The organism is Rhodoferax sp., assembly GCF_025354435.1.
Lineage (GTDB): Bacteria > Pseudomonadota > Gammaproteobacteria > Burkholderiales > Burkholderiaceae_C > Rhodoferax_B.
Genome location: NZ_JANXMU010000032.1, coordinates 55,709 through 113,379 on the forward strand (window position 1 = coordinate 55,709; position 57,671 = coordinate 113,379).

A 57,671-nucleotide genomic window follows, 5' to 3' on the forward strand; every position below is an offset into this window, starting at 1 on the left:
GCCGCAGGCCGGAAATGCTCAAACGGGTGGTGGGCGAAGCCGTGGCCGACTGGGGCGGTGCGCAAGCGCTGGACGCGCTGATCGAGCGCAATGCCCAACTGATACAGCACCGGGCCTGGCAGGAATTTGCCTCGACCTACAACGCCCTGCCCGACGCGCAAAAAGCCGTGCTGGACGCTATTGCCCGCCTGTCGCCCGACTACACCCCGTTTGCCGAAGCCGCGCTGTCCGCCTACCAGGCGGTGGTGGGCAAGCCGCTGAACAACTCGGCCATCCAGGGCGCGCTGGACGCGCTGCGCGACAAGGAGCTGATCTGGCGCGCGGGACGCGGCGACTACGCGTTCGAGGACGACGGGCTGCGCGCCTGGTACCTGGAACAGCACCCGCAGCCACAGTTGCTGGGAACTTGAGCGAAACGGTTTTGCTATTTATTTAATAGCTACTAACGTATGTAGAACATACACTAGAGGCATTTTTTCTATAAATTTTAAAACCAGTCTACCGCGCTACGCCCAGCAGCTTGTCCAGCAGCTCCGGCTGCTCCTGCAGGCTGCGCGCCGTGCCGGTGTAGACCACAGTGCCGCGGTCCAGCACGGCAGCGGTGTCGGAGATGGCCAGAATCGCCTGCGGGTGCTGCTCCACCAAAATGGCCGACAAACCTTCTTCGCGGGTGATGCGGCGGATGGCGCGCAGCAGCTCCTGCACGATGATGGGTGCCAACCCCTCACAGGGCTCGTCCAGCAGCAGCAGCGTGGGGTTGAGCACCAGGGCCCGGCCCATGGCCAGCATTTGCTGCTCGCCGCCCGAAAGCTGGGTGCCCAGGTTGGTCTTGCGCTCGGCCAGCCGGGGAAACAGGCTGTAGACCCGCTCGGGTGTCCAGGGGCTGGCGCTGCGACCGGCGCGGGCTGGCCGGGCCACGGCAGTCAGGTTCTCGTGCACCGTCAGCGATTTGAAGATGTTGCGCTCTTGCGGCACCCAGCCAATGCCCGCAGCGGCACGCTCGTGCGAGGGCAGGCGGTGCAGTGCCACACCGCCCAGCGTCATGCTGCCCGCGTGTTGGCGCGTGGCCCCGGCCAGGGTGTTGATCAGCGTGGTTTTGCCGGTGCCGTTGCGGCCCAGCAAGGCCAGGGTCTGGCCCGCGTGCAGGGCCAGCGACACGCCGTGCAACACCACGGCCTCGCCGTACCCGGCACTCAAACCTTCGATGTTCAAGAGTTCAGCCATGGACTTCCTCGCTGTGTCCCAAATAGACGGCCTTGACCTGCGGGTCGTTGGCGATGGTTTGCGGGTCGCCCTCGGTGAGCACCGTGCCGTTGACTAGCACCGTCATGCGATTGGCAAAGCTGAACACCAGGTCCATGTCGTGCTCGATCAGCAAAATCGACACTTCGGGCGGCAGCGCGGCCACGGTGTGCAGCAGCTCCTCGCGTTCGCCTGCGGGCACACCGGCCACCGGTTCGTCCAGCAGCAGCACACGGGGTTCGCAGGCCAGGGCGATGGCGATTTCCAGCAGGCGGCGCTTGCCGTAGGCCAGCACCCGGGTTTCCTGGGCCATCACGGCGGTCAGGTGGAACTGCTCCAGCAATTCTTCGCAGCGCTGGGTCACATCGCGGCGCGCCCCCAGGGCCTGCCACCAGGAGCCGCCCAGGCCCCGATGCTGCGACACCACCATGGCCAGGGTTTCCAGCGGGGTCAGCGAGTCAAACAACTGGTTGATCTGGAAGGTGCGCACCAGGCCACGGTGCACGCGCTGGTGCGGCGGCAGCTGGGTGATGTCCTGCCCCTCCAGCACGATGCGGCCCGCGGTGGGCTGCAGCACGCCGGTCAGCAGGTTGATCAGCGTGGTCTTGCCCGCGCCGTTGGGGCCAATCAGCGCGTGGCGCGCACCCTGGTGCAGGTCCAGCGTGACGTTGTTGGTGGCGGTGATGCCGCCAAACTGCATCACCAGGCCCTGGGCCGAAAGTACCGTCTTGGCGCTCATGGTGTGCTCCCATGCTTGCGCGGTAAGCGCCAGGTCCAGGGGCGCAGCAGGCGCTCGCGGCCCACCAGCACCAGCACCACCAGGAACAGGCCGATCCAGAAGGTCCAGTACTGCGGCGTGATGCTGGACAAGGCATCTTGCATCAGCTTGAACACAATTGCGCCCAGCACGCCGCCGTACAGCCAGCCCACGCCGCCCACCACCAAAATCAGCATCACGTCGGCCGAGCGGTGGAACTCAAAAAGGTCCAGCGACGCAAAACCCGAGGTCTGCGCCAGCAAGGCCCCCGCCGCACCCGCCATGCCAGCAGCCAGGGTGTACACCACCACCAAGCGGCGGTGCACCGGGATGCCGATGGCCATGGCCCGCAGCCGGTTGTCGCGGATAGCCTTGAGCGTGGCCCCAAACGGCGAGTGCACCAGCCGCCGCGCCAGCACAAACAGCACCAGCAGCACCAGCAGCGAATAGCAGGCCGAGGTCTGCCCCGCCAGATCGAACTCAAACCGACCCAGCACTGGCCCCAGCACCACGCTTTGCAGGCCATCGGCACCGCCGGTCAGCCAGTCCAGTTTGTTAGCCAGCTCCATCAGGATGAGGCCCACGCCCAGGGTCACCATCAGCCGTGTCAGGTCGGTGCCGCGCAAAATCGTGGCACTGCAGGCAGCGCCCAGCAGCGTGGCCGTGGCGATGCCCACCGCCAGGCCCACCAGCGGGTCGGGCATGACCAGCTTGGCAAACAGCGCGGCCGAGTAGGCCCCCATGCCAAAAAACGCCGCGTGGCCCAGCGAGACGATGCCGGTGTAGCCCAGAATCAAGTCCAGCGACAAGGCAAACAGCGCCACGATGGCGATCTCGTTGACGATCAGCGCATGCCGCGGCAGTACCCAGGGCGCGGCCAGGGCCAGCAGCCACAGGGCGAACTCCCAGGATTTCCAGCGGCCCGCTTTGAGCAAGAGGTTTTGGGTAGTCATCACTTGCCCCCCTGGCGCACAAACAAGCCCTGGGGCCGCCAGATCAGAATCGCAATCATCAGGCTGTAGACGATGAAGGCGCCCAGCTTGGGGATGTAGTACTTGCCCGCCACGTCGGCAATGCCCAGCAGCAAGGCGGCCAGCAGGGGCCCAGTGATGCTGGAGGTGCCGCCCACGGCCACCACAATCAAAAAGTACACCATGAACTTGAGCGGAAAGGTCGGGTCCAGGCCCAGCACCTCGGCACCCAGTGCGCCGCCCAGCCCGGCTAGGCCGGAGCCCACGGCAAAGGTGCCCAAAAACACCACGTTCACATTGATGCCCAGGCCTGCGGCCACCCGCTGGTCGTCCACCGAAGCGCGCAAGCGGGTGCCAATCCGGGTGCGGGCCAGCACGTACTGCAAGGCCACGGTCAGCGCCGCGCATACCGCGATGATGAACAAACGGTAGTGCCCCATGCCGAGCATGAAAGCGCCCTCGCCCAGCTCGGTGCGGCCCTTGAGCCACGCGGGCAACTGAATGATTTGCGGACTGGAGCCAATGAAGTAATCGGCACTGGCCACGGCCATGAAGGTCAGGCCGATGGAAAACAGCACCTGGTCCAGGTGCGGCTTGCGGTACAGCGGCCGGTACAGCGTGCGCTCCAGCACCGCGCCCAGCACGGCCGAGATGGCAAACGCCAGCGGCAGGCACAGCAAAAACGGCACGCCGCCGCGCTGCATCAGCAGCACCGTGGCATAGCCGCCCACCATGGCGAATGCGCCGTGGGCCAGGTTGATGAAGTTCATCAGCCCCATGGTCACGGCCAAGCCCACGGCCAGAATGAACAGCAGCATGCCGTAGGCGATGCCGTCAAAAAGAATGGTCAACATGCGGTATTGAATCTCTCAAACAATGAGAACACTTCGACTGGCCACAGCGCTGTCATCGGACGCGCCGACCTCATCCCAGAACATTCGCGGAACCGGCTTTGCCGAGCCGCTGAATGTGCCCCCTGCAAGGGGGTTGGCGGAAAGTGCGCAGCACTGTGGCCTGGGGGTGTTACTTTGCTTTCCCTGGGTCTTTCACGTCCTTTATGACCGCGAACTCCACGTTGTAGAGCTGGCCATTCTTGCGCTCCACTTTGCGCAGGTAGACGTTTTGCACGATGTCCCGGGTTTGCGCGTCGATGAAGATCGGGCCGCGCGGGCTCTCGAAAATCTGGCCTTTCATGGCCGCCAGCAGCGCATCGCCATCGCCCTGCCCTTTGCTAACGCGCAGGGCCTCGTAGATCACGCGCATGCCGTCATAACCGCCCACGGCCATGAAATTGGGGCGCAGTCCCTTGTTGGCCTTGGTGAAGGCCTCGACAAACTTGGTGTTCAGCGGCGACGGGTGGTCGGTGGAATAGTGGTGCGAGGTGACCACGCCCAAAGCGCCGTCGCCCATGTCGTTGAGCTGGTCGTCATCGGTCACGTCGCCGGTGCCGATCAGCTTGATGCCGGCCTTGTCCATGCCGCGTTCCAGAAACTGCTTCATCACCGCTGCGCCCGCACCCGAAGGCACAAACACAAACAGCGCATCGGGCTTCAAATCGCGCACTTTTTGCAGAAACGGCGCAAAGTCTGGGCCGCGCAAAGGCACGCGCAGCGACTCGGGTACCTGGCCGCCGTTGAACAGAAAGCGCTCCTTGAAATACTTCTCGGCATCCAGACCGGGGCCGTAGTCGCTGACCAGGGTGACCACGGTTTTGATGCCATTTTTGGGTGCCCAGTCGGCCATGGTGACCGCCACCTGGGGCAGCGTGAAGCTGGTGCGCACGATGTAAGGCGATGCCTGGGTGATGCTGCTGGTGGCCGCAGCCATCACTACCAGGGGGGTTTTGGACTGGGTGGCGATGGGTGCGGTGGCCAGGGCCGAAGGCGTGATACCAAAGCCCGCCAGCACGTTGACCTTGTCGTTGACTACCAGTTCCTGGGCCAGGCGCTTGGTCACGTCGGGCACGCTGGTGTCGTCTTTGACGATCAGCTGGATCTTTTTGCCCGCCACGGTGTCGCCGTTTTGCGCCATGTAGAGCCGGGCCGCTGCTTCGATCTGCCGCCCGGTGGAGGCCTGCTGGCCGGTCATGGGCAGGATCAGACCAATTTTGAAAGTGTTGTCTTGCGCTATGGAATAAGTAGCTACCAACGCAGTGACGGCAAGCGCCGATGACCGTAGAAAGTATCTTTTTTGCATGTTTTGTCTCCTGGTTTAATTCTGGCGTTGGCCTGCTCAAGCACCTAACTGGAGCAGACCATAGCCACTTATCTCAACAAGTGTAAGTCGGTGAAACAGCTAACTGTTAGTGTAAAAAATCATACCGGGCGTAGGACGACAACTACATGCATTAGCGGTTTCGTCTGCTAGGTGTCGCGCAGCACGTTTTCCATACTGGAGGCATATGTCACACCACAAGGAAACCACCATGAACTCCCTTCGCCACTATGCAAGTACTGCAACCATCGCCGCCATTGCGGCCGCCGTGCTCACCCTCAGCGGCTGCGCCGGCATGACCCGCCAAGAAAAAGGCACTGCCACCGGTGCAGCCATCGGCGGCGTAGCCGGTGCCGTAATGGGTGGGGGCGCACTGGGCACGGCCGCCGGTGCCGCCGTCGGCGGTGTCATCGGCCACGAAACCACCAAGTAAACACCAAGTAAGGCCACTACCCTGCGGCCAAGCCTCTGGTCTTGGCCGCAGGAATTTGCTACGTTATCCATAGCTGATAGTGCAGTGAATATATGTGCTAACTACCTATTTGGATGATTTTTAAAAGACCATCCAAACTGCATTATTCGAATATCGTATGTTGGTATCGTTCTATATCCACGTACCCATCTAACTCTAAGATTCCGTTCAAGGTCGCCAGTTGCTGCGGCCGAACTGTTCCAAGGAGTTAGACACATGGCATTCGTTAAAAAACTACTCATCACCGCCGCGGTGGGCGCGTTGGCTTTGGCCGCCGCCAGCATCGGCTACGCGGCTGACAAAAAAGTGGTGGTGGGCTACCAGACCGATGCCCTGCCCTCGTCGGTGGGCATTGCCAACGGTGACTACGCCAAGGCCACCGGTTACGACATCGACTTTCGCCGCTTCAACTCGGGTGCGGACATCTTTGCCGCCATCGCCTCGGGTGACGTGCAGATCGGCTACGTGGGCTCTAGCCCCTACGCGGCCGCCACCTCGCGCGGGCTGGACGTGAAGGCGTTCTATGTGGCATCCATCTCTGGCACCGACGAGGCGCTGGTGGTGCGCAATGGCTCGGGCATCAACACCGTGGCCGACCTGAAGGGCAAAAAGCTGGCCGCCGCGCCCGTGTCCACCGACCACTACCAGTTGCTGGCGTTGATCAAAAGCCAGGGCCTGACCGAAAAAGACGTGCAGGTCTTCACCATCCCGCAGCCCGAAATCGTGGCGGCCTTCAACCGCGGCGATATCGACGGCGGCTTTGTCTGGGACCCCGCGCTGACCGAGCTGAAGAAGACCGGCAAGGTGCTGGTCACCTCCAAGGACGTGGCCGACAAGGGTGCACCGACCTTCTCTGCCTGGGTAGCCACTGCCGCCTTCGCCAAGGACCACCCTGAATTCCTGAAGTCCTTCTCGGGTGTGATCGACAAGTACTCCAGCTCGTTTGCCAACAACAAGGCGGCCTGGACGGCGGACAGCGACAACACCAAGGCACTGGCCAAACTGCTGGGCGGTACCTCGGCCGACCAAGCGGCTGCGCTGCAAAACCTGTCGCTGCTGAGCCTGAACACCCAGGCATCCGATGCCTGGCTGGGTGGCGGCGAGAAATCCGGCGTGGCCCGCATTCTGAAGGAAACCTCGGTTTTCCTAAAGGAGCAAAAGAAGATTTCCGAAGTGCTGCCCAGCTACGCAGCCTTCGTGACCCCCACCGCCGTGGTCGCCCTGAAGAAATAACCCCGCTCCCCCCGTAAAGCCGCGCCAACCGGGACAGCCCGTGGCGCGGCATCGTTGTATCCCGATAGAAAGATTCCCATGCTGCGAGTTGACAATGCCAGCGTATTTTTTGCGGCCCGCGACGGCCGAGCCGTGCAGGCCCTGGACCGCGTTTCGCTGGACATTCCCCAAGGCGGCTTCGTGGTCGCGCTGGGCACCTCCGGCTGCGGCAAGTCCACGTTGCTCAACGCCATGGCCGGTTTTTTACCGCTGTCCAGCGGCTCCATCACCCTGGACGGCCGTCCGGTTGAGGGCCCCGGTGCCGACCGCGGCGTGGTGTTTCAGAAAGACACCTTGTTGCCCTGGAAGTCGGTGATCGACAACGTCGCCCTGGGACTGAAGTTTGCGGGCGTGGGCCGCAGCGAGCGCCGTGAACGCGCACAGGAGTTGCTGCGCCTGGTGGGCCTGCAGGACTTTGTCGATGCCGCACCCTACGAGCTGTCGGGCGGCATGCGCCAGCGTGTGGGCCTGGCCCGGGCCCTGGCACCCGACCCCGATATCTTGCTGATGGACGAGCCCTTTGGCGCGCTCGACAGCATGACCCGCGAGCAGATGCAAGAGTTACTAGTGTCGGTTTGGGCGCGCACCGGCAAGCGGGTGTTTTTCATCACCCATTCGATCGAAGAAGCGCTGTTTCTGGGTACCGAGCTGATTGTGATGTCGCCCCGGCCCGGCCGCATCGTTGCCCGCTTCGACCTGGACTTTGTACGCACCTACGCCCGCGATGGCGACGCCCGGGCCATCAAGACATCCCCCGCATTTGCGCACCTGCGCGAAGAAATCCGCGCCATCGTGCACCAATCAGAAACGCTGGAAGAAACCACCGTATGACCGAACTCACCGCCTCTTCCCTGGGCGCTGCGCGACAAGCCGCAGCCGAAGCCCCACCGCAGCCCGCAGCGCCACGCCTGGTACAGATGCGCAGCTTCGGCATCGGCGCGCATTCCACAGTACCCACCAGCCTGGCCACCGGCGCGGTGATTTTGCTGCTGTGGTGGGCCGTGGCGCAGACCGGCGTAGTGCCACACCTGTTCCTGCCCACCCCGGCCGAGGTGCTGTCGGTGGCGCAGTCCATCTGGGCCGACGGCTATGCCAACGCCACGCTGTGGGAGCACGTATCGGCCAGCCTGCTGCGCATTCTGTCGGCGGCGGCCATCGCGGTGGTGCTGGGCATCCCCACCGGGTTGGCCATGGGGCTGAACCGCTGGGCCAAGGGCATTCTGGACACGCCCATCGAGTTCTACTGGCCGCTGCCGCCACTGGCCTACTTGCCGCTGATGGTGATCTGGCTAGGGATTGGCGAAACCTCCAAGATCGTGCTGCTGACGTTGGCTATGTTTGCGCCCATCGTGCTATCGGCCCAGGCGGGTGTGCGTACACTGCCGCAGGAGCGGGTGAATGCCGCGCTGTCGCTGGGTGCCAGCCGCTGGCAGTTGTTCAGCGAAGTCGTGCTGCCGTCGGCTCTGCCCGAGATATTGACCGGCATCCGCATTGCGCTGGGCGTGGGCTGGGGCACGCTGGTGGCGGCCGAGCTGATTGCATCGACGCGCGGCATTGGCTTCATGGTGATGTCGGCGTCGCACTTCTTGGCGACCGATGCGGTGTTTGTCGGCATTGCCGTCATCGCCGCCTGCGCATTCGGGTTCTCGATCGCCATGCGCCTGCTTGAAGGCTGGCTGGTGCCCTGGAAGGGCAAACACTGAAATCGGCAGACAGCCTGCATTTACTATAAAAAAAGTAGCACATAGCGTATATACAACTTGCGCTAGATGCCTTTTCTTCTTAAAAATCACACCGCCCTGCGCCACGGCGGTGTGATGGACTGCATCACCACCGCAGTTACCGCGCTACTAGTAGCGCCAAGCGACGCATGCGCTTTCTTCTAATAGCGCATCTAAATATAGCCACTGTTACAAATACACGGGAGCCCGGCGGGTATAACCTGCACGCGAGTCTGCTCGCTACTACAGTGCGCGTAACCCCGACTGAAGGCCGCAATATTTACATTCGCGTGGCTGAATCCACCCAGATTGGCACGGTTATTGTTACGCTTACTTACTAAAAAGCCTGAGCCTTTGCCCTTTGACCTCTCGTGTAACCAAGACCCCCCTATGAACCCGCTCAACCGCTTCTCGATCCGTTTCCGCTTGTATTTCAGCACCGCATTTTCATTGCTGCTGCTGGTCATCATTGGTCTGGTGGGCTACTGGGCGCTGGACTCCACCCGGGGCACGGTAAAAGTGCTGGTCGAGCAAAAGGTGCAAACCCTGACCGACATGAACGAGCTGCGCATCACCCTGGCCCAGGTGCGCCGCAATGAGAAAGACATCATCATCAGCTTCAACAACGCCGTCGAAGTGGCCGTGTTGCGCGAATCCTGGCAAAAGTCGCTGCAAAGCTTTGGCAAGGGGCTGGCTGCATTGCGCACCAGCCAGGGCAGCGACACCACCTACCTGAAGATGCTGGACACCTCGCAGGCCGAAATCAAGGCCTACACCGACGGTATGTCCCCGGTGCTGGCGCAGATCGAGGCGGCGCAAATCGACGGCTCGGTGGGCGGGGCCTATGCCGAAAAGCAAAAGTCCCACGTCGATGCCATCGACAGCCTGCTGCAGCAAGCCGCCACCACCTCGCGCGAAGACATGCAGGCCGCGCAGGCCGGTATTGACCGCCGCACCCTGGTGTTGTCGGGCATCCAGATGGGCATTCTGGTGCTGGCCTTGCTGGTGCTGATTCCGCTGACCTTCTTCAGCGTGCGCAGCCTGACCCGGTCGCTGACCCAGGCCTGCAACATCGCCGAAGAGATCGCCCAGGGCCATTTGTTTGTGCCGGTGCAGGCGCAGCAAAACGACGAAATTGGCCAACTGGTCAACGCCATGGGGCGCATGCAAGTATTTTTGCGTGAACTGGTGTCGCAGGTGCAACTGGCCGCCCGTACCATCCACGCGTCCAGCACCGAAATCGCCGCGGGCAACCAGGACCTGAGCCACCGCACCGAGCACACCGCTGCCAACCTGGAAGAAACCGTGGCCGCCATGGCCGAACTCACTGGCAACGTGCAAGAGAGCGCCAGCGCCGCCGCCCAGGCCAACCAGATGGCCCAGTCGGCCGCCGAAGTGGCCACGCGCGGTGGCGAAGTGGTGTCGCAGGTGGTGGTGACCATGCGCGAGATCAACGCCAGCTCCAAAAAGATCGCCGACATCACCAGCGTGATCGACAGCATCGCCTTCCAGACCAACATCCTGGCGCTCAATGCCGCCGTGGAAGCCGCCCGCGCTGGCGAGCAAGGCCGTGGCTTTGCCGTGGTGGCCAGCGAAGTGCGCCTGCTGGCCCAGCGCTCCGCCCAGGCAGCCAAGGAAATCAGCACCTTGATCAACACCTCGGTCGCCAAGGCCGACGAAGGTGCCAAGCTGGTAGCCCGCGCAGGCACCACCATGGACGACATCGTGGGCAGCGTGCAGCAGGTCACCACCATCATCCGCACCCTGTCCAGCCAGGCCAGCGGCCAAAGCAGCAGCATCGCCCAGATCAGCGAGTCGGTGGGCCAGGTGGACCAGGTGACGCAGCAAAACTCGGCCCTAGTAGAAGAATCCGCCGCCGCGTCAGAGTCGCTGCGCGAACAGGCGGATGCGCTGACCGAGGCGGTGAGCCGGTTCCGGCTGGAGGCTTAAGGCTCTCAGACAAAGCCGCAGGCGAGCCGACTTTTCCAGAGGTGCCGCGGAACCGGCTTTGCCGGGCCGCAGGCATCGCCCCCTGCATGTCGTATCGATTTTTCAAATCGATACGAGGGGGGGTGGCGGAAAGCGCTTGCGCTGTAGCCTGGGGGTGTGCCTAGCCTATCCAACGCCGCGCGTTGTGCCAGAGCTGCATCCAGGGGCTGAAATCACTCTGGTCGCCGCTGGTCCAGCTCATCTGCACGTTGCGGAACACGCGCTCGGGGTGCGGCATCATGGCGGTGAAGCGGCCGTCGGCCGTGGTCACGGCGGTCAGGCCACCGGCGCTGCCGTTCGGGTTGAACGGGTAAGCCTCGGTGGCTGCACCGAAGTTGTCGACGAAACGCATGGCGGCAATCGCTTTGGACGCGTCGCCACGGTAGGCGAAGTTGGCGTAGCCCTCGCCGTGTGCCACCGCGATCGGCAGACGGCTACCGGCCATGCCTTGCAGGAACACGCTGGGGGATTCCAGCACTTCGACCATAGACAGGCGGGCTTCAAAGCGTTCGCTGCGGTTGGTAGTGAAGCGCGGCCAGGCCTGCGCGCCGGGGATGATGTCGGCCAGCTCGGCAAACATCTGGCAGCCATTGCACACGCCCAGAGCCAGGGTGTCCTGGCGGGCGAAGAAGGCCTTGAACTCTGCGGCCAGCACCGGATTGAAGGTGATGCTGCGCGCCCAGCCGATGCCGGCGCCCAGGGTGTCGCCGTAGCTGAAGCCGCCACAAGCCACCACGGCCTGGAAGTCTTGCAGTTTGGCGCGACCGGTTTGCAAATCGGTCATGTGCACGTCAAAGGCATCGAAACCGGCCAGACCGAAGGCGTAGGCCATCTCGGTGTGGGAGTTCACGCCCTGCTCGCGCAGCACGGCCACCTTGGGGCGGGTCAGCATCAAAGCGGGTGCCGCTACATCTTTGCTAGCTGCTTGTACTGATCCAGCAAGCACGGGCGTGCTATTTGGCATAAACACATGCATACCCGGATCAGCAACGGCACCGGAGACCGCGTGCTCTGCATCGGCACCGGCGGGGTTGTCGCGCTGCTGGCAGATCTTCCAGCTCACGCTGTCCCAGACCTGGTGCAGGTCTTCCAGCTTGGCGCTGAACACGGCCTTGGCATCGCGCCAGACCTGCACTTCACCCACGCCAGCCGTGATGGTGCTGCTGGCAGGACGGGTTTTGCCGACGATGTGGCTGTGCTTGGCCAGGCCGTGCGTGCGCAGGGTCTGGATGGCGGCATCGCGGTCGGCAGTGCGCACTTGCAGCAGCACGCCCAACTCCTCGGTGAACAGGGCTTTGAGCGTCAGCTCTTCGCGGCGCGGGCCGACCTGGCCTGCCCAGTTTTTGCTGTCGCCCACGTCCATGCGGCTATCGCTGATGCCGTCGCCTTCGGTGACCAGCAGGTCCACATTCAGCGCCACGCCAACGTGTCCGGCAAAGGCCATTTCGCAGGCTGCCGCGAACAGGCCGCCATCGCTACGGTCATGGTAGGCCAGCAATTTGGTGCGCAGCGCGTTGACGGCATTGACCAGGTTCACCAGGTCTTGCGGGTCGTCCAGATCGGGCACGGTGTCACCGACCTGGTTCAGGGTTTGTGCCAGGATGCTGCCGCCCATGCGGTTTTGGCCCTTCCCCAGGTCCACCAGGATCAGCGTGGTGTCTGCCTCGGTGGCGTTGAGCTGCGGGGTCAGCGTGCCGCGCACATCGGCCAGGGTGGCGAAGGCGGTGACGATCAGGCTGACGGGGGACGTGACCTTCTTTTTGTCGTCTGCATCTGTCCACTGCGTGCGCATCGACAGGCTGTCTTTGCCCACGGGGATGGAGATACCCAGCGCCGGGCACAGCTCCATGCCGACGGCCTTCACCGTGGCGTACAGGGCGGCATCTTCGCCGGGCTCGCCGCAGGCGGCCATCCAGTTGGCGGAGAGCTTGACGCGGGGCAGATCGAACGGTGCGGCCAGCAGGTTGGTGATGGCCTCGGCCACCGCCATGCGGCCGGATGCGGGGGCGTTGACTGCGGCCAGCGGCGTGCGCTCGCCCAGGGCCATGGCCTCGCCCGCGAAGCCTTGGTAATCGGCCAGGGTCACGGCGCAGTCGGCCACCGGTACTTGCCAGGGACCGACCATCTGGTCACGGTGGCTCATGCCGCCGACGGTGCGGTCGCCGATGGTGATCAGGAAGCGCTTGCTGGCCACCGTGGGGTGGGCCAGCACGTCGATGGTGGCTTTTTGCAGGCTCACACCGGTCAGGTCCACGGGCGCAAAGGTGCGGGCAACCGTCTTCACATCGCGGTGCATCTTGGGCGGCTTGCCCAGCAACACGTTCATAGGCATATCGACTGGGCTCTGAGCCTCAGCGTCCGCCACAATGAGCTGGCGCTCTTCGGTGGCCACACCCACCACCGAGAACGGGCAGCGCTCGCGTTCGCACAGCGCGGTAAACGCCGCCAGCGACTCGGGTGCGATGGCCATCACGTAGCGTTCCTGGCTTTCGTTGCACCAGATTTCTTTCGGGCTCATGCCACTTTCTTCCAGCGGCACGGCGCGCAGGTCGAAGCGCGCGCCCCGGCCTGCGTCGTTGGTCAGCTCGGGGAAGGCATTGCTCAGGCCGCCTGCGCCCACGTCGTGGATGGCCAGAATCGGATTGGCCGCGCCTTGCATCCAGCACTGGTTGATGACTTCCTGCGCCCGGCGTTCGATCTCGGGGTTGCCGCGCTGCACCGAGTCAAAGTCCAGCGAGGCGGCATTCGCGCCCGTGGCCATGGAGCTGGCCGCACTGCCGCCCATGCCGATGCGCATGCCGGGGCCGCCCAACTGGATGAGCAGCGAACCGGCGGGGAATTCGATCTTGTGCGTTTGCGTGGCATCGATCGTGCCCAGGCCACCGGCCAGCATGATGGGCTTGTGGTAGCCGCGGCGGATGCTGTCCACGTCGGAGGTGACGGTCTGCTCGTATTCGCGGAAATAGCCAAGCAGGTTGGGCCGGCCGAATTCGTTGTTGAAAGCCGCGCCGCCCAGTGGGCCTTCGGTCATGATGCTCAGCGGGCTGGCAATGTGCTCGGGCTTGCCGATAGACACATCGCCCTCTTGCGGCCAAAGTTTGGACACCGTGAAACCGGTCAGGCCCGCCTTAGGCTTGGAGCCACGGCCCGTGGCACCCTCGTCACGGATTTCGCCGCCCGCGCCGGTGGACGCGCCGGGGAACGGCGAGATGGCGGTGGGGTGGTTATGGGTTTCGACCTTCATCAGCACATGGTGCAAAGCGCTACTTTTTTCGTAGCTGCTTGCGCTTATTCCATAAGCACCAGAGGCTGATTTCGCTAAAAATCGCTCAATCTCGTAACCTTCCATCACGGAAGCATTGTCCGAGTACGCCACCACGCTGTGCTGCGGGGCCAGCTGGTGGGTGTTGCGGATCATGCCGAACAGACTTTTAGTCTGGGCTACGCCGTCGATGGTGAACTCGGCGTTGAAGATTTTGTGGCGGCAGTGCTCGCTGTTGGCCTGGGCGAACATCATCAACTCCACGTCGCTAGGGTTGCGCTTGAGCGTGGTGAAGGCGTTGACCAGGTAGTCGACCTCGTCGTCGGCCAGGGCCAGGCCGAATTCGGTGTTGGCGGCCAGCAGCGCGGCGCGGCCACCGCCAAGCACGTCCACCTGGGCCAGCGGCGCGGCTTCCAGTGCGGTGAACAGTTCTTGGGCCTGGCTGCGGTCCAGCATGGCACTTTCGGTCATGCGGTCATGCAGCAGGTCCGCCACCTGGGCCAGTTGCGCGGCGGTCAGCACGGTTTTGCCCAGCAAAGGCTGCTTGACTGTCAAACGGTATTCGACGAAACGCTCAACCCGGTGCACCGCCAGGCCGCAGTTGTGGGCGATGTCGGTGGCCTTAGAGGCCCAGGGCGACACGGTGCCGAAACGCGGTGTCACCACCAGCAAGGGGCCTTCGGTAGGGCCTGCATACGGGTCGCCGTAGGTGAGCAATCCCGCCAGTTGCGCGCGCGCAGTGTCCGCAGGCGCGGCATCGCTGGCCACCAAATGCACAAAGCGTGCAGACACGCCGGTGATCTTGTCATGGATGGCTTGCAGCCGGGGCAGGAGTTGCTGAACGCGGAAATCGCTAAGGGCGTTGCCGCCTTCAAACAGAGAGATATGCAAGGTCACGGTGGCGGCCTGGTTGGGGAAGAATGGGGACTGGGTGGCCCGGTAGCCCAGCGCAGACACTGCTGGTACGGGCAAACCCTAGAGCGCGGAATTTTAACGGCTGTGCGGGCAGCGGCAGCAGGCGCTGCAACGCATCGCGGCATCTAGGATAATTAGGGGCTATGACTATCACCTACAAAGACGCAGACGGCATCGCAGGGATGCGCGTCGCGGGCCGCCTGGCTTCCGAAGTGCTCGACTACCTGACCCCCCACGTAGTGCCCGGCGTGACCACCAACCAGCTCGACAAGCTGGCGCACGACTACATCACCCAAGTGCAAGGCGGCATTCCGGCCCCTTTGAACTACACCGGTGGCGGCAATATCCCCTACCCCAAGTCGATCTGCACCTCGGTGAACCACCAGGTTTGCCACGGTATTCCCAACGACAAACCGCTGAAAAAAGGCGACAGCGTCAACATCGACGTAACCGTCATCAAGGACGGCTGGCATGGCGATACCAGCCGCATGTTCATTGCGGGCGAAGGCAGCATTCTGGCCAAACGGCTGGCGGCTTTGACGTATGATGCCATGTGGCACGGCATCAAAATGGTCAAGCCCGGCATCCACTTGGGCGATATTGGCCATGCCATCCAGCGATTTGCCGAAAGCAACGGTTTCAGCGTGGTGCGCGAGTTCTGTGGCCACGGCATCGGCCGCATCTTCCACGAAGAGCCGCAGGTGCTGCACTATGGCCGCCCCGGCACGCTGGAGATGCTGAAAACCGGCATGACCTTCACCATCGAACCAATGATCAACGCCGGTAAAAAAGACATCAAGGAAGGCCCGGAAAAAGACGGCTGGACCATCGTCACCAAAGACCATTCGCTATCGGCCCAGTGGGAGCACACGATTCTGGTGACCGAGACGGGCTATGAGGTGCTGACACTGTCTGCGGGCAGCCCGCCCACGCCCGCTTTCGTGCCCGTGCAAGTGCCTGTGCAAGCGGTCGCCACCGCGTGAAGCGCGATGCAGGTCTGATGACCGACGTTCCCACGCTGCGGGCACATTACCTGCATGAAAAATCACTGCTGCTCGAAGCCGTACGCGACAGCGGCGCCAGCACCCGAGGCGTACGCACCACCCTGCAAAACCTGTCGGCCCTGAGCGACGATATCCTGCGCGGCCTGTGGGCGATTACCGGATTCACCCCATCGTTTGCGCTGGTGGCTGTGGGTGGCTTTGGCCGGGGTGAGCTATTTCCCTGTTCCGATATCGACGTGCTGATGCTGCTGCCCGACGGTGTATCGCCCGAGGCCGACCCGGCGCTCAAGGCCCGTATCGAAGGCTTTATTGGCAGCTGCTGGGATGCCCGGCTGGAGATCGGCTCCAGCGTGCGCACCTTGGACGAATGCCTGGCCGAGTCCGCCAAGGACGTGACGGTGCAGACCTCGCTGCTCGAATCGCGCCTGATCACCGGCGACCCCAAGCTGTTCAACCAGTTCCGCAAGCGCCTTTCGGACGCGCTGGACCCACGTGCATTTTTCGTGGCCAAAACCCTGGAAATGCGCCAGCGGCACAACAAGTTTGAAAACACGCCGTTTTCGCTGGAGCCCAACTGCAAAGAGTCGCCCGGTGGCCTGCGCGACTTGCAGACGATTCTGTGGGTGGCCAAAGCCGCCAAACTGGGCAAGACCTGGGACGAGTTGGTGCGCAGCGGCATTGCCACTCCACACGAAGCCAAGCAGCTCAAACGCAACGAAGCCTTGCTGTGCCTGATCCGCGCCCGCCTGCACCTCACCGCAGGCCGCCGAGAAGACCGGCTGGTGTTCGACCTGCAAACCGCCGTAGCCGAGTCGTTTGGCTACACCACGGTGTCGGACGACGATACCGGCCTGCCGGTGCGCTCCAGCGAGGCGCTGATGCGCCGCTACTACTGGACCGCCAAGGCCGTGAGCCAGTTGAACCAGATCGTGCTGCTCAACATCGAGGAGCGGCTCAACCCCTCCACCCACGCGCTGCGCCCGATCAACGAACGTTTTTTTGAAAAAGCCGGGATGATCGAGGTGGCCAGCGACGACCTGTACACCCGGCACCCGCACGCGATTCTGGAAACCTTTTTGCTGTATGAGACCGCCGTGGGCATCCACGGCCTGTCGGCCCGCACGCTGCGCGCCCTGTACAACGCCCGTGGCCTGATGACCGCCAAGTTCCGCAGTGACCCGGTGAACCGGGCTACGTTTCTGGCGATTCTGCAAGCGCCCTCGGGAATCACCCACGCGCTGCGGTTGATGAACGACACCTCGGTGCTGGGCCGCTATCTGTGGGTGTTCAGGCGCATCGTGGGGCAGATGCAGCACGACCTCTTCCACGTCTACACGGTCGACCAGCACATCATGATGGTGCTGCGCAATATGCGCCGCTTCTTCATGGCCGAGCATGCCCATGAATACCCGGCCTGCTCGCAGCTGGGCGCGGGCTGGGACAAGCCCTGGATTTTGTACGTGGCGGCACTGTTCCACGACATTGCCAAAGGCCGGGGCGGTGACCATTCTGACCTGGGTGCCCGCGAAGTACGGCGTTTTTGCACCCAGCACAATATTGCCGCCGAAGACAGCCAGTTGATCGAATTTTTGGTCACCGAGCATCTGACCATGAGCCGCGTGGCCCAAAAGGCCGACCTGAGCGACCCCGACGTAATTGCCGCGTTCGCCAAGCGCATGGGCAACGAACGCTACCTGACTGCCCTGTACTTGCTCACCGTGGCCGACATCCGCGGCACCAGCCCCAAGGTCTGGAACGCCTGGAAGGGCAAGCTGCTGGAAGACCTGTTTCGTTACACCATCCGCGTGCTGGGGGGCCGCGCGCCCGACCCGGATGCCGAAATCGAAGCCCGCAAGCGCGAGGCGCTGGTGATGCTGGCCCTGCACGCCCAGCCCTTCGAGTCGCACAAGGTGCTGTGGGAGACGCTGGACGTGGGCTACTTTATGCGCCACGACGCAGCCGACATCGCCTGGCACACACGCCAGTTGTCACGCCACATCGCCAAAACCCCGGCGGCACTGGACGGGGTCGACAAAGCCATCGTCCGGGCCCGCCTGTCACCGGTGGGCGAAGGCCTGCAGGTGATGGTCTACACGCCGGACCAGCCCGATCTATTCGCCCGCATCTGCGGCTTTTTTGACCAGGCCGGTTTCAGCATCGTCGATGCCAAGGTGCACACTGCTCGCAACGGCTACGCGCTGGACACCTTCCAGGTGGTCACCGCCATGCTGCCCGAGCACTACCGTGAGCTCACCAGTATGGTCGAAAACGACCTGGACATGACGCTGACACGCCAAGGTCCGCTGCCCCCGCCCAGCAAGGGTGGCCGGGTGTCGCGCCGGGTGAAGAGCTTCCCCATCGCGCCGCGGGTTGAATTGCGGCCCGATGAAAAAGCCCAGCGCTGGCTGCTGTTCATCTCGGCCAGTGACCGCGCCGGTCTGCTCTACCTGGTGGCCCGAGTGCTGGCCAAGCACAACCTCAGCGTGCAACTGGCCAAGGTGTCCACCCTGGGCGAGCGGGTGGAAGATAGCTTTTTGATCCAAGGCCCTGAGCTGCAGTACAACCGTAACCAGATCGAAATCGAAACCGAGTTGCTGCAGGCGCTGGCGGCTTAAGAACCTAGGTTTTGTTCTCGGATAAACCGGTCTGGCGCGGCAAAAAACTGCAGCCACCGGTCCACCACGAACTGGGTGCCAAACAAGGGGTTGGCTTGCACCGACGGGCCACCGTTGCGCACCCAGTCCAACAAGGTTTCTACCACAGCCGTCTGACTGGTATCCATCGGCGGATTGCGCTTGCTTAGTATCTCTGCCGCTGCGCCAAAATCATGCGCCAGCACTGGTGTTCCAACCGCATTGGCCTCGGCGTACACCAAGCCAAAGGTTTCCGGCCGTTTGCGTTGGGGATAAAACACACACAAAGCTTCGCGTACATGCTTGAGAACTTCGCGCTGGGGCAAAGAGCCCAGCGTAGTGATGCCCGGTGTATCCAGCAAAGTCGGATCACATTTTTTAATGTAGCCCGGATCGGCAATATACAAACGCAAACGCGGTTCGCGCAGATGGGCTTCGCGGAATGCCGAGACCACGTGTTCTATGCCTTTGTACGGCGAGCTGAAAAAAACCAGTTTAAACGGATCCCGCAAGACCAGCGGGTCGGGAGCCAGAACTTCGTCAATCGGGTTGTGCTGGTAGAGCAGTCCGCCACGCCCCATAAGCCCCGCCGTGGCCCAATACCCCACCAGGCTGCGCATATGGCGCAGCGTATGGGCGGCATGGGTCTGTGAAACGCACACAATGCCCAGTTTGTAACGCAGATGGTCTTGCCAGAAAAACGGCACCTCGTCTTTCAGAAAATTGTGCAGCCACAGCCACAAGCGCGCAGAACCCGCGCGAACCACCGTGTCGATGTACTGCGCCTTCTGGATGAAAACCACATGGTCGGCACCACGCACGGCGGTATCCAGAGCGCTGATCGGTAAAAACTCCAGGTTCTCGTTCTCGACCCGCGGCTCGGTGCGGTTGTGTTGCAATACCTTGACGGTGTGCCGGGCCGACAAGCCCAGCGCAACACGGATCACCGATGCCTCCGTTCCCCCCAAACTACGTGTCCGCAAAACCTCACTGTCATACGGTGTAGGACACTTCGGGTCGATAAAAACAATCAACATGGTTTCCTTGAGCAATTGAATGCTTTCCAGGCTACCGGCCTGTGCCTGGGTGGTATCGATGGTGGGGATGCTACCCGGCTTTTTCGCCTTCACCCGGTGCGGGTTGGAGCGGTACTTCGCGCAGCACCATGGTCGATGGATTCGACATCGGCAGCTTGGCCTCGCGCAGGCGCCTGAGCACTTCAAACAGCACATCGCTGCGCACGCCGTACGACATGCGCGGCGAGCCGACGTAGGCCGTGGCGTTGAAGACCAATTTGCCGTTGTCGATGCCGTCCAGCGCCACGCTGGGCGCAGGGCTGGCTTGCACCTCGGTGTGGTCTTGGAAAGCGGCCAGCATCAGAGCACGCACCTGCTCTACATCGGTATCCAGCGGCATGGGCAGCTTGATCTGCACCAAGCCCAAGGGGCTGGCGTGGGTGATGTTGCGCACGGTTTTGGTGATGAACTCGGAGTTGGGCACGATCACGGTGGAGCGGTCGCTCATCTGGATCTCTGTGGCGCGCACGTTGATGCGGCGGATATCGCCCTCTACCGTGCCCAGCACCACCCAGTCACCCACCTTCACCGGCCGCTCGGCCAGCAGAATCAGGCCTGACACAAAGTTCTGCACCACCGCTTGCAAGCCAAAACCAATACCCACCGACAAAGCGCTGGCCACCCAGGCCACCCGCTCCAGCCCGATACCCACGGCAGACAAGGCCAGCGCCACCACCAGCACCCCGCCCGCATAGCCAAACAGCGAACTGGTGGACATCTGCATGCCCGCGTCCAGGTTCGTGGTGGGCAGCAACTGGTCTACCAGCCAGCGCTTGAGCAGGCGCACACACGACAGGCCCACCACCAGCACCACAATGGCCAGTAGCAGCGCCGTTGGCCGCACCTGCACCTCGCCAATCGCAAGGCCATCGCTGAACTGGGTGGCACGGTTCAGCAGCTCGGGCGGCCCATCGCCAAACGGCGACAGCACCGAGGTCAGCGCGACCAAGGCCACCAGGGCGCGGCCCACGCCCGACACCAGCACAGCGGCCTGGTCGCGCATGCGCCAGGCACCGGCCGGCATGCTGGCCGGGTTGTTGGCGGCCAGCCAGCCCATGCATACGTCGTCTATCAGCACCAGCAGCAAATAGGTGGTGCTGGCCACAATCGCCGTCCAGGCCAGTTGCCGCACCATGAAGCCACCCAGCGCCACATAGCCCAGCAGCAAAGCCACCACACTACCCACCAGCACCAGCCACACCAAGGCCGCCAGCACGGCCAGCCACAGTGGACGCGGGGGTACGCGGTCGGCATCGGGGCCGCGGTCAAGCAGTCGGCGCAAACGCTCGCCCCGGCCCACGGCAATCACCATGCTGATGCCCAGCAGCAGGGCCAAGATGCAGTTCAAAGCCACGGTGGTCGCCAGGCTGGCGTTGACCAGCGCATACAGGCGCTCTACCAGCCAGCCAGCCGTGGTGATGATGGCAAACACCAGCGGAAACCAGGCCAGGCCTGTGGCCACCGTGTCGGGCAAAGCCGGTAAACGCCAGCTGTGCCGGTCGGCCGCCAGCAGCGCGCGCCCCAGGCCCACCACATAACCACCAAAGCAGGCCAGGCCCAGGCTGCGCACCAGCAAGGCATGCGGCAAGGGCGACAAATCGGCGCGCCATTCCAGCCCGCTGCGCACAATCACCGCCACCAAGCCCCAGGCCAGCACCGACAACACAATACGCACCACGGCAAACAGCGAACGCCGCAAACGGCCATGCGGTATGCGGGTAGTGGCTACGTGTAACAGCAGGGCTTCGGCTTTGCGGCGCAACAGCACCAGCAGTACCAAAGCGGCAGCCATGCCGCCCCACACACCCACCGATGCCGCGCGCAGTGCCTGCAGCAGTTCCCCGGCCAGCGCACCCAAACGGCCCGCATCGGCTGCGTAGTTGTCGCGCAATTCACTCCAAAATGCCGGGGCCAGAATCGAGGCGGTGCGGTGGCCCAGCTCGGTCTGGAACTGGGCGCGGCGTTGTACCGATATCTGATCGGCCAGTTGCTCGGCCTCTACCGCCACCAAGCCCGCCAGCTTGACCTGAGCATCCAACGCATTACTGTTTTTGTCGAGTTGGCTGCGCAGGGTGGCGATGTCGGGGGTTTCTTTTTTGTCGGTAGGTGGCTTGCCCAGCTCGGCCAGGCGTGCCTGCACACTGCTGCGCTTGGGTTCCAGATCGTCGGCCATCTTTTGGGCCTGCGTCTGCGCCGCCAGGGCGCTGCTGCGCCAGGCCAGTAAATCTGCCTCGGGGTCGGGGTTGGCCAAACCCTTTTGCATGGTCTCAACCTGCTGGCGCAACTGGTCCAGCGTGACCTCCGGGTCCGGTGCCTGCGCCCACCCGGGTAGCGCCCACAGCAGCAACACCAAAATAAACAAGCCAAATAGGCCTCTAGCGTATATATTACCTACGCGTGCAGCTATCAATTGCATAGTATTTTATTCCTCACTAGCTTGCCTGGACTTGGGTGCAGAGTAGCCAAGCACAGGCAAGTTGCTTCACGTTAGAGACGAAAAAAAGCCACCAGGAGAAACCTCTTGGTGGCTTTATCTTCATTCAATGGTCGGGGCGAAAGGATTCGAACCTTCGACCCTCTGGTCCCAAACCAGATGCGCTACCAGGCTGCGCTACGCCCCGACAAGCCTCGTATTTTACAACGAGTTTTCAGGGGTTCTGGCCACCTTGTTGATTAAATCGTAAATAGCTTGAATTACCATGGTGGCTCCACTTCACCTTGCCCCACCCTGCCCATGACACTGTCTACCTACTTCCTGTATCTGGCCGCCGTATCCGTGCTGGTGCTGTCGCCCGGCCCCACCATGCTGATGTGCATTACCCGGGCCTTGCAGCACGGCTGGGCGCGCGGCATTGTGTCGGGCCTGGGCAGTGTGACAGCGGCGCTGGGCATCATGCTGCTGTCGGCCCTGGGGCTGGGCGCGGTGCTGGCGGCATCCGAGACGGCGTTTACCGTGCTCAAGGTGGTGGGTGCCGCGTACCTGATCTACCTGGGCATCAAGACCTGGCGCAGCCCGGCGGTGGCTTTCAACCCCGCCAGCGGTGATGCAGCAGCCCTACCCACTCTTGGCACCTGCTACGCCCAAGGCTTGATGGTGGGGGCCAGCAACCCCAAGGCCTTGCTGTTCTTTGCCGCGTTCTTTCCGCAGTTTCTGGACCCGGCTGCCGCCTGGGGCCCACAAATGGGCATTCTGGCTGCCACCTTCATGGCCATGGAAATGTCGGTGCTGACGTTGTGCTCGCTGGGCACGGCACGCATCGCCCCGTTTTTGGCCTCTAGCGCGCACGTGCGCTGGATCAACCGGGTCTGCGGTGGCCTGTTTGCGGCCATGGGCGGCATCCTGCTAACAGTCCGCCGCCACGCCTGAGCTATTTATTTGATAGCAACTTACGCATATTCCATCTGCGCTAAAGGCCTTAAATACCTGTAGGTTTGCGCATGGTGCTCATGCGGTCTACCGCCTTGAGCACAATGGTCTTGATGTCGGCACCCTGCAGCACGGTGAGCTCGATGTCCACCTCGGCCTGGGCGTGGTCCCAGAGCTTTTTGTAAAAGCCCTCCAGCGTGCTGACCTTGGCACCGTCCACCGCCAGTACCACGTCACCGGGCTCCAGGCCCGCCAGCGCGGCAGGGCTTTCCTTGCTGACACGCACAATTTGCACCCGCCCAGCCTGCTCGCTGGAGGTCAAACCCACCCAGGGCCGGTGGCTTTGCTGGCTACTGCCGGTCGTCTGTAGCTCCGCCAGAATGGGTTTGAGCAAATCCACCGGTACAAACATATTGCCGGCAATGCGCGGACTGCGGCCCAGGGCATCGCCCACCAGCAGGCTGCCAATGCCCATCAGTTCGCCGCGCTGGTTGAACACCGCTGCGCCCGAATGGTTGCCCACCGGCGGACTGGTGAAAATGGCGCTGTCGATGTGGTATTCCCAATAGCCGGAAAATGGCCGCTGGCTGACCACCTGGACCATGTTCACATCGGCATCTTCACCGCCGAGTTGCGGGCCGGTGGAAGCCATCAACGGTTCGCCGGTGCGCAATTCCTGCAGACTACCCAGCTGCACCGGCTGGATGCCACGCAAAGGCAAAATTGGTCGAATCAAACCAAAACCTGTCGCCAGGTCATAGGCCACGGCCTGGGCGGGCAGGGTTTTGTGGTCTTGCGTAACGACTTCGATGCTCTGCGCATCCACCATCAGGTAGCCGATGATCAAAATCAGGCCATCTGGCCCGATCACCACGCCCGAGCCGCTGCGCCGCTGGCCCAAAGTTTCGGCCGAGCGTGCGCCCTCTTCCACGCTGACCTGCACGCCCACCACGGCAGCGTTGGCCTTGGCAAGTATCTCGATGGTGGTCTGCACCGCCGGAGCCGCCGTGGCAGCAGCCAGCGCCAGGCAAGCCGAACCCCAAAAAGCCCACAAGCCCACGCCCAGAGAACGCAAACGGTAACGCCATAAACCGGTGTGCATGGTGAACTCCTTGGGCGGAACAGAGGTCCGCAAACCAAGAATGCGCCTAATTCAAACCATACACAACAGCGGGGATATTGGCGTATTCAGCCCTTCACACGGCTTAACGCATCGGCCCAGCGCCAGGCCATCGCAGGGGAATTCATGCAGGTGGTGCGCTCACTGGCGCTGCAGACGGCGCGCTCCATCAGCTGGATGTCAGCCTCGTGCTGGCGGGCCACATGCGGGTCTTCAAAAAATATGACCTTGTGGCAGGTGCCATCCAGCACGCGCTCGGCAATTTGCGCGTCGCCACCCAGCGGGCCGCTACGATAGGGAGTGACCCAGGGCGTGCCAACGGGCCAGCCCCGGCTCCAGGCCATATCATTGAGCAAGCCGCCGGTGGTGCCAGTGGCCACCCGCTCGGAAAAGCGCGACAGCAAGTCAAACTGGGTGCCCGCAAACTCCACCATCTGGGTTTTCAAGGCGTCGTGGGCGATCAGCGCCACCACCTGCTCGGGCATGGCCTGCAGCAGTGCCGCACCAGGGGCCTGGGCGGCCTCCAGCCCGGCATGCAGGCTCTCTACTTTCAGCCACTCCAGTGCTGCCGCTTCGGTGGCCATAAAGGGCTTACCGTGGATCACGCACTGCCGCTTCAAGGCCTGCGCCTCGGGGAACAGCGAGGACGGATCGACCGGGTCGATCAAAAAAATCACCCCGTCCAGCGCCTGCCCCGGCTGCACGCCGCCCACGATATGCGACACCAGCCGCGTCAGCCCGCCCGAATGCCCGTTCGGATAGCGCACCAGCCCCGGGAATTGGTCTAACAAGCCATAGCGCTCCACCGCGTCATAGGTGCCGCCGACAGCGTGCAAACCCAGCTTGAGGGCGCGCACGGCGGGTTCTGCGGCCTGCAGCCAGCGCAGCAAGCTGCTGTCCGAGCCCTGGCGGTGCAGGCGGTGGGCGATGAGTCCAAAGCGCATGGTGTCTCCTCAAATATTTTTTTGTAATTTACGCCAACACGCGTCCCTGTGCATCTTTGCGCAGCCGCGCAAACGGCGGCAGGCCTTGCAGCAAGCGCTGGCCGTAGCTGGTGTCGCTCAAACGGCGGTCGTAGCAGTAAACGAAGGATTTGTCCGTCTCGGTGCGGATGGCGCGGCCCGCCCATTGGGCCAGCTTGATAGCGGTAGCGGGCACGACCAGCTCGCTGAACGGGTCGCGGCCCACACCACGCAACCACTCGGCACGCGACTCACCCACCGGGTCATCGGGCGAGGCAAAGGGCAGCTTGGCAATGAACACGGTTTCGCACAGCTGGCCGGGCAAATCCAGGCCCTCGCCAAAGCTTTGCATGCCGAAAATGATGGACACCCCGCCCGCGCCCACCCGCTCGCGGTGCTGCTGCATCAGGCGGATGCGCGGCAGGTCGCCCTGCACCAGCACCTTGGGGCGCAGCGCGTCCGGCAGGGCCAGCACGGCTTGGCGCATCTGGTCGCGCGAAGTGAACAGGCACAGCGCGCCATGCTGCACCTCGGCCAGGTCGCGCACCAGGGCCAGCACCATCTCGGCCACAAAAGCGCTGGCGTTGCGCGGGTCGGCCAGGGTTTGCACGGTGACAAACTGGCCCTGGGTGGCGTAATCGAAGGGGCTGACTACTTCCAGGGTGGTGGTGGCCTCGTCGTCTTTCAGGCCGGTCTCGCGCAGGAAAAAGTCGAACTCGCCACAGCTGGTGAGCGTGGCGGAGGTGACCACTGCCGCCCGCACATTCGCCCACAGCTGGTGGCGCAGGGTCGAGCCCGGCAGGATGGGGCTGGCGCAGGCCTTGATCTGCACCCGGCCATCAGTCTCGGCCAGGGTGAACCATTTGGCGACCGGCGCGCGGGGAGGTTCAGACTCTTGCAGCAGCAGTTGGGCCGTGGCGTGCACCGACTCCAGCCGCGGCGACAGCATGCCCAGTTGCGCGTACAGCACCGACAGGCGGCGCGCCTCGTTGGGCGCGTCCTTCATCTCGGTGCGCAGGGCTTTGGCGATGTCGTTCAACACACCCAAAAAGCTCTCGGCCATCACGCTGACCATGCCCAGCGGCTCCACCAGCTCGGGCGGCAGCTCGCCCTTGGGCAGGCGCACGCGGGCCGGGCCGAAGGCACTGGGCGGCTCGCGCAAGGCATCGGCGTACAGCGTGGCCACGGTTTTGGCGATGTCTTCCAGGGTTTGCTTGAGCTGCGAGGCATAACGGCCCACGTCGGCCACCTCGGACACGCCCATCAGGCTGCCGATGCGCTTGGCGCGGCCCGCCAGGGTGTCGATCCAGCCCAGGCGGCTCAGGTCCATGGCGGTGGAGAACTTGTCCAGCGCCACGGCGGGCAGGTGGTGGCCTTCGTCCAGGATCAGCAGGCAGTTGTCCAGCTCGGGCAGGGTGCGCGTGCCCAGGGTGGACAGCAGCAGGTCGTGGTTGGCCACAATCACCTGCGCGCCGACCAGCTCCTTGCGCTTCTCGAAATAGGTGCAGCCATTGAAGGCCGGGCAGTGCTTGCCGGTGCAGCTGCTGGCCTCGGCGGCAATGGGCTGCCAAATGTCTGCATCAGGCTGCTGGGCCAGGTTGTCACGGTCGCCGTCCCAGGCGGCGGTAGACAAGTCGCGGGCCAGGCTGGCGTACTGCAGCATGCGGGCTTCTTCGTCGTGGCGCACAAAGCTGGCGGCGGCCAGCTCATCAGCAAACATGTCATCGTCGTCTGCCCCGCCCTCCCCGGCCAAGCGCGACAGCTTGAGCTTGCACACATAGCGCCCGCGCCCCTTGGCCAGGCCGAAGCGAAACGGCTCGTCCATCAGCGCCGCCAGCGCGGGCAGGTCTTTGGTCACCAACTGCTCTTGCAAAGCCACGGTGGCGGTAGAGATCAGCACGCGCGTCTTGCGCGCCAGGGCCACGGCGATGGCCGGGGCGCAGTAGGCCAGCGACTTGCCCACGCCGGTACCGGCCTGGATCACGGCGATGGAGCGCAACGGCGTGTCGTCTTCGTTCTCCATCTTGCCCAGCGTGGCTTCGCTGAAAGTCTGCGCCACCCGCTGCGCCATCAGCCGCTGGCCGGGCCGGCTGCGGAAGTCGCCCGCGGCACTGACAACTTTGTCAAACGCGGCAAGGGCGGACTGGGCGGTGTGTTCGGGGGACATGGGCAAGGCGCAATAGACTGGATGGGCTTACAGTTTAACGGAGAGCTGAGATTTATAAAAAATAAGGCTCTAGCGCATATAGACTCTACGCTAGTAGCTATTTAAATAGTAGCAGGCAGAAAAAAACCCGCCGGAGCGGGTTTTTTTCAAGCGGGCTAAAGAATTACTTCTTAGCTGGCTTTTTGCTGTGTTTTTTCTTGGACATGGTGTTCTTTCGCGGGTGGAAAAATAAAACGTCTGACATTCAATTTACATTTACCTGCAGACACCTCTAGAACGTGGCGCTGACGCTGGGGTTGACAGCTTTTCAAAACTTAACACTCCCGGCCAGCGCCGTCTCCTTCTATTGGGTCGGGATTCTAAAGACGCAATGCAACGCAAACGGAGCCACCGCCGTCTTTACAAAGGCCTTACTCGGTGTAACCCACAGAACCCATTCCGCATCCGCAGCCACCATGTTCCGCCTCGACCACCTTGCCGACATCACCGTTTTTGCCCGCATCGCGGCCCTGGGCAGCCTGTCTGCCGCAGGGCGCGACCTGGACCTGTCGCTGGCGGTGGTGTCCAAACGCTTACAGCGACTGGAATCGGCGCTGGGCGCGCGGCTGGTGCAGCGCAATTCGCGCCAACTGAGCCTGACCGCCGAGGGCCGCGAATTTCTGCCCCACGCGCAGGCGCTACTGGAACAAGTACAGCGTGCCGAAGATGCCGTGGCCCTGCGGCGCGGCGGTGCATCTGGCCTGCTGCGCATCACCGCGTCCAACGCCTTCGCCCGCCGCCAGATTGCGCCGCGCCTGGGCCGTTTTCTAGACCTGTACCCGCAGGTACAAGTGGAACTGGTGGGCACGGATGACACGCTGGACCTGGTGAAAGACGGCATCGACATCGCCATCCGCCAGGGCGCACTGCCAGACTCGGACCTGGTGGCCCGCACCATCGCCATGGACCGCCGCGTGCTGTGTGCCGCGCCCAGCTACATCGCCCGGCACGGCCTGCCGCTGCAACCCGAAGACTTGGCCCAGCACCGCTGCATCGTGTTTGGCGACCCGGCCATCAAAACCTGGGCGCTGGTGTGCGGCGATGAAAGCCGTAGCCTGCAGATCAGCCCCGCCGTGCACACCCACGCGGGCGACGCGGCGCACGGGGCGGCGCTGGGCGGCGCGGGCGTGGTGTTCAAGTCGGAATGGGAGGTGGCCGAAGACATCGCCGCCGGGCGGCTGGTGGCGCTGCTGCCGGGCTGGGGCTCGGTGGCGCGGCCCATCCATGCGGTCTACCCGTCGGCCCGCAACCCAGCTCCCAAGGTGCGCTGCCTTATCGACTTCATGGTGGATGCGCTGAAAACACCCTGATCCTCAACGATCGGTTGAGGCTGCATCCGTTTCTCAGGCATTGGCATGAGCGCTGTGCCTGCACAGAATCAGCGCTCTTACCAGGAGCCCACTTTGTCCCCACTCGATGCCCTTCTCCAACAAGAAGATACGCTGGTCTTGCCCGCCTTTGACGAAACCACCGCCTACGCCATCGGCACCGCCCTGCGCGCCGCCGCACTGGAGCGCGAAGCCCCAGTGGTGATCGATATCCGCAGCGGCACGCGCCAGCTGTATTTCAGCGCCCTGCCCGGCTCGCACCCCGACAACGCCGACTGGGCGCGGCGCAAAGCCAATCTGACCCTGCACTGCCACGCCTCCAGCCTGCGGGTGAAGCTGCAGCTGGAAGCCGAGCAGCGCAGCGCCTGGCCGGATGCCGCGCTGAACACCGCCGACTACGCCGCCCACGGCGGGGCGTTCCCGGTACGGGTGCGGGGCGTGGGCGTGGTGGCAGCCATCGGCGTGTCCGGCCTGCCATCCCGCGACGACCACGCCATCATCGTCGCCGCCCTGGCGGCGCACCTGGGCTTTTCGAACATCGTGGAGACCCCATGACTCCCTTCAACATCGGCGTACTCGGCATCGGCGACATCAGCGATGTGTATATCCAGAACCTGCAAAAGTATGGCGTCGTCCACGTACTCGCCTGCGCAGGCCGCGACCTGGCCAAGGTCCAAGCCAAGGCCGCCCAGCACGGTATTGCCCGCGCCTACGCCACGGCGCAAGAGCTGATAGCTGACCCCGACATCCACATCGTGCTCAACTTGACCCTGCCTGCCGTGCACGCCGAGCTGACCCTGGCCGCGCTGCGGGCGGGCAAGCACGTCTACACCGAAAAACCCCTGGCCACCAACGTTGCCCAGTGCGCAGAAATCCTGGCGCTGGCCGCCGAACGCGGCCTGGTGGTGGCCTGCGCACCCGACACCATCCTGGGCAGCCGCCTGCAAACCTGCCGCCAGTTGATCGACGAAGGCCGCATCGGCGAAGTCACCGGGGCCAGCGCCTTTGTGGTCAGCCATGGGCACGAATGGTTCCACCCCAACCCCGCCTTCTTCTACCAGCCCGGCGGCGGCCCGCTGCTGGACATTGGCCCCTACTACATCGCCGCGCTGCTGTCGCTGCTGGGCCCGGCCACGCGCTGCTGCGCCATGGGCAAGCGCACCATCCACAGCGAACCGCTGCGCGGCACCGAGATCGCGGTCGAGGTGGATACGCACATCAGCGGCAATATCGAATTTGCCAACGGCGCGATCGCCACCGTGCTGGCCAGCTTTGACGTGTGGGATTCCGAGCTGCCCCGGCTGGAGATCTACGGCACGAAAGGCACGATTTGCCTGCGCGACATCGACCCGGTGGACGGCCCCAACCTGTTTGGCGGCGAGGTGCTGCTGCGCACGGTGGACGAATACCGCTGGAAAAGCCTGCCGCGCCCCGCGGTACAGCCGGATTGGATCCGCGTGCCCGCACAGCACCGCTTTGGCGAGACCAGCCACCGCGTCAACAGCCGGGGCATCGGCCTGATAGACATGGCCTACGCCATCCGCCAGCGGCGCGCCGCCCGGGCCAGCGGGGCCATGGGCCTGCACTGCCTGGAAGTGATGGAGGCCATGCTGACCTCGGCCGCCGAGGGCCGCTTCGTCAGCCTGCAGACCACCTGCGAACGGCCTGCGCCGCTGCCGGTGGACTTCCCCGACCGCGAAGCCTAACGTGCCATGGAGGGCATGTACCATCGCCCTCCTCTATGCACCGCCCCCATACCCACCACACGGCCTACCGCCACCGCGACTTCCTGCGCTTTCTGGTCTGCCGCCCGTTCGTCTGGATGCTGCTGTGCCTGGTGGCCGAGGCCGGGCTGGCGGCCAGCACCACCTGGCTGATCATTGAGGCCGGGCGCGACATGGTGGACAAGGTGTTTCTGGTGTCCGACTTTGCCTGGATCGTGGGCGTGCAGTCGGCCTCGTACGTGGTGGGCGCCAGCAGTTGGATTTTTGCCGAGCGCGCCGGGTTTGGGGCCTTTGGCCGCTACATGCTGCGCTTTGCCCGCGACAACCAGGGCCAGCCCGCGCTGCTGGGCGACAAAGACCAGCGCGAACTGGCCGAGCCGTTTTTGACCAACGAGGCCTTCCACATCTTCTTTGAGCTGGTCTACGAGCTGGAGGCGGACTTGAAGCTGCTGTTCGGCCTGCTGTTCAACGCCGCCGTGCTGGGCGTGGCCATCGACGCGGGCCTGCCCATCGTCTACGCCGGCGTGTTTGCCGTACTGCTGCTGTTGCAGTGGCTGGTGCGCAAGCCGGTGGCTGCCGCCTACCTGGCCCACCAGCGCAGCACCAACCGCATGACGGCCCACACCTACAGCGCCTGGGAAAACATCTTTAGCGGCAATCGCTACAACTTTCGCCTCTGGCATAGCGGCTTCAAAACCCGGCTGCGCGACGCGCTGGCGGCGCAGATCAAAGCTATTTTGGCCCGCGAGGGGCTGGCCACCATCAACGGCATCGTCTCGCTGGTAGCCTTGTTTGCCTACCTGGCCTGGGTGGCGGGCGAAAACGTGGGCAACACCAGCCTGCTGGTGGCCCTGGCCGCCACCCTGCCGCGGCAAATCGCCTTGTCTGGCGACATGCACGGCCTAGCGTCGGGCTGGAACGACCTGGCCGCCGTGTGGACGCGCATCGGCGGTGCCTGCAACGCCATGCGGCCCGCGCCGGATGCAGGTTTTGTGCAGCGCATCGGCTTTGACCACCTGCGCCTGCAGTGGAGCAGCGGCGAGGCGCAGGCCTGCAGCAGCCTGGACCAGGCCCTGGCCGTGGTCAACGCCCGGCCCTTTGGTTGGCTGCAGGTGCGCGGCGGCAATGGATCGGGTAAATCCACCCTGCTGGCCGCGCTGAAAACCCAGCTCGGCCAACAGGCGTTTTACTGGCCGACGCACGACAAGCTGGCGTTTGCCTTTGCCGCCGGGCTGCCTACCGACGATGAGGACGAAGATGCCCCCGCCGCCAGCGGCTTCTCGTCCGGCGAACGCCAACTGCGCGCGCTGCAGGAAATCACCCAGAAAACCCAGGCCCGCGTCTACCTGCTGGACGAATGGGATGCCAACCTGGATGCCCGCAACCGGGCGGCAGCCGAAGCTTTGGTGCAGCAGCTGAGCGCACGGGCAGTTGTGGTCGAAATTTCGCACCGTAGCTGAATACGGAAATTGCTATATTTTCCGTAGCTACTAGCGTAGGTAGTGATTACGCTAGAGCCTCTTTTTATATAAATTTATCACAGTAGCGGACGCAGTTCCCGTGCCGCCTCCAGCAGCAGCGGCAGCAAGTCACGGCGCAGCACCTCCTGCTCCAGCCGCTGCGGCGTGGTCACCACGTTCAGGGCGGCCACGGTCTTGCCTTGCAGATTGCGCAGGGGGATGGCCAGGGCGTGCACGCCGGGTTCGTGCTCTTCGCTGGCCACGCAAAAGTCATCGGCCCGGACTTGGACGATGGCGGCGCGGAAGGCTTTGGGGTCGGTGGTGGTGTGGGCGGTCAGGCGCGGCAGGCTGCGGTTTTTCATCCAGGCGTTGAAAGCCAACTTGGTTTCATTGGCCAGCAGCACCCGGCCGGTGGAGGTGGCGTGGGCGGGTAAGCGTGCGCCCAGGTGCAGGCCATCGGCCAACACGCGCAACGGGCCCCCGCTGCGGTCGTTGCCGCTTCTTGCCACGATAACCACCTCGTCGCCATCGCGCACCACCGCCGAAAACGACTCCAACGTCTGCGCCGCCAGCCGGTTCAGGGTGGGCTGCAGCACACGCGGCAGCTGGGCCGATGCCAGGTAGCTGCCCGAAAACCGCAACACCTTGGCCGCCAGCCAGAAGTAGCTGCCGTCAGTGTCCAGGTAGCCCAGGTGCGCCAGGGTGAGCAGATGGCGGCGGGCCGCGGCGCGGGTCAGCCCGGCACGCTGGGCGGCCAGGGTGGCGTTGAGGCGCTGGCGTTCGGTGTCAAAGCTCTCCAGCACCGCCATGCCCTTGGCCATGCCTTCGATCAAATCGGCTTTCTGAATGGTCATTGCACACCCCCAGGCTGCAGTGCTTCGCATCTTTCGCCAACCCCCTTGCAGGGGGCAACACCAGCAGCCTGGCAAAGCCAGTTCTGCGGTGTTTCTGGAAGGCTCATCTTTTGCATGGGCTCCACCCTTTTTGCGCGGCAATCGCACATCAAGGCCGATCATCGCACATTGTCGCGTTGGACGACTGGCAAATGTACGGACTAAAAACTAAGCTTGCGGCAACAAATTCAGGAGACATTCAATGCGTACCCAGGTTGCCATCATCGGTGCAGGCCCTTCAGGCTTGCTGCTCGGCCAGTTGCTACACAAAGCCGGCATTGCCAACATCATCATCGAGCGGCAAAGCCCCGACTACGTGCTGGGCCGCATCCGCGCGGGCATCCTGGAGCAGACCACCGTGGACATGCTGCACGAAGCGGGCATGGGCGATCGCGTGCAGGCCGAGGGCGTGGTGCACCACAGCATCGACCTGGTGTTCTCGGGCGTGCGCCATGCCATCGACGTGCATGGCCTGACCGGCGGCAAGGTCGTTACGGCCTACGGCCAGACCGAAGTGACGCGCGATCTGATGGATGCGCGCAGCGCCGCAGGCCTGACCACCGTGTACCAGGCCGCCCAGGTAAGCGTGCACGACTTCGACAGCGCCACGCCCCGGGTGCGCTACCAGAAAGACGGGCAAAACTACGAACTGGAGTGCGACTTCATCGCCGGCTGCGACGGCTTCCACGGTGTCTGCCGCGCCAGCGTACCCGAGGGTGCGGTCACCGAGTACGAGAAGGTGTACCCGTTTGGCTGGCTGGGCGTGCTGGCCGATGTGCCGCCGGTGTCGCCCCACTCCATCGTCTACGGCAACAGCGAGCGCGGGTTTTCGCTGTGCTCGATGCGCAGCCTGTCGCGCAGCCGCTACTACGTGCAATGCCCGCTGGACGACAAGGTCGAGGCCTGGAGCGACCAGCGCTTTTGGGACGAGCTGCGCAGCCGCCTAGACCCCGAGTTGGCCGAGCGCATCGTCACCGGCCCCACGCTGGAGAAAAGCATTGCCCCACTGCGCAGCTTTGTGGCCGAACCGATGCGCTTTGGCCGCATGTTTCTGGCGGGTGATGCCGCCCACATCGTGCCACCCACCGGGGCCAAGGGCCTGAACCTGGCGGCCAGCGATGTGAAATACCTGTCCGGCGCGTTGATCGAGTTTTATACCGAGAAAAGCGCTGCTGGCATCGACACCTACTCGCAGCGCGCCCTGGCGCGCATCTGGAAGGCCGAGCGCTTTTCGTGGTGGCTGACCTCGCTGATGCACAAGTTTCCCGACACCGGAGCCTTTGGACAGCGCATGCAGGAGGCCGAGCTGGAGTACCTGGTGCACTCCACCGCCGCATCCACCGTTCTGGCCGAAAACTACGTGGGGCTGCCACTCTATACAGGCCGGTAAAACAATGTAACCAACCGTATACACGGAGGTGTACAGGATCAGAATTCCTTCTCGGTACACATTGGAGTGACGAGAATGAAAAAAAAAGGGAAGATCCACCACTGGAATACCTCGCGCGGTATGGGGTTCATCCGCAGCCCAAAAACCGGTTACGACATCTTTTTCCACCTCAAGGACTACCGCGGCTCGGCCTTGCCGCGCGAAGGTGAAACGGTGTGGTTTGACGAAATCACCTCCAGCCACACCAAACCCCGCGCCATCGAGGTCAGCACGGCCAGCGGCAACGCCGACGTGCATTCCCACCGGCCTCGCCACTACATCGGCCGCAAATCGGGTGCCCGCTCCTTTGTGCTGCTGCTCTTTCTATGGGGCGTGCTGGGGGTGTGGGGGGTGTGGAGCTACCGCCTGTCGCTTTGGGCCGTGGCCGCGGTGCTGGTGGTCAACCTGCTCACCGTACTGGCCTACGCCAGAGACCCGCGTGCCGTACGCAACCACTACTGGCGACCTCCGGAGCCCGCCCTGCATCTGTTCAGCCTGCTAGGCGGCTGGCCCGGCGCAGGCTTGGCCCAAAGCATCCTGCGCTACCGGTCGCGCAAAGCATCGTTTGTCAGCCTGTACTGGGGCACGGTGGCGCTGCATTTCGGGATATTGCTGGGCTGGCTGTTTTGGCTCCAACCCAGGCTCGCCGCCCATTGATCTGCTGTGGCCACATGCGGGAACTACTCCTGCTGCTCAAATAACAGGCAGCGCAAGCTTTCCCCTTTAAAAACAAAGACTTACCCTTGTCATACAAATAAAGTACAGAGTTACCCCCAAAGTTATCCAGTGCGGACGGGGAGAACTTTGCCAGCTACTGCTTGCACAGCAGCTAACGGCTTGACACCTTAACTGCTGTAAAAATAATAGCTACTAGCGTAGACAGCCTCTACGCTAGAGCCCTATTCTTATACTTTGGCCTTGTAGATCGGCTTGGCGGACTTGGCTGGCTTACCCGATCCATTGTCGCGCGGCGGCAGGCCGGTATGCTGGGTCAGCAAGCGGCCCTTGGTCACCGGTGAAGACTTGGTAGTCACCGTGGTGGAGTTTTTCTTGCGCGCGCTCTCATAGCCGCCATCCGTCATCGGCTGGTAGGTGGGGATGAGGTGGTGCTTGCCGTTGCCGATCAGGTCGGCGCGGCCCATGGTTTTCAGGGCTTCGCGCAGCAGCGGCCAGTTGTTGGCATCGTGGTAACGCAAAAAAGCCTTGTGCAGCCTACGGCGGCGGTCGCCTCGGACGATGTCCACGGTTTCGCTATCGCGGGTGACCTTGCGCAGCGGGTTCTTGCCGCTGTGGTACATGGTGGTGGCGGTGGCCATCGGCGACGGGTAGAAGGTCTGCACTTGGTCGGCGCGGAAGCCGTTTTTCTTCAGCCATAACGCCAGGTTCATCATGTCTTCGTCGCTGGTGCCAGGGTGGGCGGCGATGAAGTACGGAATCAGGTACTGCTTCTTGCCGGCTTCCAGGCTGAACTTCTCGAACAAGGTTTTGAACTTGTCGTAGCTGCCGATGCCGGGCTTCATCATCTTGGTCAGCGGGCCCTGCTCGGTGTGCTCGGGCGCAATCTTTAGATAGCCGCCGACGTGGTGGGTCACCAACTCTTTCACGTACTCGGGGCTTTGCACGGCCAGGTCGTAGCGCAGGCCGGAGCCGATCAAAATCTTCTTGATGCCCTTGAGTGCGCGGGCGCGGCGGTAGATCTTGATCAGCGGGTCGTGGTTGGTACCCAGGTTGGAGCAAATGCCGGGGTAGACGCAGCTGGGCTTGCGGCAGGCGGCCTCGATCTCTGGGCTCTTGCAGCCGAGGCGGTACATATTCGCCGTGGGGCCGCCCAGGTCGGAGATGGTGCCGGTGAAGCCTTTCACCTTGTCGCGAATGTCTTCGACTTCCTTGATGATGGATTCTTCGGAGCGGCTCTGGATGATGCGGCCCTCGTGCTCGGTGATGGAGCAAAAGGTGCAGCCGCCGAAGCAGCCGCGCATGATGTTCACGCTGAAGCGGATCATTTCCCAGGCGGGGATCTTGGTGGTGCCGTCGTGGCTGCCGTTCTCATCGGCGTAGGCCGGGTGCGGGCTGCGGGCGTACGGCAGGTCGAACACGGTGTCCATCTCGGCCGTGGTCAGAGGGATGGGCGGCGGGTTGATCCACACGTCGCGGGCGGTCACGCCCTCGCCGTGGGCCTGCACCAGCGCGCGGGCGTTGCCGGGGTTGGTTTCCAGATGCAGCACGCGGTTGGCGTGGGCGTATAGCACGGGGTCGGCCTTGACCTGCTCGTACGACGGCAGGCGGATAACCGAGCGGTCGCGCGCGGGCACCTTGATTTTGGCCAGTTCGCGGGCTTGCGAACGGGCCAAGGCATCGCCCAGTGACGGACTCATCTTGACTACGGCCTCTGCGGGCACGCCTTGCGGATTGGCATCGTCCTTGGAGCAGCTGGAGCCCTGCTCTGCCGCCTGCTCGGAGGTGGTCTGATAAGGGTTGATGTGCGATTCCACGCGGCCCGGCGCATCGACCGAGGTGGAGTTGATCTCAATCCAGTCGCGCCCGGTCGGGTCGTCGCTGCGACGAATAAACGCTGTGCCGCGCACATCGGTAATGCTTTGCACGGGTTCTTTGGCGGCCAGGCGGTGGGCCACTTCGACGATGGCGCGCTCGGCGTTGCCGTACAGCAGCAGGTCGCACTTGGCATCCACCACCACGCTGCGGCGGACTTTGTCGGACCAATAATCGTAGTGCGCAATGCGGCGCAGCGAGCCTTCTATGCCGCCCAAGACGATGGGCACGTCTTTATAAGCTTCGCGGCAGCGCTGGCTGTAGACGATGGCGGCGCGGTCGGGGCGCTTGCCGCCGATGTCGCCGGCGGTGTAGGCATCGTCACTGCGGATCTTGCGATCGGCGGTGTAGCGGTTGATCATCGAATCCATGTTGCCCGAGGTCACCCCGAAGAACAGATTCGGCTTGCCCAGCGCCTTGAACGGGTCGGCGCTCTGCCAATCCGGCTGGGCGATGATGCCGACGCGAAAGCCCTGCATCTCCAGCATGCGGCCGATCACCGACATGCCGAAACTGGGGTGGTCCACATAGGCGTCGCCGGTGACGATGATCACGTCGCAACTGTCCCAGCCCAGTTTGTCCATCTCGGCGCGGCTCATCGGCAAAAATTTGGATGTACCAAAGCGAGCCGCCCAGTACTTGCGGTAACTGGTCAGCGGCTTGGCAGCGCGCGCGAAAAAAGAAACGTCAACCGGGGCGTTCATTAGGGGGCTTTGTTGGGAGTAACCCGCGATTTTAAGGGCTGGGGCGGTTTTGCGCACTTTGTTGTGGCAAACGGCCCCAAAAACAGGCCAATCGGGCCTCCTTGTGTAGACAAGTTCAGGCCATTTCACCCCTTTCCACACCCGCCCAACACGCATGGCTCGATATAGCCCCGGTTCAGGGTGTTTATACGGCTTTCACCCAGCGCAGAATCCCGTCTTTACAAGCAGGATAAAAGTCGCCTGTGTTACAAACATAGACATGCCTGATGCCGTGACCGAATCCCAATATTTTGCCAAGGCGGTATCGCAACTGGGCAGCGAACGGGGCATGCAGACCAACCGCCCGGTGATGGGTGCGAACGGCATCAAGATCCTGGACAAAGGTGCCCGGGTTACCCCCAGGCTGTACGAACGCCTGGTGCAACACCACCCCACCACGCCGCTGCAAGATGCCATCGAGATTGATGCCGCCGTCAGCGGCAAAAACCTGCGCGCTATTGGCGAAGAGCTGCTCGACAGCAACCTGGTCTTCTCGCGCATGGCCGAAAAGCCCGAAGACCGCAAGCTGCTGCTCGACTGCCTGGAGGCCGTGCCGCTGCCGACCGCCATCGTCTTCCAGCTGACCGTGGTGCGGGATGTGCACCCCGGCCAGTTCCGCTACTTTGTGGCGACCGCGCTGACCGCCGTATGGCTGGGCAACCGCCCGCAGGCGATGCGCAATGACCTGGTCATGCTGGCCGCCGCCGGGCTGCTACACGACCTGGGCATGATGCACATCGACCCGGTTTTGCTGGAGCCCAGCGCCGAGATCAGCCCCGAGCAGCGCCGCCAACTCTATTCGCACCCGCTGGTATCGGTGCTGCTGCTAGAGCGCCATTCCGAATACCGCAACGAGATGCTGCGCGCCGTGCGCGAACACCACGAGGTGCTGGACGGCTCGGGCTACCCTGCCGGGCTGGCGGCCACAGCCATCGGGCCCTGGGGCCGGATTGTGTCGCTGGCGCAGGTAGTGGCATCGCTGGTGCGCCCTGGCCGCAGCCATGCGCTGCTGCGTTTGTCGGTGCTGCTGCGCACCAACCGGCACCGTTACGACAACGCGCTGATCAACCGCATGCTGCCGCTGCTGCAACTGCGACCAGGCGTAGACACCGAGCCCACGGACACCATCGACAACCCGGTCGCCGACCCGGTACGCCACCTCAAGGCAATTCACCACGCGTTGCGGGGCTGGCCCGATGCCCTGGCGCAAGACATGCGTTTGTCGGCGGCGCGGCGCAGTGGGCTGGTATCCATAGGCGAGCGCTGCGCGCGTATCCACCGCACCATCATCGAATCGGGCGTGGCACCCGACCAGTTGCAAAGCCTGGATGCCGACTCCATCACCGGGCTGCTGGCGGACGAGCTGTCACTGATCACCCGCGAGCTGGCCTGGCAACTGCGCGCCGTGGAGCGCGAGGCCCGCAGGCGCTGGGCCGCCACCGCCGGTGAGAAGCTGCCCGAGAACCTGGCGGTGTGGGCCAACGAAGTGGAAACCGTCTGCGCGGACCTGGTAGACCGCAGCACCTCAGCCGTGGTGCAGAGCGAGAAAATTTAAACGAAATCGGCTTCTAGCGTATATTTCACCTACGCAGTTAGCTACTTTTATAATAGCATCTAGCTACCCAACCCCATGGCCCGGGTAATCACTTCTTTCATGATTTCGTTGGTGCCGCCGTAGATGCGCTGCACCCGGGCATCGGCGTAGGCACGGGTGATGGGGTATTCCCACACATAGCCGTAGCCGCCGAAAAGCTGCACGCATTCGTCCATCACTTTGCACTGCAGGTCGGTGGTCCAGTACTTGGCCATGCTGGCGGTGGCGGTGTCCAGCCGGTCCTGCAGCAGCAACTCGGTACAGCGATCGATGAACACCTGGGCCACCTGCACCTCGGTTTGCAGCTCGGCCAGGGTGAAGCGGGTGTTTTGGAAGCTGGATACCGGCTGGCCGAACACCTTGCGCTCTTTCACGTAGGCCACGGTCCAGTCGATGGCCGCCTGGGCCGCCGCCACGGCGGTGATGGCGATTTGCAGGCGCTCCCAGGGCAACTGCTCCATCAGGCAGATGAAACCCTTGTTTTCATGCAGGCTGCCGCCCAACAATTGCTCCGGGGCCAGATGCACATTGTCAAAAAACAGCTCGGCCGTGTCTTGCGCCTTCATGCCCAGCTTTTTGAGACGCTTGCCCACGCTAAAGCCAGGCATACCGCGCTCGACCAAAAACAAACTGGTGCCCTTGGCCCCGGCCGCCGGATTGGTCTTGGCCACCACCACCACCAGGTCGGCGTGCCAGCCGTTCGTGATGAAAGTCTTGCTGCCGTTGAGCCGGTAGCTGCCGTCAGGCTGTTGGATCGCGGTGGACTGGATGCCTTGCAGGTCCGACCCGGCGGCCGGTTCGCTCATGGCAATCGCGCCCACCATGGCCCCGCTGGACATCTGCGGCAGGTACTTGGCTTTTTGCGCGGGCGTGGCGTAGTGCAGCAGGTAAGGGGCCACGATTTCGCTGTGCAGGCTGTAGCCGATGCCGGTGATGCCCGCCCGGGCCAGCTCTTCCATCTGCACCACTGAATACAGCTTGTCGGCCCCCGAGCCGCCAAACTCTTCGGGCATGGAGGTGCATAAAAACCCGTTGGTCCCGGCCTTGTGCCATACGGCCCGGTCCACATAACCCTGCTCTTCCCAGGCGGCATGGAAAGGGACGATTTCTTTGTCGACAAAGCGGCGAAAGCTGTCGCGAAATGCGGCGTGGTCGGGGCTGAAAAGGGTGCGTTCAATCATGCGGAGGGGTGGTGGTTTTAAGACCAAATCAATGTACCGCAGCACCCCACAGGGCTGCCACCACGTTTCCCCCCATCACCCGCCCACATCCTCCTTTTAGAGGATAAATACGGTGGCTTAATTGCGGTGTTCCCGCGCTGCCCGCACGCCACGCGCCAACACCACCGACGCCAGCAGCAGTCCGTACATGCTGAGTATTTGCACCCGCAGGTTCTGCAAAGACTCGGCCCGCGCGCCATCGGCGGCTTCGTTGCCAAGCTGGGGCAAAGGGGCCTGCGGCAGCAAGGCACCCACCTCTTGCGCCATGTGCAAAAAACCGGCGGCGGCCAGGCAGGGCAACAGCAGCGCCGCGGCCGCCCAGGACCAACGCCAGCGGTGGTAACCCGGCCGTTTGCGCAAGGCCATGTGCAAACCCATGCAGCCATGCAACCAGCCGGGTGCCAGCAGCGCCAGTTGGCGGCCCTCAGAGCCGGTATGTAGCAGGGCTGTGACCACCCGCTGGTACTGCGGCACCAGGCCATACCACTCGTACGCCATGCGGGTCGCCACCGCGTGGCCCACCAGCAGCATGGGAATGGCCAGGCCCGCGCCAATCCGCAGCAGCTCCACCGCGGGCAGTCGCAGCGTGGGCCGCTGGTACAGCCCCAGCATGGCCAGCACCAGGTGCACCGCAAATGCGCTGTACAACATCAAGGTACCCAGTGCGCTGTGCCACACCACCAGCGCCACCCGCAGACCCTGCTCTGCCGCATCCAGCGACACCAGGCCCAGAGCATGGTTGAGCAGGTGCGAAGCCACATACACCCACAGCACCACACCCGAACCCAGGCGCAGGGCACGTGAAGTCGGCATGGGAAGGGTGGGCGTGCGCATAAATAACGAGTGGATGGAAGATGGTATCGGCAAGCCGCGCAACCTGCAGCGCGGGCCGTGGCGATAATCCAGCCATGAGCTCTTTGCCTTCTGCGCCCCCCTCCTCCGCACCCGCATCTGCGCTGCACCAGCCCCAGTCCCCTACCGACTTGTTCATGTCCTTTACCTGGCTGGCCCTGCAGGGCTTTGGCGGCGTGCTGGGCGTGGTGCAACGCGAATTGGTCGAGAGAAAACGCTGGATGACCAACGAAGAATTCCTCGAAGACTGGGCCGTGGCGCAGATCATGCCCGGCCCCAACGTGCTGAACCTGGGGGTAATGATCGGTGACCGCCACTTCGGCCTGCGCGGGGCCCTGGCGGCATCGGCAGGCTTGCTGGCCGTGCCGCTGCTGGTGGTGTTGGCCCTTGCCCTGGCCTATGCCCAGTACGCCGACCACCCGGCCGTAGGCGGTGCCTTGCGCGGCATGGGCGCAGTGGCGGCGGGCCTGATTTGCGCGACCGGCCTGCGCCTGCTGCGGGCCGTGCGCCGCCACGTGATGGGCATCGCGCTGTGTGCCGTGCTGGGGGTGCTGACCTTTGTGCCCATCGCCCTGCTGCACTGGCCGCTGATCTACGTGCTGCTGTCCATCGGCGGCGCGGCCTGCGTGCAAACCTACCGCAAGCTGGCACCATGAACGCCCTGCACCAGATCACCATGCAGGCGCTGGACTGGCTGAGCCTGTGGTGGCACTTCAGCGCGCTGTCGCTGCTGGCCGTGGGTGGCGCGATCACGGCGGCACCGGACATGCACCGCTTTCTGGTGGAACAACAGCATTGGCTGACCAACGAGCAGTTCAACGCATCCATCGCTATCGCCCAGGCCGCGCCGGGGCCGAATATTCTGTTTGTCGCCCTGATGGGCTGGAACGTGGGGCTCAATGCCGGTAGCTACGCCACCGCCCTGCTGGGCATGGCCTGCACCATGCTGGGCCTCTTGCTTCCCAGTACCACGCTGATGTGGTTCTCGGCCCGCTGGGGCCACCGCAACCGCGAACTGCGCGCCGTGCGGGCCTTCAAACAGGGCATGGCCCCGATCGTAATTGCGCTGATGCTGGCCACTGGCTGGCTGCTGTCCAGCGCCCAACACGGACCGAACCGCGACTGGCCCCTGTGGCTGATGACCGCCCTCAGTGCCCTGATCGTCTGGCGCACCAAAATCCACATTCTGTGGCTACTGGCAATCGGTGCCTTTTTAGGGGCGATGGGCTGGGTGTGACGCTATTTTTTCAATAGCTCCCCCCGCTTGCCTCATAAGCGCTAGCGGCCTAAAAAGCATATAAATATGGAATAAAAAACCCTTCCATAAACAGCATGGAACTGGCTCCGCCAAGCCGCTGCTGCTGCCCCCTGCAAGGGGGTTAGCGAAAACACGAAGTGTGTAGCCTGGGGGTGTGCTACTTACTTTCAGCTTTGGTATCGGTGAACCGGCCGTAGCTTTGCAGGCGGTCGTAGCGGCGGTCCAGCAGCTCCTTGACCTTCAAATCGCCAACCTGGCGGTAGGCATCGTTCAGGGCGCGCTTCAAGAAGGCAGCCATTTGCTTGTGGTCGCGGTGTGCGCCGCCCACGGGTTCGTTAACGATCTTGTCGATCACGCCCAGCGCCTTGAGGCGGTGGGCGGTGATACCCAGAGCTTCGGCAGCTTCGGAGGCTTTGTCGGAAGTCTTCCACAAAATCGACGCGCAGCCTTCTGGGCTGATCACCGAATAGATCGAATATTGCAGCATCATCACCTGGTCGGCCACCGAGATCGCCAGCGCGCCGCCGGAGCCGCCTTCGCCGATGATGGTGGTGATGATGGGCACTTCCAGCTGCGCCATCTCGAAGATGTTGCGGCCGATGGCCTCGGACTGGCCGCGCTCTTCCGCGTCAATGCCAGGGTAGGCACCGGGCGTATCCACAAAGGTAAACACCGGCAGGCCGAATTTTTCGGCTGTTTTCATCAGGCGCAGGGCTTTGCGGTAGCCCTCGGGCTTGGTCATGCCGAAGTTACGCAGGCCGCGCTCTTTGGTGTCGCGGCCTTTTTGGTGGCCCAGCACCATGCAGGCGATACCGTTGAAACGGGCCAGGCCGCCGACGATGCTCAGGTCGTCCGAGAAATGGCGGTCGCCGTGCAGTTCCACGAAATCGGTGAAGATTTCATTCACGTAGTCCAGCGTGTAGGGGCGCTCGGCGTGGCGGGCAATCTTGGTGATCTGCCAAGGCGTGAGCACGCTGTAGATGTCTTTGGTGAGCTGCTGGCTTTTTTTGCTGAGCTGGTCGATTTCTTCAGAAATATCGACGGCCGACTCGGTCTGCACGTAGCGCAGCTCTTCGATTTTGGTTTCCAGGTCCGAGATGGGTTGCTCGAAGTCGAGAAATGTTCTTTTAGCCAAGGCTTAACTCCTGTGTGACTTGGCACTGGGCCAAGTCGTGTCCTAATTATTTCGGTACATCGGTAGCTGGCACCGGTGCCAAAGACCGCCAAATATACCAAGTTGCCACGCTGCAAAACGGTGCCCAGGCGGCGGCCACTTCGCGGGCCTCGCTGCGGCTCACCGGGTCGCCGGAAAAGTAGTTTTGGCTAATGCCATTAATCAGGCCCACATCGTCCAGCGGCAGCACATTGGGCCGCATCATGTGGAAGATGAGGAACATCTCAGCCGTCCAGCGGCCAATGCCGCGAATGGCCACCAGCTCGGCAATGATGGCCTCGTCGTCCATCTCTTCCCAGGCCTGCACGTGCAGCTTGCCGGCGTCGAAATGCAGAGCCAGATCGACCAGATATTCAACCTTGCGGGCGCTCAGGCCCGCGGCGCGCATGTCGTCCACCTTGAGCTTGAGCACGTTTTGCGGGGACATCTGCTCGGGCAGTTGGACGAACTTGCCCCACACGGTTTGCGCGGCTTTCACCGAAATCTGCTGGCCCACCACGCTGCGCGCCAGGGTGGTGAACGCGTCGCCGCGGGTTTCCAGGCACACATCGCCAAACTGCGGGATCAGCCGCTTCATCACCCGGTCTTTTTTGACCAGGTGTTTGCGCGCTTCGGTCCAGTAGGCGGGGGTAAAAACTGCGGAATTGGCAACAGGCTCAGTTGCTACTTTTTTAAGAGCTACCACCGCATGTTCCACCTGGGCTGGAGACCTAAAACCTTTAAATTTTCCATCATGCCGCTTCCCAGGTCGTGCCGCCGGCTGCGTCCTTGAGGGCGATGCCATGGGCCAGCAGGTGCTGGCGAATGCGGTCGGCCTCGGCAAAGTTGCGGGTGGCTTTGGCCTCGGCGCGCTGGCCGATGAGGGCCAGGATGGCCGCATCGTCGAGCCCGGCACCGGCTTGCAAAAACGCCTTGGCGCTGCCTTGCAGCAAACCCAGCGTGTTGCCCAAGGCTTGCAACAGCCCCGCCAAATCGGCCGACTGGGTACGGTTGACTTCAGAAGCCAGGTCAAACAGCACGGCCAGCGCTTCGGGCGTACCAAAGTCTTCGTCCATCGCGGCTTTAAAGCGGGCTGCAAAGGGCTGGGTCCAGTCGATGGCGGCGGGCACGAGCGGCTCCAACAGGCTCAGCGCGGTGTACAGACGCTTCAAGGCGGTACGGGCATCAATCAGATGCGCATCGCTGTAGTTCAGCGGGCTGCGGTAATGGGTGCGTACCAGGAAGAAGCGCAGGGTTTCCGCGTCAAATTTCTGCAGCACGTCGCGGATGGTGAAGAAGTTGCCCAGACTTTTGGACATCTTTTCGTTGTCTACCCGCACAAAGCCGTTGTGCACCCAGAAGCGCGCCAGCGGCTTGCCGGACGCGCCTTCGCTCTGGGCGATTTCGTTCTCGTGGTGCGGAAACTGCAGATCGGCACCGCCGCCGTGGATGTCAAAGCTCTCGCCCAAAGTCTGGCAGGACATGGCCGAGCACTCGATGTGCCAGCCGGGGCGGCCCGGGCCGAAGTCGCTGGGCCAGATGGCATCGGCGGGCTCGGTGGGTTTGGCGGCTTTCCACAGCACAAAGTCCAGTGGGTCGTCCTTGCCATCCAGCACCGCCACGCGCTCACCGGCGTGCAGCTCGTCCAGCGATTTGCCCGACAACTGGCCATAGCCGGAGAATTTGCGCACAGCAAAGTTCACATCACCCTGCGGTGTGCGGTAGGCCAGGCCTTTGTGCTCCAGCATGCCGATCAGGTTCAGCATCTGCGGCACGTAATCGGTGGCGCGGGGCTCCAGCGTGGGCGGCTGGATACCCAGCAAGGCGATGTCCTGGTGCATGGCCAGAGTCATCTCGTTGGTCAGGGCGCGGATGGTGATGCCACGCTGCACGGCGCGGGCAATGATCTTGTCGTCGATGTCGGTGATGTTGCGCACATAGGTGACGCGCAGGCCACTGACCTTGAGCCAGCGCTGCACCACATCAAACGCCATCATCATGCGGGCGTGGCCGATGTGGCACAGATCGTAGATCGTCATGCCACACACGTACATGCGCACATGGCCGGGCTCGATGGGGGAAAACTCTTCGGTGGCACGCGACAGCGTGTTGTAAATGCGCAAACTCATGGAATCTAATAATGCCGCAGAACGCCAAGTGGCTCAACGGGTGGTGTCAGTGGGTGGGGGCGGTAGCCGGATGCAAAACCGGGGTGCGATAAGCGGCATCAGACCCCTCGGCTACAATCCTGAGCAGTATATCGCCCCGCGTTTGGGCATGGGATCCACCCTGTTTGCACCTTGTTGTAGAGGCTTTATGTCACATTCCTTGCCGCGTTTGTCTGTTGTTTTGCGCCTTCTTGCGGCTACGGCGCTTGTCGCCTCGGCGGCAGTCCACGCCGATGACTATGGCGATGTCAGCCAGTTGCTGAAGACAGGCAAGTTGGCCGAAGCCCAGGCCAAAGCCGATCTGTACCTGACTGTCAAACCCAAAGACCCGCAAATGCGCTTCCTGAAGTCGGCTGTGCAGTCGGCCGCAGGCCAGCCCGCCGAAGCCATTACCACGCTGACCGCGTTGACCCAAGAATTCCCCGAGTTACCCGAGCCGTACAACAACCTGGCCGTGCTCTATGCCAGCCAGAACCAGTATGACAAGGCCCGCACCACGCTGGAAATGGCCGTGCGCATCAACCCCACCTACGCCACCGCCTACGAGAACCTGGGCGATGTGTATGCCAAGATGGCCAGCCAGTCGTACAGCAAATCGTTGCAGCTCAACGCTACCAACACCCAGGCCTCACAAAAAGTAGCTTTGCTGAAGACCGTTCTGGCGCCTGCCGCACCGGCAACACCGGTAGCACCCGCCAAGACCAAGTAAACCTGCGCGGCGCATCGACAGGGCAGCGCAACAGCTGCCCTTTTTGCCTTTTTAATCCCTCTTTAGCGCTCTCTGCCATGACCTTCTCTCTCTCCAAACGCGCCCTGGTGCTCGCCTGCGCCCTGTGGGCATCCCACGGCGCTTTTGCCGCCGATGCACCAAAGCTCAAGTTCGCCACCTCGCTGGGCGACTTTGTGGTCGAGGTCTACCCCGACAAAGCGCCCAAAACGGTAGAAAACTTCTTGCAGTATGCCAAAGACAAACACTATGAAGGCACCGTATTCCACCGCGTGATGGACGGCTTCATGGTGCAAGGCGGAGGCTTCACCGCTGACATGAAAGAAAAGTCCACCCGGCCCCCAGTGCCTTTGGAAGCCAGCAACGGCCTGAAAAACGACCGCGGTACCATCTCCATGGCGCGTACCAACAACCCGAATTCGGCCACCGCGCAGTTCTTCATCAACGTGCAAAACAACGCCAGCCTGAACGCGCCCTCCCCTGACGGCTATGGCTACACCGTGTTTGGCAAAGTTGTCAGCGGCATGGACGTGGTGGACAAAATCCGCGTTGTGCCCACCGGCAACAAAGGCCCGTTCCAAAACGTCCCGCTGACCCCGGTCAGCATCCAATCCGTCACCCTCGTTAAATAAAAAAGGAATCCTTGCCATGAGCAACCCTAAAGTCGAACTCCACATTGCCAACCGCGGCGTGATCACCCTGGAACTGGACGCTGAAAAGGCCCCTAAGTCGGTCGCCAACTTCCTGGCCTACGTGGCCAAGGGCCATTACGACAACACCGTATTCCACCGTGTCATCCCCGGCTTCATGGTCCAAGGCGGCGGTTTTGAGCCCGGCATGAAGCAAAAAGGCAGCGACAAGCCGATCGACAACGAAGCCAACAACGGCTTGAAGAACGACAACTACACCGTCGCCATGGCCCGCACGAATGATCCGCACTCGGCCACCGCCCAGTTCTTTATCAACGTGGCCAATAACGGCTTCCTGAACCACACCGCCATCTCGTCGTCGGGCTGGGGCTATGCCGTATTCGGCAAGGTTGTCTCGGGCGCCGAAGTGGTCGATGGCATCAAGGCCGTCAAGACTGGCAACAAGGGTGGCCACGGCGATGTGCCTTTGGAAGACGTGATCATCGAAAAAGCCGTAGCCATCTAAACGGACTTCAGCGTGACCCCGACCGTGCCCCCGGTGGCGGAGCTCATCGCTCCCACCCACTGGCGCACGGTCGCTTGCATTTCAGACCTGCATTTGCAGGCCAGCGAACCCACTACCTTTGCCGCCTGGCAGCACAGCATGGCGAGCACGACGGCAGATGCTGTATTCATTCTGGGCGATTTGTTTGAGGTTTGGGTGGGCGACGACGCGCTGGATGCCGACCCGGCCGGTTTCGATGCCGCCTTCGTGCAGGTGCTGCGCGACACCGCCCGCCAACGCCCGGTTTTCTTCATGCACGGCAACCGCGACTTCTTGGTGGGCCGCGCCTGCCTGGATGCCTGCGGTGTCACCCTGCTCGGCGACCCCACGGTATTGCAGTTTGCCGGGCGGCGCTGGCTGCTGAGCCATGGCGACGCGCTGTGCCTGGACGATGTGGACTACCTGCAGTTCCGCGCTGTGGTGCGCAGCCCGCAGTGGCAACAAGATTTTTTAGCTAAGCCACTGGCCGAGCGCCAGCAAATCGCCCGTGGCATCCGCAGCCAGAGCGAAAGCCGCAAACGCAGCGGCGTGGTGTACGCCGATGTCGACACCGTCGCAGCCACCGAATGGCTGCACGCGGCCCGTGCCACGGTGCTGGTCCACGGCCACACACACCGTCCGGCGCGGCACGACCTGGGAGAGAGTTTGCAGCGCTGGGTCCTCAGCGACTGGGATGCCGCCGCCCATCCACCGCGTGGTGAACTGCTGTGCCTGTCGGCCACAGGTGTACAGCGCGTGCCACTGGATGCGCACGGATTTTATACATAAAATTAGCCTCTAGCGTATATCAAATATACACATACAGCTATATTTTACATAGCATTATCCCAGGCTGGCTCTGGACCCCATTGCGCAGCCAAAAAGTCCAGCAAGGTACGCAGCGTAGCCGGTTGGTGGCGGTGCGATACATACATGCCATAGATCCCCAGCGCGGCCGGTTGCCAGTCGGGCAATACGGCCACCAGCGCGCCGCTGCGCGGCATGGGGGTCACCATGAAGGTGGGCAACATCGCCATGCCTCCGCCCGCCAGCACCGCCTGCAGCAGGGTCGATGCCTCGTTGGCGCTGAGGTTGCCGCTGACTTGCACGGCGGTATCCACCCCGTCACGGCCCAGATTCCACTGGCTTTTGGCAAACCGCGAGTAGGTCAGGCAATTGTGTTCGGCCAGGTCCTCCAGGGTTTGCGGCGTACCAACGCGGGCCAGGTAGTCCGGCGCAGCGCACACCACCGACCGGCATACCGACAGCTTGTGGGCAATCAGGCCGGGGTCGACCTCATTGGTGATGCGTACGGCCAGGTCAACCCGGTCTTCGACCATATTGGGTATATGGTCGCCGAGCTGCAAATCCACCCGGGTCCGCGGATAGCGGGCCAGGTAGGCAACCAGTGCCGGTGCTAAATGGGTCTGGCCCAAAGCCACGCTGGCTACCACGCGGATCGGGCCGTGCGGCTCGGTATCGCGCTGGCCCACCACCTGCTCTACATCGTTTACCAGTTCTAACAATTGGCGACTGCGGGCGACACAGGCCTCGCCCGCTTCCGTGAGCGAAAGGCGGCGGGTAGAGCGTTGCAGCAAACGCGTGCCTAACCATCGCTCCAGCTCTGCGATGTGGCGTGTCACCATGGCCCGGGACATGCCCAGTGTTTCGGCGGCGGCGGTGAAGCTGCCACGCGTGACCACCTCGCTAAATACGCGCATGGCGGAAATTCGGTCCATACCCAATCCTTGTGGTCTATTTTTTACACAACCAATGGGTCGTTCTGGCCACGATTGAATCACGAAACAAGGCGAATTCGATTGAAATTCGTATGCAACAAATTATACCGACACATCTATGTACGATTTAATTTTCAATTAAATCTATGAAGACCTGCGTGTAATTCGCCATCTATCGCAGAAGTGCATGGCAAAGTGAGGCTTATTGGCCTCGTTGAAAGGCTCACCTCACGTAATGTCGAGCCGCCAAAGAACCGGGATTTATTCGTTGACCTTGCCGCGCAGCGCCTTGGTGCTGGCGCGCTGGTTTTTACCTTCTAGCCGCCGCTGCTTGGAGCCGTAGGTGGGTTTGGTGGCACGGCGTACCAGCGGGGCCTGGGCGACGCTGTTGACCAGCGCCTCCAGCCGCTGCAGTGCGTCGGCACGGTTTTGGTCTTGGCTGCGGTGTTGCTGGGCTTTGAGCACCACCACGCCGAGCTGCGTGATGCGGCTGTCACGCAGTATCAGCAGCCGCTCTTTCACGTCTGGCGGCAGGCTGGACGCGCCAATGTCAAAGCGCAGATGCACTGCGCTGGACACCTTATTGACGTTTTGTCCGCCGGCACCCTGCGCCCGAATGGCGGTCATTTCGACCTCCTCCGGGTCAATGCTCAGCGGGCGAAAGTAAATCATTTCAGCTGCACTGCACCAGACACCATAACCTGCACGGTGCTTTTGCCCGCTTCCACCGGTACGGCCATGTCGCTGGATGCCATCTTGGCCTCCATCGCCATCATGCGCGGGCGCGGCATGCCGCCCGTATCGGACGCGTTGACGGAGACCTCGCGCAGGCTGTAGCTGGCAAAGCCGAAGCCTTTGGCGATCTCGCCCGCCTTGGCCTTGAACTGCTCAATCGCCATCGCCTGCGCCTGGCCTTCGACCTGGGTGCGCTGGCTGCGGCTTAGGCCAAAACTGACATTGCCCATGGTCAGCGTGCTGATTTTGCCTGCGGTGCTGGCGATCCGGGCAAAGTCGCGGCCCTCCAGCACCAGCTCGGTACTGCCCTGCCAGCCCACGATTTTGCTGTCTTTGCCGTAGCGCGGGAACAGGCTGAAGTTGCCCGTACGCGCATCCAGCTGGCCGGGTTGCACGGCTTTTTTGGCTTCGTTCAACGCCGCCTCCAGCGCGACTTTGAGCTGGGTTTGCACCACGCCCGCGTCGGTGCCGTCGCGGCTGGTGCTCAGCACCATGGTCAGCAGGTCTTGCTGCACCTCGACGGCTCCGCTGGCCGACAACTGCACCACGTTATGCGGCACCTGGCCAGGACCACTTTCTTGAGAAAAAACGCTTCCAGCGCACACCAGCAATGCAGTAGCAGCTATCGATTTGGTAACGGAATTCAAAACCATGGACATGCGGTACTTTCAAAAAATTAAAGGATGAACACAGGTAACGGGTGCGGCACAGATTGCGCAGACCTAGACCTCTAATAAAAACAGTATTTACCGTAAAAAACTACCGCACAAAGCACACTGGACCGTATGCAAAATTTGTAACATACTGTCAATGCAAGGTCTAATCGTCGGTTTTTGGCAGTTACACACTGCAAAATCGCCCTGTTACATATTACCGGTACACAGACTATGAACCAGACTGCCAACCGCCCAGACAAGATTTTGGTGGTCGATGACGACTCCCGCATCCGCGATCTGTTGCGCCGCTATTTGATGCAAGAAGGCTTTGAAGTCATGCTGGCCGAAGACGGCAAAGCACTCAGCCGCATCATGTTGCGCGACACCGCCGACCTGATCGTGCTGGACCTGATGATGCCCGGAGAAGACGGCTTGAGCATTTGCCGCCGCCTGCGCGCCGCCAACGACCGCACCCCCATCATCATGCTCACCGCCAAGGGCGAGGACATCGACCGCATTGTCGGTCTGGAAGTGGGTGCCGACGACTACCTGGGCAAACCGTTCAACCCGCGTGAACTGCTGGCCCGCATCCATGCCGTGCTGCGCCGCCGCCCAGTCAAAGAGGCACCCGGCGCGCCGTCCATCGACAACGAAATCATCACTTTTGGCCCGTTCTCGTTCGACCTCGGCTCCCGCACCCTGAACCGCAACGGCGAAGAACTGCCGCTGACCACCGGTGAATTTGCCATGCTCAAGGCCCTGGTGCGCCACCCGCGCCAGCCGTTGTCGCGCGAAAAACTGGCCCTGCTGGCCCGCGGCCGCGAGTTCGAACCGTTCGACCGCAGCTTGGACGTGCAGGTATCACGCCTGCGCAAGCTGGTGGAGGTAGATGCCGCCGCCCCCCGCTTCATCCAGACCGTGTGGGGAGTGGGTTATGTGTTTGTACCAGACGGCGCGGGTTGATCGCTTTTGAGTAAATCCCCCTCTCGCCGCCTGTCAGACTATCAGCTGAACGACGCGGCAGACCTTTCCGATGGCACCAGTCCAGCTCCGCTGGAGATGCTGCCAAGCAAATCGCACCTGTCCCGCCAGATGGTGGTGGTCAGCCTGTTCTGGCGCACCTTCTTTTTGCTTGCAACCCTGCTCATGGGCAGCATGCTGGCCTGGCTGGCGACACTGCGGGCTCTGGACTTCACGCCCCGCGCCGTCCAGACAGCGCAACAAATCGCCTCCCAGGTCAACCTGAGCCGCGCCGCCCTGATGCATGTGGATGCCATCGCCCGCGTCTCGCTGATCAAAACCATGGCCGACACCGAGGGTGTGCGCATCGTGCCGCGCGAACCCAAAGACCAGTTTCTGCCCTTCGACAACGATGCCCTGAGCGAACGCGTCGCCCAGGAACTCAAAAGCATCCTCGGCCCGGCCACCGTGGTGGCGCGCAGCGTCAACGGCATCAACGGCCTGTGGGTGGGTTTTGACATCAACGGCGATGCCAACTGGCTGCAGCTGGACCGCGAACGCTTCAACCCCGGCAGCAACAAAACCTGGCTGATCTGGCTGTTGACCATCGGCGGGCTGTCGCTCACAGGCGCGGCGCTGATTGCCCGCCTGATCAACCGCCCGCTCAAACAACTGTCATTTGCCACCAGCCGGGTGCGCGAGGGCGACTTCGATGCCAGCCACCTGGACGAACGCGGCGTGACCGGCGAGGTGCGCGAGGTCAACATCGGCTTCAACCGCATGGCGCAAAAGCTGGCCAAGATCGAACAGGACCGCGTGGTCATGCTGGCCGGTATCTCGCACGACTTGCGCACGCCGCTGGCCCGCCTGCGGCTGGAAACCGAGATGAGCGTGGCCGACGACGATGCCCGCGACCACATGGTGGCCGACATCGAACAGCTCGATGCCATCATCGACAAATTTCTGGACTATGCCCGGCCCGGCCACGCCAAGCTGAGTCCCGTGTCGCTGAACCAGGTGCTGGAATCCAGCCTGTACGCCGTGCTGGAGTACGAAGACATGCGCATCCAACTCAATGTCGATGCGCCGCTGATGGTGCTGGCCGACGAGGTAGAACTCGGCCGCGTCATCGCCAACTTGCTGGAAAATGCCCGCCGCTACGGCAAATCGCCCGACACTGGCATTGCCGTGGTGGATATCGCCGCCAAGGCCCGGGACGACTGGGTGCTGCTGAAAGTGCGCGACCACGGCCAAGGGGTCAATCCCGAACAGCTCAGCAGCCTGTCCAAGCCCTTCTTCCGGGGCGATACCGCCCGCACCGAAGCCACGGGCGCAGGCCTGGGCCTGTCGATTGTGGACAAAGCCATCCAGCGCATGGGCGGCGAGTTTGAGCTGACCAACACCGCATCGGGCGGCCTGGCAGCGCACATCAAGCTCCAGCGCGCCCCCAAAACCTGATTTATAAGAAATAGGCCTCATGTGCTTATTGCACCTACACGAGCAGCTATTTTTTATATAGCAAAACTACCGCCCGCGCCTCGATGCTCTGGCCTAGGCCGACCGGGCCCATCTTCTCCGCCGTCTTGGCCTTGATGTTGATCTGCTCCAACACCAAGCCCAAACCGCTGGCGATGCGCGCGCGCATGGCCGGGATGTGCGGCATCATTTTGGGGGCCTGGGCGATGATGGTGCTGTCGATGTTGCCGATCTGGTAGCCCTGGGCCGCCACCCGGCGCAGCGCCTCCACCAACAGCACCATGGAATCCGCACCTTTGAACTGCGGGTCGGTGTCAGAGAAATGCGTGCCGATATCACCCAGCGCGGCCGCGCCCAGCAGGGCATCGGTGATGGCGTGCAACAGCGCGTCGGCATCCGAATGGCCGAGCAGGCCCATGCTGTGGGGAATCTCCACGCCGCCCAAAATCAGCTTGCGGCCCGCCACCAGGACGTGTACATCCCAACCTTCTCCAATACGAAACGGCATCAATCTGTCCTCTTTAAATAGCGGCTCTGCAATACGGCCTCGGCCAGTGCGAAATCTTCGGGATAAGTTACTTTGAAATTCTGGGCACTGCCCAGCACTAATTTAGGTTGCAAACCTAGAGCTTCGATGGCGCTGGACTCGTCAGTCACCTCGGCCCCGGCCGATTCCAGCGCCCTGGACAGCATGCCAATGCGGAACATCTGCGGGGTTTGCGCCAGCCATTTGTCGGCCCGCGGCACGGTGGCGGCCACCCGGCCTTGGACCTCGGCTTTCAGCGTGTCGGGCAGTTTGTGGGCCAGCAGGCCACCAACGGCATCAAACTGGCAGGCATCGATCAGCGTGTTGATCTGCGCCGGAGTGATCAGGCAGCGGGCGGCATCGTGCACCAGCACCCAGTCGTCGGCCAGCGCGCCTTGCTCGAACAAATCGTGCAGCCCGTTGGCCACCGATGCGGCCCGGCTGGTGCCGCCGCAGTCAGACACCACGCAGGGCGCGCTTTGGTGCTCAAAAAAATCATCGCCCACCGCTACTACCACCAGCACATCGGCTATGCGCGGCACGCTGGCGAAGGCGGCCAGGGTGTGCATCACCATAGCCTGCCCTGCCACGGTTTGGTATTGCTTGGGCAGATCCGGGCTGCCCGCGGCGATGGCGCGGCTGCCCACACCGGCGCAGGGAATCAGGGCGAAAAAGCGGGGTATCGGGGGCTTGGGTTCGATAGACATTGCCTGCATTCTAAAATCACGCTCATCCACACCCCCCGCCCTCGTGCCGGGGGGTGTTTTTGCATTCCTGAATCAGCCCAACCGCAACCACCGCCCATGGACCTCCCCAAACTCACCCCCGGCAAACGCTTCACCCTACCCCGCCCCCAAGGTTCGGCCGATGCGGTGCTGCTGGCCCAGCTGGCCCTGCGGGAAAAGGCCAAGGGTTCGCTGACAGCGATCGTCACCTCGGATGCCAGCGACGCACAGCGGCTGATGGACGAAATGGTATTTTTTGCGCCCAGCCTGCGCTGCGCCCTGTTTCCCGACTGGGAGACCCTGCCCTACGACACGTTTTCGCCGCACCAGGACCTGATCAGCGAGCGCCTGGCCACCCTATGGCGCATTTCCCAACGCGACAAGACCACCGGGGCTGACGTGGTGATCGTGCCAGCCACCACCGCGCTGTACCGCCTGGCCCCGCCCAGCTTCATGGCGGGCTACACCTTCCAGTTCAAGACCAAGCAAAAACTCAACGAGGCCAAGCTCAAGGCCCAGTTGACCCTGGCGGGCTACAGCCACGTGACCCAGGTGGTCAGCCCTGGTGAATATGCCGTACGCGGCGGCCTGATCGACCTGTTCCCCATGGGCAGCGCCGTGCCTTACCGGGTAGATTTGTTCGATGACGAGATCGACAGCATCCGCACCTTCGACCCCGACACCCAGCGCAGCCTGTACCCGGTGCCCGAAGTGCGCCTGCTGCCTGGGCGCGAATTTCCCATGGACGACGAGGCCCGCGCCAAGTTCCGCAGCCGCTGGCGTGAATTATTGGAAGGCGACCCGACCAAGAGCCGCATCTACAAAGACATGGGCAACGGCGTGGCCACCGCCGGTATCGAGTACTACCTGCCGCTGTTCTTTGAAGACACGGCCACCGTGTTTGACTACATCGGTACAGACGCCACCGTGGTGCTGCATGGCGACCTCGAGCCCTCGCTGCAGCGCTTCTGGCAAGACACCAAGGAGCGCTACCGCCTGGTGCAGGGCGACCTGGACCGCCCGGCCCTGCCGCCCGAATCGCTGTTTCTAGGCACCGAGCAGTTCTACGCCCTGACCAACCAGCACGCGCAACTTGCCCTGCGTAATGTGGATGTGACCAGCGACACCGGGTTTGAGGCCCTGCCCCTGCTGTCGGTGGCGCGCGGTGCCGAAGACCCGCTGACCCAGCTGAAGATGCACATCCAGCGCACGCCCCACCGGGTGCTGCTGCTGGCCGAAAGCGATGGCCGCCGCGAGAGCCTGCTGGACCTGCTGCGCGCCAGCCAGGTCAGCCCGCCTGCGTTCGACTCGCTGGAAGACTTCCAGACCAGTACCGAGAAAGTCGGCATCGCCACCGCCGCACTCAACAGCGGTTTCAGCTGGATGGCCGAAGGCATCGACTTCGTCACCGAGACCGAGCTGTTTGCCGCCGGGCCCACCACCCGCCGCCGCAAGAAGCAGGAGCAGGTCAGCGATGTCGAAGCTCTGATCAAAGATTTGAGCGAGTTGACACTGGGCGACCCTGTCGTGCACTCGGCCCACGGCATTGGCCGCTACAAAGGCCTGGTGCACCTGGACCTGGGCCAGGGCAAAAATGCCGACGGCACACCGGTATTGCAGGAATTTTTATTTCTGGAGTACGCCGACAAGGCCACGCTGTACGTGCCGGTCAGCCAGCTACAGCACATCAGCCGCTACACCGGCGTGAGCGCCGACGAAGCGCCCTTGCACCGTCTGGGCTCGGGCCAGTGGGAAAAAGCCAAGCGCCGCGCCGCCGAGCAGGTGCGCGACTCGGCCGCCGAGCTGCTCAACATCTACGCCCGCCGGGCCGCCCGCGAAGGCCACGCCTTCCGCTACTCGCCTAACGACTACGAGGTGTTTGCCAACGACTTCGGCTTTGAGGAAACCCCCGACCAGGCGGCCGCCATCCACGCGGTGATCCAGGACATGATCAGCCCGCGCCCCATGGACCGCCTGGTCTGCGGCGATGTGGGCTTTGGCAAGACCGAGGTGGCCCTGCGCGCCGCCTTCATCGCCATCACCGGCGGCAAACAGGTGGCCCTGCTGGCCCCCACCACCTTGCTGGCCGAGCAGCACTACCAGACCCTGGTGGACCGCTTCGCCAAGTGGCCGGTCAAGGTGGCCGAGGTGTCGCGCTTCCGCTCGGGCAAGGAAATCACCGCCGCTCTGAAAGGAATAGCCGAAGGCGGCGTGGACATTGTGGTGGGCACGCACAAGCTACTCAGCGAATCGACCAAGTTCGCGAATCTGGGCCTGCTGATCATCGACGAGGAGCATCGCTTTGGCGTGCGCCACAAGGAGCAGATGAAATCACTGCGCGCCGAGGTCGATGTGCTGACCCTCACCGCCACACCGATTCCCCGCACCTTGGGGATGGCGCTGGAAGGCCTGCGCGACCTGAGCGTGATCGCCACCGCGCCGCAGCGCCGCCTGGCCATCAAGACCTTTGTGCGCACCGAGGGTAATGGCGTGATCCGCGAAGCCGTGCTGCGCGAGCTGAAGCGTGGCGGCCAGGTGTACTTTTTGCACAACGAAGTCGAAACCATCGAAAACCGCCGCCAAAAGCTGGAAGAACTGCTGCCCGAAGCCCGTATTGCCGTGGCCCACGGCCAGATGCCCGAGCGCCAACTCGAATCGGTGATGCGCGACTTTGTGGCCCAGCGCTTCAACGTGCTGCTGTGCTCCACCATCATTGAAACCGGCATCGACGTGCCCAGCGCCAACACCATCGTGATGAGCCGTGCCGACAAGTTCGGCCTAGCCCAGTTGCACCAACTGCGCGGCCGCGTGGGCCGCAGCCACCACCAAGCCTACGCCTATTTGATGGTGCCCGACCTGGAAGGACTCACCAAGCAGGCCAGCCAACGCCTGGACGCAATCCAGAAAATGGAAGAGCTCGGATCCGGCTTCTACCTGGCCATGCACGATCTGGAAATCCGCGGCGCGGGCGAGGTGCTGGGCGAAAACCAGAGCGGCAATATGCTGGAGGTGGGTTTCCAGCTCTACAACGAGATGCTGAACGAAGCCGTGCGCTGCCTGAAAGCGGGCATCGAGCCGGATCTGATGAACCCGATGAACGTCACCACCGAGATCAACCTACACGCCCCAGCCCTGCTGCCCAACGACTACTGTGGCGATGTACACCTGCGCCTCAGCTTCTATAAGAAACTGGCCACCGCCAAAACCACCGACCAGATCGACGCGCTGCTGGAAGAAATCGTGGACCGCTTCGGCAAGCTGCCCACCCAGGCCCAAACCCTCATCGACGGCCACCGCCTGCGGGTGCTGGCGCGCCCCTACGGCGTGGTCAAGGTAGATGCCGCGCCGGGCGTGATCAACATTACCTTCAAGGTCAACCCACCCATCGAGCCGATGCGC

At 62.9% G+C, this 57,671-nt stretch carries 48 protein-coding genes and 1 tRNA gene (2 of these 49 running past the window's edge); 25 read left to right on the forward strand and 24 right to left on the reverse strand.

The annotated features are described in order from the left end of the window. Positions 1-410 carry the final stretch of a hypothetical protein gene (locus tag Q0T48_RS07975; protein ID WP_295954805.1) on the forward strand. 745 nt of this gene lie to the left of the window's left edge, so 410 of the gene's 1,155 nt are visible here — the last part of the coding sequence; the start codon falls outside the window, past its left edge; its stop codon occupies positions 408-410. An 88-nt stretch (positions 411-498) separates the two neighbouring features. On the opposite strand, the gene Q0T48_RS07980 is transcribed toward Q0T48_RS07975, so the two are convergent. The 5 genes from Q0T48_RS07980 to Q0T48_RS08000 form a co-directional block, all read right to left on the reverse strand. Next, positions 499-1,224 carry an ABC transporter ATP-binding protein gene (locus Q0T48_RS07980; protein WP_295954808.1) on the reverse strand — a complete coding sequence of 242 codons (726 nt, stop codon included), beginning with the start codon at positions 1,222-1,224 and terminating at the stop codon, positions 499-501. Then, a complete protein-coding gene (locus Q0T48_RS07985) occupies positions 1,217-1,981 on the reverse strand; it encodes an ABC transporter ATP-binding protein (RefSeq protein WP_295954812.1) in 765 nt (254 codons plus the stop codon). Before Q0T48_RS07985 ends, Q0T48_RS07980 begins: the two co-directional genes overlap by 8 nt. Continuing rightward, entirely contained in the window at positions 1,978-2,952 is a 975-nt protein-coding gene (locus Q0T48_RS07990) for a branched-chain amino acid ABC transporter permease (protein WP_295954815.1), read from the reverse strand. Before Q0T48_RS07990 ends, Q0T48_RS07985 begins: the two co-directional genes overlap by 4 nt. Then, positions 2,952-3,824 carry a branched-chain amino acid ABC transporter permease gene (locus tag Q0T48_RS07995; protein WP_295954816.1) on the reverse strand — a complete coding sequence of 291 codons (873 nt, stop codon included), beginning with the start codon at positions 3,822-3,824 and terminating at the stop codon, positions 2,952-2,954. The genes Q0T48_RS07990 and Q0T48_RS07995 overlap by 1 nt, the downstream gene beginning before the upstream one ends. Before the next feature lie 169 nt (positions 3,825-3,993). After that, complete coding sequence (locus Q0T48_RS08000; protein WP_295954819.1) at positions 3,994-5,166, reverse strand: ABC transporter substrate-binding protein; 1,173 nt, start codon at positions 5,164-5,166, stop codon at positions 3,994-3,996. A gap of 229 nt (positions 5,167-5,395) precedes the next feature. On the opposite strand from Q0T48_RS08000, the gene Q0T48_RS08005 reads away from it, so the two are divergent. The 5 genes from Q0T48_RS08005 (at position 5,396) to Q0T48_RS08025 (ending at position 10,599) form a co-directional block, all read left to right on the forward strand. Then, positions 5,396-5,617 carry a glycine zipper 2TM domain-containing protein gene (locus tag Q0T48_RS08005; protein ID WP_295954820.1) on the forward strand — a complete coding sequence of 74 codons (222 nt, stop codon included), beginning with the start codon at positions 5,396-5,398 and terminating at the stop codon, positions 5,615-5,617. A 255-nt stretch (positions 5,618-5,872) separates the two neighbouring features. Beyond that, a complete protein-coding gene (gene tauA / locus Q0T48_RS08010; RefSeq protein WP_295954823.1) occupies positions 5,873-6,889 on the forward strand; it encodes a taurine ABC transporter substrate-binding protein in 1,017 nt (338 codons plus the stop codon). A 78-nt stretch (positions 6,890-6,967) separates the two neighbouring features. Then, a complete protein-coding gene (locus tag Q0T48_RS08015; RefSeq protein ID WP_295954825.1) occupies positions 6,968-7,759 on the forward strand; it encodes an ABC transporter ATP-binding protein in 792 nt (263 codons plus the stop codon). After that, positions 7,756-8,631 (forward strand): ABC transporter permease subunit, encoded by an 876-nt coding sequence (locus Q0T48_RS08020; RefSeq protein ID WP_295954828.1) that lies wholly within the window; start codon positions 7,756-7,758, stop codon positions 8,629-8,631. Before Q0T48_RS08015 ends, Q0T48_RS08020 begins: the two co-directional genes overlap by 4 nt. A 408-nt stretch (positions 8,632-9,039) precedes the next feature. Further along, positions 9,040-10,599 (forward strand): methyl-accepting chemotaxis protein, encoded by a 1,560-nt coding sequence (locus Q0T48_RS08025; RefSeq protein WP_295954832.1) that lies wholly within the window; start codon positions 9,040-9,042, stop codon positions 10,597-10,599. Between the two features lie 160 nt (positions 10,600-10,759). On the opposite strand, the gene purL is transcribed toward Q0T48_RS08025, so the two are convergent. Further along, on the reverse strand, positions 10,760-14,797 hold the full coding sequence (gene purL, locus Q0T48_RS08030) for a phosphoribosylformylglycinamidine synthase (protein ID WP_295955211.1): 4,038 nt from the start codon (positions 14,795-14,797) through the stop codon (positions 10,760-10,762). Positions 14,798-14,958: 161 nt separating this feature from the next. On the opposite strand from purL, the gene map reads away from it, so the two are divergent. Then, positions 14,959-15,798: a type I methionyl aminopeptidase gene (gene map / locus Q0T48_RS08035; RefSeq protein ID WP_295954835.1), complete on the forward strand. Its 840-nt coding sequence runs from the start codon at positions 14,959-14,961 to the stop codon at positions 15,796-15,798. A gap of 17 nt (positions 15,799-15,815) precedes the next feature. After that, positions 15,816-18,434, forward strand: a complete 2,619-nt coding sequence (locus Q0T48_RS08040; protein ID WP_295954839.1) for a [protein-PII] uridylyltransferase — start codon at positions 15,816-15,818, stop codon at positions 18,432-18,434. Here Q0T48_RS08040 and Q0T48_RS08045 read toward each other — a convergent pair. The 3 genes from Q0T48_RS08045 to Q0T48_RS08055 form a co-directional block, all read right to left on the reverse strand. Next, positions 18,431-19,504: a glycosyltransferase gene (locus tag Q0T48_RS08045; RefSeq protein ID WP_295954842.1), complete on the reverse strand. Its 1,074-nt coding sequence runs from the start codon at positions 19,502-19,504 to the stop codon at positions 18,431-18,433. The genes Q0T48_RS08040 and Q0T48_RS08045 overlap by 4 nt on opposite strands. 55 nt (positions 19,505-19,559) lie before the next feature. Continuing rightward, entirely contained in the window at positions 19,560-21,890 is a 2,331-nt protein-coding gene (locus tag Q0T48_RS08050) for a DUF3772 domain-containing protein (protein ID WP_295954845.1), read from the reverse strand. 182 nt (positions 21,891-22,072) lie between these two features. Next, positions 22,073-22,149, reverse strand: a tRNA-Pro gene (locus Q0T48_RS08055). 113 nt (positions 22,150-22,262) lie between these two features. Here Q0T48_RS08055 and Q0T48_RS08060 point away from each other — a divergent pair. Then, positions 22,263-22,895, forward strand: coding sequence for a LysE family translocator (locus tag Q0T48_RS08060; protein WP_295954847.1), 633 nt, complete (start codon positions 22,263-22,265; stop codon positions 22,893-22,895). 49 nt (positions 22,896-22,944) lie between these two features. Here the strand turns inward: Q0T48_RS08060 and Q0T48_RS08065 are convergent, their stop codons facing one another. The 3 genes from Q0T48_RS08065 to dinG all read right to left on the reverse strand — a co-directional run bounded on the left by Q0T48_RS08065 (position 22,945) and on the right by dinG (position 27,144). After that, complete coding sequence (locus Q0T48_RS08065) at positions 22,945-23,997, reverse strand: S1C family serine protease (RefSeq protein ID WP_295954848.1); 1,053 nt, start codon at positions 23,995-23,997, stop codon at positions 22,945-22,947. 86 nt (positions 23,998-24,083) lie between these two features. After that, positions 24,084-24,959 (reverse strand): methylglyoxal synthase, encoded by an 876-nt coding sequence (locus Q0T48_RS08070; RefSeq protein WP_295954851.1) that lies wholly within the window; start codon positions 24,957-24,959, stop codon positions 24,084-24,086. A 28-nt stretch (positions 24,960-24,987) separates the two neighbouring features. After that, a complete protein-coding gene (gene dinG / locus Q0T48_RS08075) occupies positions 24,988-27,144 on the reverse strand; it encodes an ATP-dependent DNA helicase DinG (RefSeq protein ID WP_295954853.1) in 2,157 nt (718 codons plus the stop codon). A gap of 455 nt (positions 27,145-27,599) precedes the next feature. Between dinG and Q0T48_RS08080 the strand changes: the two genes are divergently transcribed. The 4 genes from Q0T48_RS08080 (at position 27,600) to Q0T48_RS08095 (ending at position 31,695) form a co-directional block, all read left to right on the forward strand. Then, on the forward strand, positions 27,600-28,493 hold the full coding sequence (locus Q0T48_RS08080; protein ID WP_295954856.1) for a LysR family transcriptional regulator: 894 nt from the start codon (positions 27,600-27,602) through the stop codon (positions 28,491-28,493). 93 nt (positions 28,494-28,586) lie between these two features. Then, positions 28,587-29,066, forward strand: coding sequence for a heme-degrading domain-containing protein (locus Q0T48_RS08085; RefSeq protein ID WP_295954860.1), 480 nt, complete (start codon positions 28,587-28,589; stop codon positions 29,064-29,066). Beyond that, positions 29,063-30,217, forward strand: coding sequence for a Gfo/Idh/MocA family oxidoreductase (locus tag Q0T48_RS08090; protein WP_295954863.1), 1,155 nt, complete (start codon positions 29,063-29,065; stop codon positions 30,215-30,217). The genes Q0T48_RS08085 and Q0T48_RS08090 overlap by 4 nt, the downstream gene beginning before the upstream one ends. 35 nt (positions 30,218-30,252) lie before the next feature. Beyond that, positions 30,253-31,695 carry a hypothetical protein gene (locus Q0T48_RS08095; protein WP_295954866.1) on the forward strand — a complete coding sequence of 481 codons (1,443 nt, stop codon included), beginning with the start codon at positions 30,253-30,255 and terminating at the stop codon, positions 31,693-31,695. Positions 31,696-31,772: 77 nt separating this feature from the next. On the opposite strand, the gene Q0T48_RS08100 is transcribed toward Q0T48_RS08095, so the two are convergent. After that, the gene (locus Q0T48_RS08100) at positions 31,773-32,549 is read right to left on the reverse strand and encodes an IclR family transcriptional regulator C-terminal domain-containing protein (RefSeq protein ID WP_295954869.1); all 777 of its coding nucleotides are present in this window, start codon (positions 32,547-32,549) and stop codon (positions 31,773-31,775) included. A 241-nt stretch (positions 32,550-32,790) separates the two neighbouring features. On the opposite strand from Q0T48_RS08100, the gene pobA reads away from it, so the two are divergent. Continuing rightward, positions 32,791-33,978: a 4-hydroxybenzoate 3-monooxygenase gene (gene pobA, locus Q0T48_RS08105; protein WP_295954871.1), complete on the forward strand. Its 1,188-nt coding sequence runs from the start codon at positions 32,791-32,793 to the stop codon at positions 33,976-33,978. 75 nt (positions 33,979-34,053) lie between these two features. Continuing rightward, positions 34,054-34,674: a DUF1294 domain-containing protein gene (locus Q0T48_RS08110; protein WP_295954873.1), complete on the forward strand. Its 621-nt coding sequence runs from the start codon at positions 34,054-34,056 to the stop codon at positions 34,672-34,674. A 248-nt stretch (positions 34,675-34,922) separates the two neighbouring features. Here Q0T48_RS08110 and Q0T48_RS08115 read toward each other — a convergent pair whose 3' ends face one another. Continuing rightward, positions 34,923-37,271 carry a YgiQ family radical SAM protein gene (locus Q0T48_RS08115; RefSeq protein WP_295954876.1) on the reverse strand — a complete coding sequence of 783 codons (2,349 nt, stop codon included), beginning with the start codon at positions 37,269-37,271 and terminating at the stop codon, positions 34,923-34,925. Positions 37,272-37,542: 271 nt separating this feature from the next. On the opposite strand from Q0T48_RS08115, the gene Q0T48_RS08120 reads away from it, so the two are divergent. Further along, entirely contained in the window at positions 37,543-38,865 is a 1,323-nt protein-coding gene (locus Q0T48_RS08120; protein WP_295954880.1) for an HD domain-containing phosphohydrolase, read from the forward strand. Between the two features lie 59 nt (positions 38,866-38,924). Here the strand turns inward: Q0T48_RS08120 and Q0T48_RS08125 are convergent, their stop codons facing one another. Further along, positions 38,925-40,085 (reverse strand): acyl-CoA dehydrogenase family protein, encoded by a 1,161-nt coding sequence (locus tag Q0T48_RS08125; RefSeq protein WP_295954883.1) that lies wholly within the window; start codon positions 40,083-40,085, stop codon positions 38,925-38,927. A gap of 117 nt (positions 40,086-40,202) precedes the next feature. Further along, positions 40,203-40,937, reverse strand: a complete 735-nt coding sequence (locus tag Q0T48_RS08130) for a hypothetical protein (protein ID WP_295954886.1) — start codon at positions 40,935-40,937, stop codon at positions 40,203-40,205. Between the two features lie 95 nt (positions 40,938-41,032). Between Q0T48_RS08130 and Q0T48_RS08135 the strand changes: the two genes are divergently transcribed. Further along, positions 41,033-41,632: a chromate transporter gene (locus tag Q0T48_RS08135; RefSeq protein WP_295954889.1), complete on the forward strand. Its 600-nt coding sequence runs from the start codon at positions 41,033-41,035 to the stop codon at positions 41,630-41,632. Further along, positions 41,629-42,213: a chromate transporter gene (locus Q0T48_RS08140; protein WP_295954892.1), complete on the forward strand. Its 585-nt coding sequence runs from the start codon at positions 41,629-41,631 to the stop codon at positions 42,211-42,213. The genes Q0T48_RS08135 and Q0T48_RS08140 overlap by 4 nt, the downstream gene beginning before the upstream one ends. Positions 42,214-42,391: 178 nt before the next feature. Here Q0T48_RS08140 and Q0T48_RS08145 read toward each other — a convergent pair whose 3' ends face one another. From Q0T48_RS08145 to cysS, 3 genes are read right to left on the reverse strand one after another with little or no spacing between them, the layout of a single operon-like run. Next, entirely contained in the window at positions 42,392-43,369 is a 978-nt protein-coding gene (locus Q0T48_RS08145) for an acetyl-CoA carboxylase carboxyltransferase subunit alpha (RefSeq protein ID WP_295954895.1), read from the reverse strand. Positions 43,370-43,415: 46 nt separating this feature from the next. Next, positions 43,416-44,093, reverse strand: a complete 678-nt coding sequence (locus Q0T48_RS08150) for a DNA-3-methyladenine glycosylase 2 family protein (protein WP_295954899.1) — start codon at positions 44,091-44,093, stop codon at positions 43,416-43,418. A 46-nt stretch (positions 44,094-44,139) separates the two neighbouring features. Continuing rightward, positions 44,140-45,516 carry a cysteine--tRNA ligase gene (cysS, locus tag Q0T48_RS08155; protein WP_295954901.1) on the reverse strand — a complete coding sequence of 459 codons (1,377 nt, stop codon included), beginning with the start codon at positions 45,514-45,516 and terminating at the stop codon, positions 44,140-44,142. A 187-nt stretch (positions 45,517-45,703) separates the two neighbouring features. On the opposite strand from cysS, the gene Q0T48_RS08160 reads away from it, so the two are divergent. From Q0T48_RS08160 to Q0T48_RS08175, 4 genes are all read left to right on the forward strand, one after another. After that, positions 45,704-46,264 (forward strand): tetratricopeptide repeat protein, encoded by a 561-nt coding sequence (locus Q0T48_RS08160; RefSeq protein WP_295954903.1) that lies wholly within the window; start codon positions 45,704-45,706, stop codon positions 46,262-46,264. 77 nt (positions 46,265-46,341) lie between these two features. Then, positions 46,342-46,914 (forward strand): peptidylprolyl isomerase, encoded by a 573-nt coding sequence (locus Q0T48_RS08165; RefSeq protein ID WP_295954906.1) that lies wholly within the window; start codon positions 46,342-46,344, stop codon positions 46,912-46,914. A gap of 16 nt (positions 46,915-46,930) precedes the next feature. Next, entirely contained in the window at positions 46,931-47,437 is a 507-nt protein-coding gene (locus Q0T48_RS08170; RefSeq protein WP_295954909.1) for a peptidylprolyl isomerase, read from the forward strand. A gap of 12 nt (positions 47,438-47,449) precedes the next feature. Next, a complete protein-coding gene (locus Q0T48_RS08175; RefSeq protein WP_295954912.1) occupies positions 47,450-48,244 on the forward strand; it encodes a UDP-2,3-diacylglucosamine diphosphatase in 795 nt (264 codons plus the stop codon). Between the two features lie 44 nt (positions 48,245-48,288). On the opposite strand, the gene Q0T48_RS08180 is transcribed toward Q0T48_RS08175, so the two are convergent. The 3 genes from Q0T48_RS08180 to Q0T48_RS08190 all read right to left on the reverse strand — a co-directional run bounded on the left by Q0T48_RS08180 (position 48,289) and on the right by Q0T48_RS08190 (position 50,582). Then, positions 48,289-49,194, reverse strand: coding sequence for a LysR family transcriptional regulator (locus Q0T48_RS08180; RefSeq protein WP_295954914.1), 906 nt, complete (start codon positions 49,192-49,194; stop codon positions 48,289-48,291). A gap of 261 nt (positions 49,195-49,455) precedes the next feature. Continuing rightward, the gene (arfB, locus tag Q0T48_RS08185; RefSeq protein WP_295954916.1) at positions 49,456-49,866 is read right to left on the reverse strand and encodes an alternative ribosome rescue aminoacyl-tRNA hydrolase ArfB; all 411 of its coding nucleotides are present in this window, start codon (positions 49,864-49,866) and stop codon (positions 49,456-49,458) included. Then, the gene (locus Q0T48_RS08190; protein WP_295955215.1) at positions 49,863-50,582 is read right to left on the reverse strand and encodes an SIMPL domain-containing protein; all 720 of its coding nucleotides are present in this window, start codon (positions 50,580-50,582) and stop codon (positions 49,863-49,865) included. Before Q0T48_RS08190 ends, arfB begins: the two co-directional genes overlap by 4 nt. A 234-nt stretch (positions 50,583-50,816) precedes the next feature. Between Q0T48_RS08190 and ompR the strand changes: the two genes are divergently transcribed. Further along, positions 50,817-51,548, forward strand: a complete 732-nt coding sequence (ompR, locus tag Q0T48_RS08195) for a two-component system response regulator OmpR (RefSeq protein ID WP_295954921.1) — start codon at positions 50,817-50,819, stop codon at positions 51,546-51,548. A 96-nt stretch (positions 51,549-51,644) separates the two neighbouring features. Then, positions 51,645-53,003 (forward strand): ATP-binding protein, encoded by a 1,359-nt coding sequence (locus Q0T48_RS08200; protein ID WP_295955217.1) that lies wholly within the window; start codon positions 51,645-51,647, stop codon positions 53,001-53,003. A 46-nt stretch (positions 53,004-53,049) separates the two neighbouring features. On the opposite strand, the gene ispF is transcribed toward Q0T48_RS08200, so the two are convergent. Next, positions 53,050-53,529, reverse strand: a complete 480-nt coding sequence (ispF, locus tag Q0T48_RS08205) for a 2-C-methyl-D-erythritol 2,4-cyclodiphosphate synthase (RefSeq protein WP_295954924.1) — start codon at positions 53,527-53,529, stop codon at positions 53,050-53,052. Next, complete coding sequence (gene ispD, locus Q0T48_RS08210; RefSeq protein ID WP_295954927.1) at positions 53,529-54,254, reverse strand: 2-C-methyl-D-erythritol 4-phosphate cytidylyltransferase; 726 nt, start codon at positions 54,252-54,254, stop codon at positions 53,529-53,531. Before ispD ends, ispF begins: the two co-directional genes overlap by 1 nt. 96 nt (positions 54,255-54,350) lie before the next feature. On the opposite strand from ispD, the gene mfd reads away from it, so the two are divergent. Continuing rightward, positions 54,351-57,671 carry the 5' portion of a transcription-repair coupling factor gene (mfd, locus tag Q0T48_RS08215; protein WP_295954929.1) on the forward strand. It continues 159 nt past the right edge of the window, so 3,321 of the gene's 3,480 nt are visible here — the first part of the coding sequence; its start codon is at positions 54,351-54,353; its stop codon lies off the right edge, out of view.

Excerpts from the sequence above, each read along its gene's own strand:
- Q0T48_RS07980 (WP_295954808.1), bottom strand. The coding sequence starts at position 1,224 with ATGGCTGAACTCTTGAACATCGAAGGTTTGAGTGCCGGGTACGGCGAG.
- Q0T48_RS07985 (WP_295954812.1), bottom strand. The coding sequence starts at position 1,981 with ATGAGCGCCAAGACGGTACTTTCGGCCCAGGGCCTGGTGATGCAGTTT.
- Q0T48_RS07990 (WP_295954815.1), bottom strand. The coding sequence starts at position 2,952 with ATGACTACCCAAAACCTCTTGCTCAAAGCGGGCCGCTGGAAATCCTGG.
- Q0T48_RS07995 (WP_295954816.1), bottom strand. The coding sequence starts at position 3,824 with ATGTTGACCATTCTTTTTGACGGCATCGCCTACGGCATGCTGCTGTTC.
- Q0T48_RS08000 (WP_295954819.1), bottom strand. The coding sequence starts at position 5,166 with ATGCAAAAAAGATACTTTCTACGGTCATCGGCGCTTGCCGTCACTGCG.
- Q0T48_RS08005 (WP_295954820.1), top strand. The coding sequence starts at position 5,396 with ATGAACTCCCTTCGCCACTATGCAAGTACTGCAACCATCGCCGCCATT.
- tauA (WP_295954823.1), top strand. The coding sequence starts at position 5,873 with ATGGCATTCGTTAAAAAACTACTCATCACCGCCGCGGTGGGCGCGTTG.
- Q0T48_RS08015 (WP_295954825.1), top strand. The coding sequence starts at position 6,968 with ATGCTGCGAGTTGACAATGCCAGCGTATTTTTTGCGGCCCGCGACGGC.
- Q0T48_RS08020 (WP_295954828.1), top strand. The coding sequence starts at position 7,756 with ATGACCGAACTCACCGCCTCTTCCCTGGGCGCTGCGCGACAAGCCGCA.
- Q0T48_RS08025 (WP_295954832.1), top strand. The coding sequence starts at position 9,040 with ATGAACCCGCTCAACCGCTTCTCGATCCGTTTCCGCTTGTATTTCAGC.
- map (WP_295954835.1), top strand. The coding sequence starts at position 14,959 with ATGACTATCACCTACAAAGACGCAGACGGCATCGCAGGGATGCGCGTC.
- Q0T48_RS08040 (WP_295954839.1), top strand. The coding sequence starts at position 15,816 with ATGACCGACGTTCCCACGCTGCGGGCACATTACCTGCATGAAAAATCA.
- Q0T48_RS08060 (WP_295954847.1), top strand. The coding sequence starts at position 22,263 with ATGACACTGTCTACCTACTTCCTGTATCTGGCCGCCGTATCCGTGCTG.
- Q0T48_RS08065 (WP_295954848.1), bottom strand. The coding sequence starts at position 23,997 with ATGCACACCGGTTTATGGCGTTACCGTTTGCGTTCTCTGGGCGTGGGC.
- Q0T48_RS08070 (WP_295954851.1), bottom strand. The coding sequence starts at position 24,959 with ATGCGCTTTGGACTCATCGCCCACCGCCTGCACCGCCAGGGCTCGGAC.
- dinG (WP_295954853.1), bottom strand. The coding sequence starts at position 27,144 with ATGTCCCCCGAACACACCGCCCAGTCCGCCCTTGCCGCGTTTGACAAA.
- Q0T48_RS08080 (WP_295954856.1), top strand. The coding sequence starts at position 27,600 with ATGTTCCGCCTCGACCACCTTGCCGACATCACCGTTTTTGCCCGCATC.
- Q0T48_RS08090 (WP_295954863.1), top strand. The coding sequence starts at position 29,063 with ATGACTCCCTTCAACATCGGCGTACTCGGCATCGGCGACATCAGCGAT.
- Q0T48_RS08095 (WP_295954866.1), top strand. The coding sequence starts at position 30,253 with ATGCACCGCCCCCATACCCACCACACGGCCTACCGCCACCGCGACTTC.
- Q0T48_RS08100 (WP_295954869.1), bottom strand. The coding sequence starts at position 32,549 with ATGACCATTCAGAAAGCCGATTTGATCGAAGGCATGGCCAAGGGCATG.
- pobA (WP_295954871.1), top strand. The coding sequence starts at position 32,791 with ATGCGTACCCAGGTTGCCATCATCGGTGCAGGCCCTTCAGGCTTGCTG.
- Q0T48_RS08110 (WP_295954873.1), top strand. The coding sequence starts at position 34,054 with ATGAAAAAAAAAGGGAAGATCCACCACTGGAATACCTCGCGCGGTATG.
- Q0T48_RS08115 (WP_295954876.1), bottom strand. The coding sequence starts at position 37,271 with ATGAACGCCCCGGTTGACGTTTCTTTTTTCGCGCGCGCTGCCAAGCCG.
- Q0T48_RS08125 (WP_295954883.1), bottom strand. The coding sequence starts at position 40,085 with ATGATTGAACGCACCCTTTTCAGCCCCGACCACGCCGCATTTCGCGAC.
- Q0T48_RS08130 (WP_295954886.1), bottom strand. The coding sequence starts at position 40,937 with ATGCCGACTTCACGTGCCCTGCGCCTGGGTTCGGGTGTGGTGCTGTGG.
- Q0T48_RS08135 (WP_295954889.1), top strand. The coding sequence starts at position 41,033 with ATGAGCTCTTTGCCTTCTGCGCCCCCCTCCTCCGCACCCGCATCTGCG.
- Q0T48_RS08140 (WP_295954892.1), top strand. The coding sequence starts at position 41,629 with ATGAACGCCCTGCACCAGATCACCATGCAGGCGCTGGACTGGCTGAGC.
- cysS (WP_295954901.1), bottom strand. The coding sequence starts at position 45,516 with ATGAGTTTGCGCATTTACAACACGCTGTCGCGTGCCACCGAAGAGTTT.
- Q0T48_RS08160 (WP_295954903.1), top strand. The coding sequence starts at position 45,704 with ATGTCACATTCCTTGCCGCGTTTGTCTGTTGTTTTGCGCCTTCTTGCG.
- Q0T48_RS08165 (WP_295954906.1), top strand. The coding sequence starts at position 46,342 with ATGACCTTCTCTCTCTCCAAACGCGCCCTGGTGCTCGCCTGCGCCCTG.
- Q0T48_RS08170 (WP_295954909.1), top strand. The coding sequence starts at position 46,931 with ATGAGCAACCCTAAAGTCGAACTCCACATTGCCAACCGCGGCGTGATC.
- Q0T48_RS08180 (WP_295954914.1), bottom strand. The coding sequence starts at position 49,194 with ATGGACCGAATTTCCGCCATGCGCGTATTTAGCGAGGTGGTCACGCGT.
- arfB (WP_295954916.1), bottom strand. The coding sequence starts at position 49,866 with ATGATTTACTTTCGCCCGCTGAGCATTGACCCGGAGGAGGTCGAAATG.
- Q0T48_RS08190 (WP_295955215.1), bottom strand. The coding sequence starts at position 50,582 with ATGGTTTTGAATTCCGTTACCAAATCGATAGCTGCTACTGCATTGCTG.
- ompR (WP_295954921.1), top strand. The coding sequence starts at position 50,817 with ATGAACCAGACTGCCAACCGCCCAGACAAGATTTTGGTGGTCGATGAC.
- Q0T48_RS08200 (WP_295955217.1), top strand. The coding sequence starts at position 51,645 with ATGCTGCCAAGCAAATCGCACCTGTCCCGCCAGATGGTGGTGGTCAGC.
- ispF (WP_295954924.1), bottom strand. The coding sequence starts at position 53,529 with ATGCCGTTTCGTATTGGAGAAGGTTGGGATGTACACGTCCTGGTGGCG.
- ispD (WP_295954927.1), bottom strand. The coding sequence starts at position 54,254 with ATGTCTATCGAACCCAAGCCCCCGATACCCCGCTTTTTCGCCCTGATT.